Annotated in this window: 53 protein-coding genes (2 of these 53 running past the window's edge); 28 read left to right on the top strand and 25 right to left on the bottom strand. The window is 41.3% G+C overall.

What is annotated here, in order from left to right; translation table 11 throughout:
• The 10 genes from A923_RS0101015 to A923_RS0100970 all read left to right on the top strand — a co-directional run.
• A protein-coding gene (locus A923_RS0101015) for an isovaleryl-CoA dehydrogenase (RefSeq protein WP_017219774.1) crosses the window boundary here: on the top strand, window positions 1–75 show its end. It extends 1,098 nt beyond the left edge of the window; 75 of the gene's 1,173 nt are visible here — the last part of the coding sequence; its start codon lies beyond the left edge, outside the window; the stop codon is at window positions 73–75.
• 5 nt (window positions 76–80) lie between these two features.
• Window positions 81–1,688, top strand: coding sequence for a carboxyl transferase domain-containing protein (locus A923_RS0101010; RefSeq protein ID WP_017219773.1), 1,608 nt, complete (start codon window positions 81–83; stop codon window positions 1,686–1,688).
• 99 nt (window positions 1,689–1,787) lie between these two features.
• Complete coding sequence (locus A923_RS0101005; RefSeq protein WP_017219772.1) at window positions 1,788–2,603, top strand: enoyl-CoA hydratase-related protein; 816 nt, start codon at window positions 1,788–1,790, stop codon at window positions 2,601–2,603.
• A 5-nt stretch (window positions 2,604–2,608) separates the two neighbouring features.
• Window positions 2,609–4,798 (top strand): acetyl/propionyl/methylcrotonyl-CoA carboxylase subunit alpha, encoded by a 2,190-nt coding sequence (locus tag A923_RS0101000; RefSeq protein WP_017219771.1) that lies wholly within the window; start codon window positions 2,609–2,611, stop codon window positions 4,796–4,798.
• Window positions 4,798–5,787 carry a hydroxymethylglutaryl-CoA lyase gene (locus A923_RS0100995; protein WP_017219770.1) on the top strand — a complete coding sequence of 330 codons (990 nt, stop codon included), beginning with the start codon at window positions 4,798–4,800 and terminating at the stop codon, window positions 5,785–5,787. The genes A923_RS0101000 and A923_RS0100995 overlap by 1 nt, the downstream gene beginning before the upstream one ends.
• 7 nt (window positions 5,788–5,794) lie before the next feature.
• Complete coding sequence (locus A923_RS0100990) at window positions 5,795–7,957, top strand: acetoacetate--CoA ligase (RefSeq protein ID WP_017219769.1); 2,163 nt, start codon at window positions 5,795–5,797, stop codon at window positions 7,955–7,957.
• A 120-nt stretch (window positions 7,958–8,077) separates the two neighbouring features.
• Window positions 8,078–8,959 carry an MBL fold metallo-hydrolase gene (locus A923_RS0100985; RefSeq protein ID WP_017219768.1) on the top strand — a complete coding sequence of 294 codons (882 nt, stop codon included), beginning with the start codon at window positions 8,078–8,080 and terminating at the stop codon, window positions 8,957–8,959.
• Entirely contained in the window at window positions 8,960–9,388 is a 429-nt protein-coding gene (locus tag A923_RS0100980) for a YeeE/YedE family protein (protein ID WP_017219767.1), read from the top strand.
• A gap of 13 nt (window positions 9,389–9,401) precedes the next feature.
• Window positions 9,402–9,833, top strand: coding sequence for a YeeE/YedE family protein (locus tag A923_RS0100975; protein WP_017219766.1), 432 nt, complete (start codon window positions 9,402–9,404; stop codon window positions 9,831–9,833).
• Between the two features lie 6 nt (window positions 9,834–9,839).
• Window positions 9,840–10,145 (top strand): ArsR/SmtB family transcription factor, encoded by a 306-nt coding sequence (locus A923_RS0100970; protein ID WP_017219765.1) that lies wholly within the window; start codon window positions 9,840–9,842, stop codon window positions 10,143–10,145.
• A 99-nt stretch (window positions 10,146–10,244) separates the two neighbouring features.
• Here A923_RS0100970 and A923_RS0100965 read toward each other — a convergent pair whose 3' ends face one another.
• On the bottom strand, window positions 10,245–11,696 hold the full coding sequence (locus A923_RS0100965) for a catalase (RefSeq protein WP_017219764.1): 1,452 nt from the start codon (window positions 11,694–11,696) through the stop codon (window positions 10,245–10,247).
• Window positions 11,697–11,791: 95 nt separating this feature from the next.
• Window positions 11,792–12,625 carry a patatin-like phospholipase family protein gene (locus A923_RS0100960; RefSeq protein ID WP_017219763.1) on the bottom strand — a complete coding sequence of 278 codons (834 nt, stop codon included), beginning with the start codon at window positions 12,623–12,625 and terminating at the stop codon, window positions 11,792–11,794.
• Window positions 12,626–12,983: 358 nt separating this feature from the next.
• Between A923_RS0100960 and glgC the strand changes: the two genes are divergently transcribed.
• Window positions 12,984–14,201 (top strand): glucose-1-phosphate adenylyltransferase, encoded by a 1,218-nt coding sequence (gene glgC / locus A923_RS0100955; protein WP_017219762.1) that lies wholly within the window; start codon window positions 12,984–12,986, stop codon window positions 14,199–14,201.
• A gap of 88 nt (window positions 14,202–14,289) precedes the next feature.
• Here glgC and A923_RS0100950 read toward each other — a convergent pair whose 3' ends face one another.
• Both A923_RS0100950 and A923_RS0100945 read right to left on the bottom strand, forming a co-directional pair.
• Complete coding sequence (locus A923_RS0100950) at window positions 14,290–15,300, bottom strand: electron transfer flavoprotein subunit alpha/FixB family protein (RefSeq protein WP_017219761.1); 1,011 nt, start codon at window positions 15,298–15,300, stop codon at window positions 14,290–14,292.
• Complete coding sequence (locus A923_RS0100945) at window positions 15,301–16,050, bottom strand: electron transfer flavoprotein subunit beta/FixA family protein (protein WP_017219760.1); 750 nt, start codon at window positions 16,048–16,050, stop codon at window positions 15,301–15,303. It abuts the gene before it with no gap.
• Window positions 16,051–16,267: 217 nt separating this feature from the next.
• On the opposite strand from A923_RS0100945, the gene A923_RS0100940 reads away from it, so the two are divergent.
• Both A923_RS0100940 and A923_RS0100935 read left to right on the top strand, forming a co-directional pair.
• On the top strand, window positions 16,268–16,516 hold the full coding sequence (locus tag A923_RS0100940) for a hypothetical protein (RefSeq protein WP_017219759.1): 249 nt from the start codon (window positions 16,268–16,270) through the stop codon (window positions 16,514–16,516).
• 111 nt (window positions 16,517–16,627) lie between these two features.
• Window positions 16,628–17,515 (top strand): LysR family transcriptional regulator, encoded by an 888-nt coding sequence (locus tag A923_RS0100935; RefSeq protein WP_017219758.1) that lies wholly within the window; start codon window positions 16,628–16,630, stop codon window positions 17,513–17,515.
• A gap of 34 nt (window positions 17,516–17,549) precedes the next feature.
• Here A923_RS0100935 and A923_RS0100930 read toward each other — a convergent pair whose 3' ends face one another.
• From A923_RS0100930 to A923_RS0100920, 3 genes are all read right to left on the bottom strand, one after another.
• On the bottom strand, window positions 17,550–18,611 hold the full coding sequence (locus A923_RS0100930; RefSeq protein ID WP_017219757.1) for an agmatine deiminase family protein: 1,062 nt from the start codon (window positions 18,609–18,611) through the stop codon (window positions 17,550–17,552).
• Window positions 18,612–18,723: 112 nt separating this feature from the next.
• Entirely contained in the window at window positions 18,724–20,409 is a 1,686-nt protein-coding gene (locus tag A923_RS0100925; RefSeq protein WP_017219756.1) for an amidohydrolase, read from the bottom strand.
• Between the two features lie 366 nt (window positions 20,410–20,775).
• Entirely contained in the window at window positions 20,776–21,378 is a 603-nt protein-coding gene (locus tag A923_RS0100920; RefSeq protein WP_017219755.1) for a uracil-DNA glycosylase family protein, read from the bottom strand.
• A gap of 176 nt (window positions 21,379–21,554) precedes the next feature.
• Here A923_RS0100920 and A923_RS0100915 point away from each other — a divergent pair, with 176 nt between their 5' ends.
• Both A923_RS0100915 and A923_RS0100910 read left to right on the top strand, forming a co-directional pair.
• Window positions 21,555–22,130 (top strand): YdeI/OmpD-associated family protein, encoded by a 576-nt coding sequence (locus A923_RS0100915; protein ID WP_017219754.1) that lies wholly within the window; start codon window positions 21,555–21,557, stop codon window positions 22,128–22,130.
• A 156-nt stretch (window positions 22,131–22,286) separates the two neighbouring features.
• Window positions 22,287–22,619, top strand: a complete 333-nt coding sequence (locus A923_RS0100910; RefSeq protein ID WP_017219753.1) for a YnfA family protein — start codon at window positions 22,287–22,289, stop codon at window positions 22,617–22,619.
• On the opposite strand, the gene A923_RS0100905 is transcribed toward A923_RS0100910, so the two are convergent.
• Genes A923_RS0100905 through A923_RS0100890 form a run of 4 tightly spaced genes read right to left on the bottom strand, consistent with a single transcriptional unit; the run spans window position 22,594 to window position 27,362 of the window.
• Entirely contained in the window at window positions 22,594–23,325 is a 732-nt protein-coding gene (locus A923_RS0100905) for a GMP synthase (RefSeq protein WP_017219752.1), read from the bottom strand. The two genes, A923_RS0100910 and A923_RS0100905, sit on opposite strands and share 26 nt — an antisense overlap.
• A 34-nt stretch (window positions 23,326–23,359) precedes the next feature.
• Entirely contained in the window at window positions 23,360–24,529 is a 1,170-nt protein-coding gene (locus A923_RS0100900) for an iron-containing alcohol dehydrogenase (RefSeq protein WP_017219751.1), read from the bottom strand.
• A 41-nt stretch (window positions 24,530–24,570) separates the two neighbouring features.
• Window positions 24,571–25,977 (bottom strand): aldehyde dehydrogenase family protein, encoded by a 1,407-nt coding sequence (locus tag A923_RS0100895; RefSeq protein WP_017219750.1) that lies wholly within the window; start codon window positions 25,975–25,977, stop codon window positions 24,571–24,573.
• Between the two features lie 14 nt (window positions 25,978–25,991).
• Entirely contained in the window at window positions 25,992–27,362 is a 1,371-nt protein-coding gene (locus tag A923_RS0100890; RefSeq protein WP_017219749.1) for a glutamine synthetase family protein, read from the bottom strand.
• Between the two features lie 217 nt (window positions 27,363–27,579).
• Between A923_RS0100890 and A923_RS0100885 the strand changes: the two genes are divergently transcribed.
• On the top strand, window positions 27,580–28,092 hold the full coding sequence (locus A923_RS0100885; protein WP_017219748.1) for a methylated-DNA--[protein]-cysteine S-methyltransferase: 513 nt from the start codon (window positions 27,580–27,582) through the stop codon (window positions 28,090–28,092).
• On the opposite strand, the gene A923_RS0100880 is transcribed toward A923_RS0100885, so the two are convergent.
• Window positions 28,085–28,504: a hypothetical protein gene (locus A923_RS0100880; RefSeq protein ID WP_026005995.1), complete on the bottom strand. Its 420-nt coding sequence runs from the start codon at window positions 28,502–28,504 to the stop codon at window positions 28,085–28,087. The two genes, A923_RS0100885 and A923_RS0100880, sit on opposite strands and share 8 nt — an antisense overlap.
• 189 nt (window positions 28,505–28,693) lie before the next feature.
• Window positions 28,694–28,900 carry a cold-shock protein gene (locus tag A923_RS0100875; protein WP_017219746.1) on the bottom strand — a complete coding sequence of 69 codons (207 nt, stop codon included), beginning with the start codon at window positions 28,898–28,900 and terminating at the stop codon, window positions 28,694–28,696.
• A gap of 398 nt (window positions 28,901–29,298) precedes the next feature.
• Between A923_RS0100875 and A923_RS0100870 the strand changes: the two genes are divergently transcribed.
• The 3 genes from A923_RS0100870 to A923_RS0100860 all read left to right on the top strand — a co-directional run bounded on the left by A923_RS0100870 (window position 29,299) and on the right by A923_RS0100860 (window position 34,478).
• Window positions 29,299–30,207, top strand: a complete 909-nt coding sequence (locus tag A923_RS0100870; protein WP_017219745.1) for a homocysteine S-methyltransferase family protein — start codon at window positions 29,299–29,301, stop codon at window positions 30,205–30,207.
• A 216-nt stretch (window positions 30,208–30,423) separates the two neighbouring features.
• On the top strand, window positions 30,424–31,119 hold the full coding sequence (locus A923_RS0100865; RefSeq protein WP_017219744.1) for a response regulator: 696 nt from the start codon (window positions 30,424–30,426) through the stop codon (window positions 31,117–31,119).
• Between the two features lie 50 nt (window positions 31,120–31,169).
• Window positions 31,170–34,478, top strand: coding sequence for a hybrid sensor histidine kinase/response regulator (locus A923_RS0100860; protein WP_017219743.1), 3,309 nt, complete (start codon window positions 31,170–31,172; stop codon window positions 34,476–34,478).
• Between the two features lie 71 nt (window positions 34,479–34,549).
• Here the strand turns inward: A923_RS0100860 and A923_RS0100855 are convergent, their stop codons facing one another.
• The gene (locus tag A923_RS0100855; protein WP_017219742.1) at window positions 34,550–35,434 is read right to left on the bottom strand and encodes an AraC family transcriptional regulator; all 885 of its coding nucleotides are present in this window, start codon (window positions 35,432–35,434) and stop codon (window positions 34,550–34,552) included.
• Window positions 35,435–35,582: 148 nt separating this feature from the next.
• On the opposite strand from A923_RS0100855, the gene A923_RS0100850 reads away from it, so the two are divergent.
• Complete coding sequence (locus A923_RS0100850) at window positions 35,583–36,731, top strand: iron-containing alcohol dehydrogenase (RefSeq protein WP_017219741.1); 1,149 nt, start codon at window positions 35,583–35,585, stop codon at window positions 36,729–36,731.
• A 151-nt stretch (window positions 36,732–36,882) separates the two neighbouring features.
• Here the strand turns inward: A923_RS0100850 and A923_RS0100845 are convergent, their stop codons facing one another.
• Window positions 36,883–37,806 carry a LysR family transcriptional regulator gene (locus tag A923_RS0100845; protein WP_017219740.1) on the bottom strand — a complete coding sequence of 308 codons (924 nt, stop codon included), beginning with the start codon at window positions 37,804–37,806 and terminating at the stop codon, window positions 36,883–36,885.
• A gap of 139 nt (window positions 37,807–37,945) precedes the next feature.
• Here A923_RS0100845 and A923_RS0100840 point away from each other — a divergent pair, with 139 nt between their 5' ends.
• A complete protein-coding gene (locus tag A923_RS0100840; protein ID WP_017219739.1) occupies window positions 37,946–38,563 on the top strand; it encodes a LysE family translocator in 618 nt (205 codons plus the stop codon).
• Window positions 38,564–38,603: 40 nt separating this feature from the next.
• Here the strand turns inward: A923_RS0100840 and A923_RS0100835 are convergent, their stop codons facing one another.
• The 4 genes from A923_RS0100835 to A923_RS21875 all read right to left on the bottom strand — a co-directional run bounded on the left by A923_RS0100835 (window position 38,604) and on the right by A923_RS21875 (window position 45,062).
• Entirely contained in the window at window positions 38,604–38,999 is a 396-nt protein-coding gene (locus A923_RS0100835; protein WP_017219738.1) for a hypothetical protein, read from the bottom strand.
• 144 nt (window positions 39,000–39,143) lie between these two features.
• Window positions 39,144–39,968 carry a response regulator transcription factor gene (locus A923_RS21880; protein WP_017219737.1) on the bottom strand — a complete coding sequence of 275 codons (825 nt, stop codon included), beginning with the start codon at window positions 39,966–39,968 and terminating at the stop codon, window positions 39,144–39,146.
• Window positions 39,969–42,743: a sensor histidine kinase gene (locus tag A923_RS0100825; protein WP_192810663.1), complete on the bottom strand. Its 2,775-nt coding sequence runs from the start codon at window positions 42,741–42,743 to the stop codon at window positions 39,969–39,971.
• 219 nt (window positions 42,744–42,962) lie between these two features.
• The gene (locus tag A923_RS21875; RefSeq protein ID WP_017219735.1) at window positions 42,963–45,062 is read right to left on the bottom strand and encodes a putative bifunctional diguanylate cyclase/phosphodiesterase; all 2,100 of its coding nucleotides are present in this window, start codon (window positions 45,060–45,062) and stop codon (window positions 42,963–42,965) included.
• 538 nt (window positions 45,063–45,600) lie between these two features.
• On the opposite strand from A923_RS21875, the gene A923_RS0100815 reads away from it, so the two are divergent.
• The 3 genes from A923_RS0100815 to A923_RS0100805 all read left to right on the top strand — a co-directional run bounded on the left by A923_RS0100815 (window position 45,601) and on the right by A923_RS0100805 (window position 49,679).
• Window positions 45,601–47,370, top strand: coding sequence for a methyl-accepting chemotaxis protein (locus A923_RS0100815; RefSeq protein WP_202800822.1), 1,770 nt, complete (start codon window positions 45,601–45,603; stop codon window positions 47,368–47,370).
• 297 nt (window positions 47,371–47,667) lie between these two features.
• Window positions 47,668–48,945: a lipopolysaccharide biosynthesis protein gene (locus tag A923_RS0100810; protein WP_017219733.1), complete on the top strand. Its 1,278-nt coding sequence runs from the start codon at window positions 47,668–47,670 to the stop codon at window positions 48,943–48,945.
• Between the two features lie 71 nt (window positions 48,946–49,016).
• Window positions 49,017–49,679 carry a hypothetical protein gene (locus tag A923_RS0100805; protein ID WP_017219732.1) on the top strand — a complete coding sequence of 221 codons (663 nt, stop codon included), beginning with the start codon at window positions 49,017–49,019 and terminating at the stop codon, window positions 49,677–49,679.
• A gap of 84 nt (window positions 49,680–49,763) precedes the next feature.
• Here A923_RS0100805 and yidZ read toward each other — a convergent pair whose 3' ends face one another.
• The 4 genes from yidZ to A923_RS23150 all read right to left on the bottom strand — a co-directional run bounded on the left by yidZ (window position 49,764) and on the right by A923_RS23150 (window position 53,288).
• Window positions 49,764–50,723: an HTH-type transcriptional regulator YidZ gene (gene yidZ, locus A923_RS0100800; protein WP_017219731.1), complete on the bottom strand. Its 960-nt coding sequence runs from the start codon at window positions 50,721–50,723 to the stop codon at window positions 49,764–49,766.
• Complete coding sequence (locus tag A923_RS0100795; protein ID WP_017219730.1) at window positions 50,698–51,897, bottom strand: MFS transporter; 1,200 nt, start codon at window positions 51,895–51,897, stop codon at window positions 50,698–50,700. Before A923_RS0100795 ends, yidZ begins: the two co-directional genes overlap by 26 nt.
• A gap of 354 nt (window positions 51,898–52,251) precedes the next feature.
• The gene (locus A923_RS22455) at window positions 52,252–52,983 is read right to left on the bottom strand and encodes a helix-turn-helix domain-containing protein (protein WP_017219729.1); all 732 of its coding nucleotides are present in this window, start codon (window positions 52,981–52,983) and stop codon (window positions 52,252–52,254) included.
• A 2-nt stretch (window positions 52,984–52,985) separates the two neighbouring features.
• Complete coding sequence (locus tag A923_RS23150; protein WP_202800821.1) at window positions 52,986–53,288, bottom strand: hypothetical protein; 303 nt, start codon at window positions 53,286–53,288, stop codon at window positions 52,986–52,988.
• 181 nt (window positions 53,289–53,469) lie between these two features.
• On the opposite strand from A923_RS23150, the gene A923_RS0100785 reads away from it, so the two are divergent.
• On the top strand, window positions 53,470–54,480 hold the full coding sequence (locus tag A923_RS0100785) for an alpha/beta hydrolase family protein (protein WP_017219727.1): 1,011 nt from the start codon (window positions 53,470–53,472) through the stop codon (window positions 54,478–54,480).
• Window positions 54,481–54,666: 186 nt separating this feature from the next.
• Window positions 54,667–55,089 carry an SRPBCC family protein gene (locus tag A923_RS0100780; protein ID WP_017219726.1) on the top strand — a complete coding sequence of 141 codons (423 nt, stop codon included), beginning with the start codon at window positions 54,667–54,669 and terminating at the stop codon, window positions 55,087–55,089.
• A gap of 84 nt (window positions 55,090–55,173) precedes the next feature.
• Here A923_RS0100780 and A923_RS0100775 read toward each other — a convergent pair whose 3' ends face one another.
• Window positions 55,174–56,406, bottom strand: coding sequence for a patatin-like phospholipase family protein (locus A923_RS0100775; protein ID WP_017219725.1), 1,233 nt, complete (start codon window positions 56,404–56,406; stop codon window positions 55,174–55,176).
• Between the two features lie 194 nt (window positions 56,407–56,600).
• On the opposite strand from A923_RS0100775, the gene A923_RS0100770 reads away from it, so the two are divergent.
• Both A923_RS0100770 and A923_RS0100765 read left to right on the top strand, forming a co-directional pair.
• Window positions 56,601–56,963, top strand: a complete 363-nt coding sequence (locus tag A923_RS0100770) for a hypothetical protein (RefSeq protein ID WP_017219724.1) — start codon at window positions 56,601–56,603, stop codon at window positions 56,961–56,963.
• 197 nt (window positions 56,964–57,160) lie between these two features.
• On the top strand, window positions 57,161–57,340 hold the full coding sequence (locus A923_RS0100765) for a hypothetical protein (RefSeq protein WP_017219723.1): 180 nt from the start codon (window positions 57,161–57,163) through the stop codon (window positions 57,338–57,340).
• A 100-nt stretch (window positions 57,341–57,440) separates the two neighbouring features.
• Here A923_RS0100765 and A923_RS0100760 read toward each other — a convergent pair whose 3' ends face one another.
• Window positions 57,441–57,671, bottom strand: the final stretch of a protein-coding gene (locus A923_RS0100760; protein ID WP_017219722.1) for an ABC transporter substrate-binding protein. It continues 786 nt past the right edge of the window; only the last 231 of its 1,017 coding nucleotides appear in the window; its start codon lies beyond the right edge, outside the window — the gene reads right to left on this strand; it ends in the stop codon at window positions 57,441–57,443.

Genomic DNA, 57,671 nt, shown 5'->3' with positions numbered 1-57,671 from the left:
GAAATTGGTGCAGGTACATCAGAAATGCGCAGAATGCTTATTGGTCGTGAACTGTTTAACGAATCAAGAGGATAGCGAACATGGCTAAAATTGGCACGGCGCTTAACATCAAACACCCGACTTTTGTGGCAAAACAACAGGCTATGCAGGCTCTTGTTCAGCAACTCGAAAGCAATATTGAGCAAGTAAAACAAGGCGGTGGCGAAATAGCGCAACAACGGCATTTAGCCCGAGGCAAAATGCTGGCTCGCGAGCGTATTGATGCGTTATTAGATCCCGGTTCGCCATTACTCGAACTCGGTCAATTTGCGGCTTGGCAGTATTATGACGATGCCGTACCAGCTGCGGGTGTGGTGGCTGGTATCGGTCGTGTAAATGGCATTGAATGCATGATCATCGCTAACGATGCCACGGTTAAAGGTGGTACTTATTACCCCCTCACGGTAAAAAAACATTTACGCGCCCAAGAAATTGCCGAACGCTGTTGCCTACCCTGCATCTATTTAGTCGACTCTGGCGGTGCGTTTTTACCCCGACAAGATGAAGTGTTTCCCGACCGTGACCACTTTGGCCGTATCTTCTTTAATCAAGCCAACATGTCCGCCAAAGGCATTCCACAAATCGCTTCGGTTATGGGCTTATGTACTGCTGGAGGTGCCTATGTGCCAGCAATGGCTGATGAGTCGATTATTGTAAAACAACAAGGTACTATCTTTTTAGCAGGTCCACCGCTGGTCAAAGCGGCTACCGGTGAAGAAGTCAGTGCCGAAGAACTCGGCGGCGCTGATGTGCACTGTAAAATATCGGGGGTTGCCGATCATTATGCCCAAGATGATGCCCACGCATTACAACTTGTACGCCAAGCTATCGCTAATATTAATCACCTCAAACGGCCCGATTTAACGGTGTATCCCAGTGCCCCACCACTATTCGACAGCCTAGAATTATACGGTATTGTCGGCACGGATTTAAAAAAGCAGTTCGATGTTAAAGAAGTCATTGCTCGAATTGTAGATAACTCTGAATTGGATGAATTTAAGCAGTATTACGGGGCTACATTGGTGTGTGGATTTGCGCGGATTCATGGTTATCCTGTTGGCATCATCGCCAATAACGGGGTGTTATTCTCGGAATCGGCCCAAAAAGGCGCGCATTTTATTCAACTGTGTTGCAAACGAAAGATCCCATTAGTATTCCTGCAAAATATCACTGGCTTTATGGTGGGTAAAAAATACGAAGCGGAAGGTATCGCCAAACATGGGGCGAAAATGGTGGCCGCAGTATCTTGTGCTCAAGTACCCAAATTTACGGTCATTATTGGCGGCAGTTATGGTGCCGGTAATTACGGTATGTGCGGTCGCGCGTACGATCCCACCTTGTTATGGATATGGCCGAATGCCAGAATTTCGGTCATGGGTGGAGAACAAGCCGCGAGTGTGCTCAGCCAAGTTAAAAAAGACGGCTTAGCCCGTAATAATAAAACCATGACAGCAGAAGAAGAAGCCGAGTTCAAAGCGCCTATTGTTAAGCAGTATGAAACCCAAGGCGACCCTTATTATGCCAGTGCACGCTTGTGGGACGACGGCATTATCGACCCCTTACAAACAAGACAAGTACTGGGTTTAGCAATATCAGCCGCACTCAACGCGCCTATTGCCGATACCCAATTTGGTATTTTTAGAATGTAGTGTCAATAAACCTAATCACCTATCAATAATCAATAATCAATAATCAATAATCAATAATCAATAATCACGCTAGGTTACCAACCACGTTAGGAACCATGAATGACAACAAAATCAGAGCAGTTAAACATTATCAATGCAGAACACTTCCACACGGCTGTTGATGATCGCGGTATCGCCACAATCACCCTGACACGACCCCAGGTACGCAATGCGTTTAACGTCGACACCATTAATCATCTGTTAACAACGCTCACGGTATTAGAACATGATCTCGCTGTGCGCATCTTGCTATTGCGCGCCCAAGGCGAACACTTCTGTGCCGGTGCGGATATACACTGGATGAAAGATGTCGTCACATTAGGTTATCAAGAAAACCTCGCTGACGCAGGGAAATTAGCCAAACTGATGGACAAGCTAAACCAATTCCCCAAACCCACAATTGCCCTTGTACAAGGCGCTTGCTTTGGTGGTGCAATAGGTCTGGTGGCCTGTTGCGATATTGCACTGGCAACATCAACAGCAAAATTCTGCTTGAGTGAAGTGAAAATAGGCCTTATTCCAGCGGTGATAAGCCCTTACCTTGTGGCGGCGATGGGAGTGAGACAAGCTCGTCGCTATTGCTTAACCGGTGAACATTTTAGCGCAGCACAAGCCCTTCAATATGGGTTGGTTCACCACCTTGGTGATAATTTAGATACAATCGCAGCGCCTTTCATTGATAACCTACTCAACAATAGTCCCGCTGCGATGCAAGCCATAAAATCACTGCTTCACGACATTAATAACCAAGCCATTAACGACGGATTAATTGCCGATACCAGTCAACGTATCGCTGCAATTCGGGTATCGAACGAAGCACAGGAAGGCTTAGATGCATTTCTGAGTAAGCGTAAACCCGACTGGACCAAGGAATAACGCTTATGTCGCATCAGGTCTCACTGCCAGTACACTTTAACAAACACTCGAATAAACAGTTTAACAAACTGCTTATCGCTAATCGCGGTGAAATAGCCTGCCGCATAATAACAACAGCGCAGCGATTGGGTATCAAATGTGTGGCCATTTATTCTGCGGCAGACAGTAACGCACTGCATGTAAAAATGGCCGATGAAGCATTTTATTTAGGACCTGCACCCGCGACAGAATCTTACCTTAATAGCCAACGCATACTCACTATTGCCCAGCAAGCCAACGTACAAGCTATTCATCCCGGTTATGGTTTTTTATCCGAAAACGCAGCATTCGCCCAGGCCTGCGCCCAACAAGGATTAATCTTCATTGGCCCAAGTGTTGAGGCCATCACCACAATGGGCAGTAAAAGTGCGGCCAAAGCGATTATGGCGACCGCCGATGTGCCACTTATACCCGGTTATCATGGTAAAGCCCAAGATGAAAAAACATTAAAGCAGCACTCGCTTAAAGTGGGTTACCCACAACTACTCAAAGCGGTATATGGCGGCGGTGGTAAAGGCATGCGTATTGTCCATCACCCCGAAGAATTTAGCCAAGCACTCGCCGCAACCAAACGAGAGGCAATGGCCAGTTTTGGTAATGACGACATGCTTATTGAGCGCTACTTAACCAAGACTCGGCACGTCGAAATTCAAATATTCAGCGACAACCACGGTAACTGTATTTACCTGTCTCAGCGCGATTGCTCGATTCAACGCCGCCATCAAAAGATACTCGAAGAAGCCCCCGCCCCCGCATTACCGCTGGTAACACAAATCGCCATGGGAGAAGCCGCGGTAGCAGCCGCTCAAGCTATCGATTATCAAGGCGCTGGCACAGTCGAATTCTTATACGACGAACAAGGTCTATTCTATTTCATGGAGATGAATACCCGCTTACAAGTCGAACATCCCGTCACCGAGATGATCACGGGATTAGACTTAGTCGAATGGCAACTGCATATTGCCAATGACGCGCCATTACCACTGACTCAAACACAAGTTAAAATCAGTGGTCATGCTATCGAAGTACGTATTTATGCCGAGGACACCGAGCATGATTTCATGCCTGCTAGCGGCAAAATCACATACTTAAGTCAACCAAACATATCTGAACATGTACGTATTGATACTGGTGTTATTGAAGGCGATGAGATCAGCCCGTATTACGACCCCATGATTGCCAAGTTAATCGTCTGGGATCATACTCGCGATTTAGCTATTACTCGTCTGCAAGCCGCGTTATCTGATTATAAGATTGCCGGTATTAAAACTAACATTGGATTCCTAACCCAACTATCACAAGTGCCCGCATTACAACGCGCAGCGCTGAACACTGATTTTTTACTCACCCATGCAGCAGATTTAGTACCAACACCGGTCAATATTAACTACGTTTTACTCCTGGCAGGGCTCGCTTTACAACTGCAACAGCAGTCAACACCACAACTTGATGTGATAAATACACCACACCCAGCAATGCATAACACCAATCAGGATATGAATTCCCCTTGGGCGCAAACAACAGGCTGGCGTTTAAATCAACCTGCTATCAACACCGTTAAATTAACGATATCGAATAACAGCCATCACCTTGATATCAAAGAGGATCAAGAGCAGCAATACAGCCTTAGCTTTACAACCTTGGCTCAAGGCTATCAAGTGCAAATTAATGACCACTTTCATCACAATAATCAAAAGCAAAAGCATAAAAAGCAGCAGCAAGATCACCAGATCCACGGCGAACTCGATGGTCCTCAACTCACAGCATTTATTGATGGTCATCGAATTAAGGCAACGGTCGATATCTCGCAGTCTCAAATCACGGTGTTTTATGCTGCTCGCAGTACCGTATTGTTTCGCCAAACGACTATGCAAAAAAACGTCTTACCAACTAGTATTGATACTGAACTGGAAACAAAAATAACCGCTCCAATGAATGGCGTTATCGTTAGTGTGCTGTGCCAAGTCGATCAAGTTGTCGACGCAGGCGAACCTTTAGTCGTGATGGAAGCGATGAAGATGGAGTGCAATATAAACGCGCCGGTAGCAGGCACAATTACCACCGTGTTTTATCAAGAAGGTGACATGGTTGAAGATGGTGCTGAATTAATACAGTTAACCCCTTCTCTCATTCTTGATAACAAGGAACAGGCCTAATGGCGTCTCTCATTCCAACAAACGTGAAGCACTTATCAGCCAAAGGCAATCAACCCTCTGAAAAAATAAGTCAGCTGCCTGATAAAGTTAAAATTGTCGAAGTCGGCCCGCGTGACGGCCTACAAAATGAAATTGAAGTAAGCCTAAATGATAAAGTATCTCTGGTGAATATGCTTAGCCACACAGGTTTAACCATGATCGAATCCGGTAGTTTTGTGTCACCGAAATGGGTACCACAAATGGCCAATAGCAGTGAGCTTTTCCAACGAATAAAGCGTAGTCACGGCGTTACTTATTCTGCGTTAACACCTAACTTAATTGGTTTGAATGCTGCAATATCTGCAAACGTCGACGAAATAGCCATATTCGGTTCAGCATCAGAAAGCTTTAGTCGTAAAAATATTAACTGCTCTATTAGCGAGTCGTTACGCCAATTTGAACCCGTCGTAACACAAGCACTCGCAGCTGGCTTACCCGTACGCGGTTATATATCTTGTACCCTTGGTTGCCCCTACGAAGGTTATATCAGTATCAATAAAGTCGCGAAAGTCGCCCAACAATTACACGATATGGGGTGTTATCAAATAAGCCTTGGCGATACCGTCGGCGTTGGCACGCCTGAAGCGGTCAAAGCCATGATTAACGCCGTCAGTCAGCACGTGCCTATCAATAATTTAGCCGTGCATTTTCATGATACCTATGGCCAAGCACTCGCTAATATTTATGCAGCATTACAATTAGGCATTCACGTTATCGACAGTGCTGTCGCTGGTTTAGGCGGTTGTCCTTATGCCCAAGGCGCATCGGGTAATGTCGCTACCGAAGATGTGGTGTATATGCTCAATGGTTTAGGCATCGAATCTGGCGTTGATTTGAATGAATTAATTGCCGCCGGTAATTTTATTTGCCAACGTTTAAACCGCGCTAATGGCTCTAAAGTAGCGTTAGCCTACCCAACTGCCCAAGCTCGATTTCAATCATTAATATGAGGTGATGATGGCAGCGCAATCAACAGATCCAATCTGGACACCAAGCCAAGCCCGTATTGATAACAGTAACATCACCCGTTACCTGCAATTTCTACGTTTGGAATACAGCCTGACGTTTGTCCATTACCAACAATTGCATCAATGGAGTATCGACAATACAGCGGTATTCTGGTGCTCGCTAGTACACTTTTTTAACTTCAAAGGTAACTTTAACCTTAAGCGTGTTTTTGTCAAAAATGACTGTTTTTATCATTGCCAATGGTTTCCTGATTCGACATTAAACTTCGCTGAAAACCTGTTGTTTCCAACTGTTTTTTCTATTAATAAAAAGTCTATATCTATTAATAAAAATCATGTTTCAACGAATTGTAGCCATTACTCAGCTAATGACCAAGATAGCGTCAATCCAGACAAGTTGGCCATCATCTGCTGTCGTGAAGATGGCCAGCGAACGCAACTCAGCTATCAACAATTACGGGATGAAGTCACGCGCGTTGCAGCTGCTATGCGCGAATTAGGCATTGTAAAAGGCGATCGCGTAGCGGGTTTATTACCAAACTGCAGCGAAGCGATTATTGCCATGCTCGCGACCACTAGCATTGGCGCTATCTGGTCATCTTGCTCGCCTGACTTTGGTCATCAGGGTGTGCTTGACCGATTTATTCAAATTAGACCTCAGTTATTATTCGCCTGTAACGGTTATCACTACGCCGGTAAGCAGATCGATATTCGCGAAAAAGTGAATGCGATCGCCAACGTCCTACCAGACTTAACACAGCTCGTTATAATTCCTTATTTAGCGCTAGACGTAGACATACAGACGCAAGCAAACGTAACGCCATCCATACTAGATAAAACTACGGTCTGTCACTGGCGACATTTTTGTGCGGCGATCCCACGCTCCTTAAGCTTCGAAGCGACGGCTTTTGCAGACCCCTTGTATATCCTCTATTCCTCAGGCACAACGGGCATGCCAAAATGTATCGTCCACAGTGTTGGTGGTACCCTATTACAACATGCTAAAGAACTGGCGTTACATACCGATGTACAAATTGATGACCGCATTTTTTATTACACCACGTGTGGTTGGATGATGTGGAATTGGCTAGTGAGCAGTTTATCGCAGGGCGCAACCTTAGTTTTGTTTGACGGCTCGCCTTTTTACCCCCACAAACAAGTACTTTTTGAATTGGCAGACACCGAAAAAGTGTCTATTTTTGGTGCCAGTGCCAAATATTATTCAGCCTGTGATAAAGCGAAATTACGTCCTGCTGAAACTTACAAACTCAGCAATTTGAAAACTATGTTATCCACGGGATCGACTTTATCCCATGAAAGTTTTGATTACATTTATCAACATATTAAACAGGATGTTTGCCTGTCCAGTATCTGTGGCGGTACCGATATTATCTCCTGCTTTATGTTAGGCATGCCGACCTTACCTGTATACCGTGGTGAGCTGCAATGCATAGGGTTAGGTATGGACGTGGCGTTTATGCAAGGTGACTTGGTCTGCCGACAACCTTTCCCATCAATGCCAACGGGGTTTTGGCAAGATCCCGATGATCGTAAATATCATGACGCTTATTTTTCACGTTTCCATAATATTTGGGCGCACGGTGATTACGGTGAGCTGATTTACCATTATATTAATCCCAACCCTGAGCTAGTCAAACCTATCGAAAATAAAAGCGAATCAGTAGCAGATAGTGGTATTAAAAAAAGTACCGACATCTCTATCAAACAGATAGGTGTGATCATCCACGGCCGCTCTGATGCGGTATTAAACCCGGGAGGTGTGCGTATTGGTACTGCTGAAATATACCGACAAGTTGAAAAGCTGCCTGCGATCCAAGAGTCCATTGCGATTGGTCAACAGTGGCGTGATGATGTACGGGTGATCTTGTTTGTCCGTTTATCTGCAGGTGTTGAATTAGATAGCCAATTAATCAGTCAAATCAAACAAGTCATTCGCACCAATACTACACCAAGACACGTGCCTGCTAAAATCATCGCTGTAGCAGATATCCCCAAAACCATCAGTGGTAAGATCGTCGAACTCGCGGTGCGTAACGTCGTACACGGTATATCAGTAACAAACAAAGATGCCCTCGCCAATCCTGAAGCATTGACCTTGTTTGCTCATTTAGCTGAACTACAATGTAAATAGTGTCCCTATTTCTACGCCGTTATTCACAAATCATTTATATCACCACTTGTATATCGTATATTTACAATGTACGATGTTTAATCATGAGTAGTTGTAATAAACGGTCTTGAGGAGCTTAAGATGTCTGCCATTATTATTAAACCATTTTTTCATCATGATACTTTTACTATCAGTTACCTGCTCTATGATCCGCAGAGCCTCAAAGCTGCAATCATTGACAGTGCTATCGATTATGAAAATAACTCAGGCAATATTGCTTTTCATTTTGCTAATGCTCAAATTGAATTTGTCAAAGACCACAAGTTAACGCTGCAATGGATTTTTGAAACGCATGCCCATGCCGATCATCTATCAGCAGCACATTATTTAAGAGCACAGCTTGGTGGTAAAATTGCGATAGGAAAAAACATCACTCAAGCACAGCGGGTGTTTAAGGATATCTTTGGCTTCAATGATGACGAAGTTTCAGTCTCAGGTGAAGAATTTGACGTACTGCTTCACCACAATGAAACACTTCATCTTGGTGATGTCGCCATCAAGGTTATTGAAACACCAGGACATACTAAAGACAGCGTCACGTATCTCATCGAAGATAATGCATTTACTGGCGATACCTTATTCATGCCAGATAGCGGTTCTGCTCGTTGTGACTTCCCTGGCGGCTCGGCTACAGAATTATACCAGAGCATCATGCAGATCTACTCACTGCCAGACAATACCAAGCTTTGGGTGTGCCATGATTACCAACCAAACGGCAGAGAATTGCAATTTCAAACCACAGTGGCAGAAAGTAAAAAATCGAATATCCATATACGTGATGATGTCAGCCAGGATGACTTTGTCGCGATTAGACAGACTCGTGATAAAAGCTTGGCCGTACCCAAACTGTTATACCCGGCACTGCAAGTTAATATTAAAGCAGGACGACTACCTCAAGAAAATAAACGCAAGCAAGTATTTTTCAAAATACCTGTTTATACACCACCAGCTGAGAGTAAATAAATGACGCAGTTAACTATTTTAGATTCAATTTTAGGCGGTCTGGTTTTATCCATTTCCGCTTTATTCATGCTCTTTGGTATCGGTAAGCTCAGTGGTATTTCCGGTATTTTTTACAATTTAAAAAACATCAAATCACCCAGTGAATACTGGCGGGGATTATTTATTCTCGGCCTAGTGATAAGTCCTTTCTTTGCGCATTTTTTAGGATTTTCACTACCTAGCAGCATCGATGTGAGTTGGTCTGCGATTATCATCGGCGGCTTGCTTGTGGGTATCGGTACGCGTGTTGGTTCCGGTTGTACCAGTGGCCATGGGATCTGTGGTATCGGTCGCCTTTCAGTACGTTCACTCGTCGCCACTATCATCTTTATGAGCACAGCGGTGATTACTGTGTTTATCGTCAACAACCTTTTGTCATCGACAGTATAAGTTAGGATAAAGAATGAAATTATTTATAGCCTTGTTCAGCGGTATCTTATTTGGTATTGGCTTAATTGTCTCGCAGATGGTAAACCCCAATAAAATATTCAACTTCCTTGATATTACTGGTGATTGGGATCCAAGTTTGGCCTTGGTCATGGGATCAGCGTTATTACTTTTTATCCCTGTTTATCAGATCTTGAAGAAAATGTTAAAGCAGCCGTTATTTGCCAACGAATTTAGCCTACCGCTGAAAACATTAATAGATCGCCCACTCATCATTGGCGCAGGATTATTTGGTATCGGTTGGGGTATTTCAGGTATTTGTCCAGGACCCGCGATTGTTAATGTCTCCGCTGGTGATCCTAAGATTATTGCCTTTATATTTGCGATGGTGCTGGGGATGTATATTTCTAACTATGTTAATATAGCGCTATCAAAGCCAAAAGATTGATTAACTATGACTGAACAAATGAGCATTGAGCGATTAGAGCAAAACGCCTCTAAAGCTGAATCACTGATGAAAGCATTAAGTAACAAGCATCGCTTAATGATATTGTGCTTATTACAGCAAGGTGAACTGTCCGTATCAGCGCTTAATGAATTAATACCTATCCCGCAATCGACGTTATCGCAACATCTGGCTTGGCTAAGGCGTGAGAAATACGTGAAAACACGCCGTGAAGCGCAGACTATCTTCTATCAACTAGATGATGGTAACGTAACAAAAGTGATTAACGTATTGCACGACATCTTTTGTGATTAAGCCTTTGTAGCTTCGCTTTAAAAGATAACGATAAAAAAGGGTGCAAATATTTGCACCCTTTTTGCTTTTAAGCTTTTAAGATCTAAACCAACCTAATGCCTAATTTTGATATTTACTTGCATCAATACCAAGTAGTTTAGCAATACCATGCGCATAAGCAGGATCGGCTTTGAAACAATGGCGCAAATGTCGTAACTGAATTTCTTCAGGTACACCGCCGATATTACGCGCGGTATTATCAAACAATACAGCTTGCTTCTCTGAGGTCATTAATCGGAACAGATCACCTGGTTGGCTAAAGTAATCATCATCTTCACGGTGATCCCAATGTGCTGCCGCGCCATCTAAACTCAACGGTGGCTCAGAGAAATCAGGTTGTTCAGCCCATTCACCTTGATCATTTGGTTCATACCCCACCGTGCTACCATAGTTGCCATCAACACGCATCGCACCATCGCGGTGATAACTGTGTACCGGACAACGCGGTGCATTTACCGGGATACTACTGTGATTAACCCCTAAACGATAACGTTGTGCATCACCATACGAGAATAAGCGGCCTTGTAGCATTTTATCCGGAGAGAAACTGATACCAGGTACAACATTTGCTGGATTAAACGCAGCTTGCTCGACTTCAGAAAAATAGTTCTCAGGATTACGGTTTAGCTCGAATTCACCGACTTCAATCAGTGGATAATCGCCATGCGGCCAAACCTTAGTCAAATCAAAAGGGTTATAAGCGACTTTCGATGCATCGTCTTCTGGCATAATTTGTACTTTCATCGTCCACTTAGGGAAGTCACGATTATCAATACTTTCGAGTAGATCACGTTGATGGCTTTCTCTGTCTGTACCAACCAGTATTTCTGATTCAGCATCGGTTAAGTTCTTAATACCTTGCTGTGATTCAAAGTGAAATTTAACCCAGAAACGTTCATTATCACTGTTAATAAAACTGAACGTATGGCTACCAAATCCGTGCATATGACGATACGAGGCTGGAATACCACGATCACTCATTACAATCGTGACTTGATGTAAAGCTTCAGGTAATGATGTCCAAAAGTCCCAGTTGTTTTTCCCACTACGCATGTTGGTTCTAGGATCGCGTTTAACTGCATGATTTAGATCGGGAAATTTAAGTGGATCGCGTAAGAAGAATACTGGCGTATTGTTACCGACTAAATCCCAGTTACCTTCTTCGGTATAAAACTTCATGGAAAAACCACGGATATCACGCTCGGCATCTGCAGCGCCACGTTCACCAGCTACGGTACTAAAACGGGTGAATAGCTCAGTTTTTTTACCTATTTCAGAGAATATCTTGGCTTTGGTAAATTGCGTAATATCATGCGTCACGGTAAAGGTGCCATAAGCGCCAGAACCCTTGGCGTGCATACGACGTTCGGGAATCACTTCTCTATCAAAATGCGCGAGCTTTTCTAAAAACCACACGTCTTGAAGTAATTGTGGACCTCTTTTGCCTGCGGTTTGAACATTTTGATTGTGAGCAACAGGACAACCTGCTGCTGTGGTTAATTTTTTACTCATCATTAATTCCTTCTCTATGTTATTTATGAACTTAGAAACCAACTTGATTGCTTTCGCTTACTTTATTCTTTGCTGCTTGTATTACTTGTACGACTTTAATTCGACGTCTTTTGTATATGGTTCTGGCCTGCATCCTTCCCCATCAAATAACCTTTGTTTAGGGTGGCTTGATTCATTGTTAATCGTTTAACTGCAAACTGTTCTGGAGGCGCAATGACTCGAATTGTTAAATCACTTGGTGGGTTGTTAATAAATTCGAGAGAGTCGTTATAATTACTGGCTCTCACCAACATTGATTTGGCGATATTAGGGTGTTGTGAGAATAGTGTTTTAACCAACCATGGATATTTAATTGTTTGTTTTTTATAACTCAGTGGATGGGACAGGACGACGGTAATATCACGCGCACCAAGTCGATATGCTTTGCGAACGGGTATCGAGTCGGCAACACCTCCATCAGTATAGCAGCCACCTGAAAAGCAAGGCGTATCACGATAAGCAATCGGTAATGCTGTCGTCGCTTCAAGTACATTGGCTAATGTATCAGGCTGAATGCGATGGTAATCAGCATGCCCTGTATCGACGTTAGTTACTGCGGCGTACATCGGGATACTGTTAAATAACGTTTCATGATTAATCGGATAACGTTCGACAGATGTCTCCCATAACCATTTTACATCGACAAGGTTGCCACCTTTAGCAAAACGAACAGGATTAAAAAAGGCCTTATCTGTGGCCATCGTCGTGATCACATTGAAGCTACGTTGTGGGGCGTTAGCCAAGTAACCAATCAAGTTAGATGCCCCAGCCGAAACACCAATAGCAAAGTCATAAGGCAAATAATGTTGTTCCATAAAAGCATCCAATACACCGCTGGCAAAAATACCGCGCATACCACCACCTTCAACTATTATCGCTCTTTTTTGCATTGGTCATTCCTTATCAAATCAATGTATAAAGAATATAGTAGTTTTATAATAAAGGAAAAGTGATTAAACCGAATATTTTGATAGTTTAAAACTATCGTTCCTAATTTGTTACATTCGCACCACTTTGGTGTGGTGGATACGTGACTCCGCACTATTATGGTGAAACAAAACCTACCCACTTATAAATACATCCATATTTCAGATGGTTAACTTTTGGCGTGAAAATTGATAGATCTTTTAAACGTTGTAAAGAGTTGTAAATAGCGGATAAAATTTTATTTAACCGCTATTATTGATACAGGTACCAAATACAGACCCGTAACTAATTGAATAAAAACAATTATGGAGTGATTGAAATATGCAAGATACATTAACGGTAGTCCTCGCAGGAGGCATGGGTTCACGCCTTGCCCCGCTCACCGATAACAGAGCAAAACCCGCGGTGCCTTTCGGTGGAAAATATCGAATCATCGACTTTACCTTAACTAATTGCCTGCATTCTGGTCTAAGACGTATTCTGGTACTGACCCAATATAAATCTCATTCATTACAGAAACATCTGCGTGATGGCTGGTCTATCTTCAACCCTGAATTGGGTGAATACATTACAGTGGTGCCACCGCAAATGCGTAAAGGGGATAAATGGTATAGCGGCACTGCCGATGCTATTTATCAAAACTTATGGTTATTATCACGTAGCGAAGCCAAGTATGTAGTGGTGCTTTCTGGCGATCATATTTACCGCATGGATTACGCCCCGATGCTGCAGCGCCATAAAGAAACCGGTGCGGATTTAAGTATCGCGTGTATGGAAGTTCCGATTGCAGAAGCCTCAAGCTTTGGGGTGATGGCAGTAGATGATAACCAGCGGATCGTCGCATTTGCAGAGAAACCAGCACAACCAGCGCCACTACCTAATGATTCAGAAAAGAGTTTAGCGTCAATGGGGATCTATATTTTCACTACCGATGCATTAGTCGATGCGCTAGAACTCGATGCTGAAAATCCAAATTCTAATCATGATTTTGGTCAAGATATTATTCCAAGACTGATTGATAAAGAGAAAGTCTACGCCCATCAATTTGGCGGTTCAACAGGACGTGTAACGGAAGATGCTTACTGGCGTGATGTGGGTACTATCGACTCGTTATACCAAGCCAATATGGATCTATTGCAACCAGTTTCACCCATCGATTTATATCAACGTGATTGGGCAATAAGAACTTATGAGCCACAGTTACCACCTGCAAGAACTACATCATCAGATAGCGGTAATGAAGGTATATTTATTAACTCACTTATTTCCAGTGGTGTGCTGATTGCAGGCGGATCTGTACAAAATTCAGTACTGTCATCAAATGTGAAGATCTATGACGGGGCGACAGTGTCAGCCAGTATCCTGTTTGATGACGTTGAAGTCGGCGAATTCTGCCAATTGCAGAACTGCATTATCGACAAGCATGTTAAGATCCCACCAAGAACACAAATTGGTATTAATGCCGTTGAAGACGCCGCTCGTTTCACTATTTCAGAACGTGGCGTGGTTGTCGTATCTGGCGATTATCAGTTTGAATAATCGTATTTACTAGTATTTGGGCGATTATTCCTATTTCGCCACAACAATTGTTGATGTAAACCTCTGCTATCGTTTATAAAAATGATAGCTAGTCTTTCGCTTTTAACACTTCTGTTAAGACAGGCAATACGTCAAATAAGTCTGCGACTAAACCGTAGTCTGCGACATCAAAAATGGGTGCATCTGCATCACTATTAACAGCAACAATCACCTTACTGCCAGTGATACCAGCAATGTGTTGGATTGCACCTGATATGCCCACAGCAATATACAAATCGGGGGCAACGATCTTACCTGTTTGCCCGATTTGTAAATCATTAGCCACAAACCCTGCATCTACCGCAGCACGGCTCGCACCAACAGCCGCGTTAAGCTGATCGGCCAATGCATCGAGCAAGGCAAAGTTTTCGGCGTTTTGCATCCCCCGACCACCAGCAATAACAACCTTAGCCGTGGTTAATTCTGGTCGTGATGATTGAGTTAGCTCCGCGTTAACAAATTCAGACTTACCGCTGTCTGCTTGCGCTGCTAACTCAACAACAGCTACTTGGTTGCCATTACTTAACGACGAGTCGCTTAATGGTGCAGCGACAAACGCACTACTACGTACAGTGATAACTTGAAGGTAGTCGCTCGATTGTACCGTCGCGATAGCATTTCCTGCGTAGATGGGTCGCTTAAAAGTATCGGCGGACTCAACACTGATTATATCGGAGATCTGCGCGACATCGAGTAAGGCGGCAACACGTGGTTGATAGTCTTTACCTGTGGTGCCTGCTGACGTAATAATATGACTATACTTGCCCTGACCATCGCCTTCATGCGCCTGGCTTTGCGTTTGGACTAACGACGCGATTAACGGGGCGATGTTCTCCGCTAAGGGATATTGGTATATTTGATGATCGGCAACCAGTATTTGACTCAATCCTGTTATGCCCTGCGCCATATCCACAACCGGTTGGCAGTCGTGCCCCATGATAAGCAAGTGTAATTCACTGTTATTGGTATATGTCGCAATCTCTGCGGCTGCGGTTAATACACTTAACGTCGCAGGATGAATAGTATGGTTGTCATGGTCTGCCACTATCAATATCGCCATTTAAAGTACCCCAGCCTGTTGTAGTTTATCCACCAGCTCAGCGACATCTGCCACTTTAATCCCAGCTTGACGTGTTGGTGGCGGCTCTACTTTAAGCGTCGTTAACCGTGGTGATAAGCTCACCCCAATATTCTCAGGATATATAACGGTGATGATTTTACGTTTCGCTTTCATAATGTTAGGCAGCGAGGCATAACGCGGTGTATTTAGGCGTAAATCGACAGTAACAACCGCGGGTAAGCTTAAAGCTAATGTGACTAAGCCCCCATCGACTTCGCGGGTGACTTTGATTTTATTCGGCACTGTGAAAACGATATCAGAGGCAAAAGTACCTTGCGGCATGTCGGTGAGCGCCGCTAACATTTGCCCCGTTTGATTGTTGTCGGTATCAATAGCTTGTTTACCCAATAGTACTAAATCTGGCAATTGTTCTTGTACGACTTTGTGCAGTAATTTTGCCACATCAAGGGATTGAACCTCTTCGTCTACTCTGATCAGAATAGCCCGATCGGCGCCTAAGGCTAACCCTGCCCGCAATTGTACTTCCGCGTCTTTGGGGCCGATACAAACCAAGACAACTTCATCAGCCGAGCCTTGCTCTTTAAAGCGCACAGCTTGTTCAATCGCGATCTCGCAGAATGGATTAATCGCCATTTTTACATTGCTGGTTTCAATGCCGGTTTCATTAGCATTTACCCTAACGTTGACCTTATGATCGACAACCCGTTTCACCGCAACTAATATCTTCATAGCATCCTCAAGACATACTTGTGTTTATTCAATAATGTCGTTATGCATTAAGAATAGTGGTGTTATGGGGTATGGCAAATTGGAAGGATGATAATTAAACATCGTAGATTAAAGCGCAGCAAGGCTTTAAATCATCGGTTATAATCTGTAAAGTACCAACCATATTATAACAAGTGCTTGCTTGGTATGAGCGAGTAGCAATAAAGAGTATTAAAAAATGAATAACGAACATGATGTCATTGACAATTTAGCAGAACTTGAGCGTTTCCTATTAAGTGTTGAAAACGGTGGTTTCGGTCTACAAAATGTTGAAGGTATTGGCATGGCGACAAACACTAAAGACGGTCGCCACTTTGTCGCTGTATTTGATGATAAGCAAAGTCTACTTTTAGCACGTTATGTGACTGACGAAGTTTATGAAAACGGTAAAGAAATGGTACGTAACGGTGTGCAAACTAAGCATTAATACCATGCGATTTAACGCATAATCCATCACCGCATAAATAGTAACGGGATCTGAACTGTTAGTTTAGATCCTGTGATGCCCTTCTTTCAAACATGCCGGTTAGCCAATCCTATGAATTCACTACACCTTAAAGCACTATTACTGGCCATTGAAACCGGTTCTATTTCTGCTGCCGCACGTAAACTAGGTAAGAAACAGCCTCAAGTAAGTCAATGGATCTCAGACCTTGAAATAGATCTCGGGGTTAACTTTTTTGATCGTAGTGGCAATAAATCGACATTAAGTCTCGAGGGGGAACGTTTACTGCCCTATCTCACACATACGCTTAGTCAACTAGATAGGTTTGTGCAAAGTGCCGAGATGATTGCACAAGATGAGCCGACGGTGCTTACGATAGGTATCGAAAATTACGTGCCTGATTTAGCTTTTATCGAGCCACTCTCACTAATATTAGACTTGCCCAGTTTAAGTATTGAAGTGTATCGAGATGAAAAACAGCAATTAACGCAAGCGCTAATCAAAGGCGATGTCGATATTATCATTACCCATGAGTCTGATACCCTGCACCACCAGCAGTTTGAATATTGTCGCTTAGGCCATTACCAAGATGTACTTGTTTGTGCACCGGCACATCCGCTCGCCTCATTATCAATGGTGAACACGAGCGATCTGAGCCAATACCGAGAACTCATTTTAGGCGAATCGAATAACCAACTACAGAGCGATGAAAAGAATGATGGTTTTAGCCCCAGTTATGCGATTTTTTCAGATATCCAGCTACTTACTACGTTGTTGAAAAATAGCAAAGGCTTTGCATTTTTACCCGCAGATTATATCAGTAACGACATTACCAGCAAGTACCTGACCACTTTAGCTTGTGACTTTGAACCAGCAGCTATTATCCGTCGTATCGAATTATGCTGGCACAATGGATTAACCTTATCAACGCAAGGTAATCAAGTTATCTCAGCCTTTAAAGACAATCACCAGCTTGCATAAAGCTTTGAATATTTACCCTTTTAAGAATCACCCTTTAGACCTTTATTTCTTGCTGTGTTGCACAGTGGATAGTACCACCACCTGCAGCTATCCCATCAATAGCGATTTGTTCTATTATTCTATCAGGAAAAGCCTCTTCTAAAATTTCTCTCGTACGTGCATCTGCTTTTTTATCGCCAAATTTTTGTGCCACGATAGCATTGTTACAGGCGTAATAACCAATATAGCCTGCTGCAAAGTCGCGGGTACCAAATTTCTTGTTAATTTTTTCAGGTGTATCGAGGACAATTATCTTTAACTTATTGCCAGCGGAATCCTCGCTGTTTTTTAATACCTCAATATTTTTTCGAGTTACCTCATAATCAAATGAATAACGATCATTATCCCTACTTACGATTACTTCCCCAGGCTTTGTAAATCGAGCATAAAAGTCAGTATGGCCATCGGTAATATCCTTACCTTTAACCCCCTCCAGCCAGATGATCTTTTTTAGTCCAAGTAATTCTTTTAACTCTGATTCAATCTCCTCTTGGCTCATCCCAGGATTACGATTACCGTTAATAATACAACTCTTAGTCATAATGGCAGTGCCTGCGCCATCTACTTCAAAACACCCTCCCTCTAAAGTTAATTTTGATGTTTTAATAATAGAGTTTGTATAGCTACTTATGAAATCTGCAACGTGAGCATCTAAGCTATGCTTTTGATCTCCCCCCCAGCCGTTAAAATTAAAGTTAATTCCATATTTTTTGCCACCAGAGTCTTTGACAAAGATCGGTCCTGTATCTCTGAGCCATAAATCGTCGGTCTCACACTCAATGAGATCAATTGGGTAGTTATTAGCCTCAGATTGATCCAATAGTGAAATCGCTTCATTATAATCATTCGATGATACGAGCATCGATACGGGTTCATATTTCGCGATAGTGTTAGCGATCAAAACTAAATTCTTTTTCACTTCAACAATTTGTCTTTTTGACCATATATGGTCATTTGCGACAAAGGACATCCAAGTTCGTTCATGAACGTCATTTTCTTCTGGCATTGTCATTAACATCGATAAAGAGCTATCTTTTGAAAATATATTTTTACTCACACAAAAACTCCTGAATAAATTCGTACCAACAAATATTATTACCATTTTATTAGATTGTGCACAGTTAAAGTAATGGTGATTATTGGCCGCTAACCACCTTACGTTTATACGATTATTCTTCCGAATAAAATACGATATCACCTTGCAATACTGTCATCAAAATATCAGTTTTAGCGATGGCGTTTTTAGAAATACGGGTAATGTCTTTGTCTAAAATAGCGAAGTCAGCCGATTTCCCTAGCGTAATAGAACCGGTAATATCGCTGATACCCAAGCTGTCAGCTGCATTAATGGTATATGCATCTATCGCCGCATACACATCAGGTAAACCTGTTTCACCCATCTTCAAACTATTGGCAATGCCCACTAATGGATTAATGTCATTTACATTCCAATCACTACTTAGCGTTACATTGGCACCAGTATCGAAAATCGACTTCAAGTTCATTAATGAATGAGTACGTTCTTTACCTAAGAAAGGTTCAGCCCACTGATGGTCATGCTGCGCCACATAATCAGAACCAACTTGAAAATCGGCAGTCACATCTAACTTAGCAAAACGCGCCACGTCTTGGGGATTGACCATTTCAACATGCGTTAGCGTATAAGGTTTTTCAGAACCTTGGTTTCGCGCATACTCAACCGCATTTAATGATTCGTGCACAGCGCCATCACCAATAGCATGGATATGAGCGCTGTAACCTATTTTATCCAACGAACTTAACCATGTTTTCATCTGTTTTGGGGCAATATAATTAATGCCATTGGGTTCGTCGGGTATGTATGTCTCTAAATAAGGTGCGAGTGTTTTTGCAGTACCATTAATAATGATGCCGTCACTGTACATCTTGACTTGATCAACGAGTAACAAAGATGATTTATCACTTGATTGTATGGTCTTTAAAAATGCCAATTGCGGTGGCATTGAATCAGTCGGGTAAATCCACGGACGTAGAGAAATGCGCGCGGTTAAATCCCCTTTTTTCTCAGCTTCTTTCCATACTTCATACCAACCGCGTTTCCAATAAAGTCGCCCATCGCCAATAGTGGTAATACCGTGTGCAGCCGCTTCTTCAAGACCAACCATCAACCCGTCATAGCTTTGGTCAAATTGATTCTCTAAACTGTTCCACGCCATCTCCATCATAATGTCACCAGCGTTATCAAACACAATACCGTTAAGTTCACCCGTTATTTTGTCTTTCAGGATCTTACCGCCTTGTGGTTCAGCTGAATCCTTCGTTATGTTAGCTAACTTTAACGCGACAGAGTTAACCCACATAGAGTGTGACGTTTGCTCCATCAGCACAACGGGTTGGTCGGGGAAAATACGGTCAATAACTTCAAGCGGTGTATAACGATTATCATCCGTTAAAATCGCATCTAACGAAAAACCATAACCCATGACCCAAGCTCCTGGCTTCGCATTTTCACGACAGGTTTTTAAGTAAGATATTTGCTCTTCAAGGGATGCGTCCATATCCAGTTCGCAATTACCGCCCGCTTCCGATGCGGCTTCAAACACATGATTATGATTATCGATAAACCCAGGCATCACATATGCTTGTTCGAGATCGATTATTTCAGTGCCTTTCGCGCGATATGCTGCAGATGCGTTTCCCTTACCGATAAAGACAATATTGCCATCACGTATTGCAATGGTATTGGCATTATCGTGACCGTATATGTTGGCGTTGGTTAAAATCATATCGGCTTTTTTTTCAAGGGCTGGTTTAGCCGAAACAATAGGACTCATTATTAAACTCACAGCGATTGCTAGAGGGGTAATTTTATTCATCGTTCATTCCTTTGTGTCCTACAATCATCATAATTATAGGAAGTGTGTGTCGATGAGGTAAGTCTACTGCAGCGAAAAAATAAAAGAAAAGTAGTGAGTATAAGGATTTTGGGATAGCATCAATACCGAACACGCGTTTGATAGCAAAGGAGCAGTACTGAACATTTCAGTACACTTTGTTTGGGTCAAACTCGGAGTACTACTCGCTAATATATCTAGCAATGAAACCTATGAGCAAGCACTCAACATTTTCTATACGAGTTCTTTACTCGTCGTATCGGGTTGGTTAATTATAGATAATCCGATTTGGGCGTCATTGTCATAACCAATGTCCTCGTATGCATAGAGAGGTGGTTAGACATGTCGTCATTGATTTAGCAATTGCGCCACTCGCTGTTGTAAATGCGGGATCACCTCTAGTTCAAACCAAGGATTTTTCTTCAACCAAATATTGTTACGTGAGCTTGGATGTGTCAAAGGTAATCGCTCTGGCCAATCGACTTGACAAAAGTCTTGCCAATGCCTCACTGTTTCGGTCAGGTTTTTCTGTTTTATCTCACCCATGTGCCACTTCTGCGCATAAATTCCAATCACCAGTATCAATTCAATATTCGGCATTGCCGCGAGTATTTCAGCCCGCCATGTTTTAGCGCACTCTGGCCTTGGTGGCAGGTCGCCCGACTTACCCGTGCCTGGATAACAGAATCCCATTGGTAAAATGGCGATTTTACTGGCATCATAAAAAGTGTCGTTATCAATACCCATCCATTGGCGTAAACGATCGCCACTAGGGTCGGTAAATGGTATACCTGATTCATGCACGCGAATACCTGGAGCCTGCCCTGCAATCAATATTTTGGCTTGCGAATCGACTTGCAACACAGGCCTTGCCCCCAGTGGCAGATCTGGTTCGCACAAGGTGCACTTTCGTACATCGGAAACGATTGTATCGAGAATATTATTTTTCATACTGTCATCCCAGAACGGTTTCTACTTTATACCGAAAAATAGGCTTTATATTTCACTACTCAAATTCATCTGAAGTATAACGAGTATATTGATTGTTCGTCTGTTTATATAGGCTCTTTTTAACCAACTATTATTTGCTTCTAATGTGAGGCGCTATGCCAAAAGGATCTAATTTGATGCCTGAACCTGACTCATTAAGAATAATGACATTTGTAACACCGAAAGATCTCGGCCAGTGGCTCAAAGTGCATAACGCCTCTGAAAGTGAACTATGGGTGAAGATATACAAGAAAAACACGGGGATTCAGAGCGTGACTTGGAATGACGTCGTGATCGAGGCGCTATGTTGGGGTTGGATCGACGGTATTAAAAAGTCAATCGATGACCAAGCCTATCTTCAGCGCATTACGCCCAGAAAAACGCGAAGCAACTGGTCTAAAAGGAACACTGAGCATGCGGAACGTTTGATAAGTGAGAGCCGGATGATGGAATCAGGGCTCGTACATATTCGAGCAGCAAAAGCGGACGGTCGTTGGGAAAATGCCTATGTGGTCAGTGAAATGGAAGTGCCCGCGGATTTCCTCGCTGCACTAGAGAGCAAGCCGAATGTTAAAGCCTTTTTTGGAACACTCAATAAATCGAGTCGTTATGTTATCGCGTACGGATTGATAAGTGCGAAGAAACCCGAAACCAGACTAAGGCGGTTTACAAAGTTCATGGACATGCTTGTTCACGAAGAAAAGCCTAAATAAGTAGAATTCGACATATAAATAAGAGTAAGAGTAAGAGTAAGAGTTGAACAAGCGGAACAAATTACAGTTGGCTTTTACCCTTTCCTCGCTTGTTTTAGCTCATCATTATTGCCTCTAACTGAGGTATCTCGCTTTAATTAGAAATAAACGGACACCATGTTTGAATTAAAAACTATCGCACTATTTTTCATCACTGCCATTGCTGAAATTATTGGCTGTTATTTACCTTATCTTTGGCTTAAGCAAGATAAGAGTATATTGCTGCTGATCCCTGCTGCAGCAAGCCTTGCGCTATTTGCATGGTTGCTGTCACTGCACCCAGAAGCAGCAGGTCGTGTGTACGCGGCGTATGGTGGTGTCTACATATTCGTTGCCATGCTATGGCTTTGGGGTGTTGATGGCATTAAACCGACGATGTGGGATATGATTGGCGCTTCAGTAGCCCTTGTTGGTATGGCCATTATTATGTTCGCACCAAGAGCCGCGTAACCATAGTCTGCCTTAAAAACACCAATATCCACTTGGCGATAAGCTTATCATCTGCTTGCTGTCCAAGTGAGTCCATCGCAGATTTGATCGTATCTGCAGGGATAATATCGCGACGTTGTTCCATCAACGCTGCTGAATATTGCGACGTAAACTCAGGATGTCCCTGCAAACCAAGAAAATGCGAATCCACCTGGAACATGCTATAACGGCAGAAATCATTGCTCAACAATACCTCAGCGCCAGCGGGTAACTGACAGACTTGGTCTTGATGGCAAACCACCAGCGCAATATCATCTTGCTTCGGCAGCATCCAACTTTGCCTTGCTAACACATCAGCATGCGCAATACCGACTCCCCAGCCAAGTGGGCTTTTTTCAACTTCTCCACCCAGTGCTTTGGCGATTAGCTGATGACCAAAACAAATACCGACTAAGCCCTTCTTTTCATAGAAAAGCGTACGCGTAAAATCTTCCAACTGGCGGATCCAAAAATCATCATCATTAACACTCCATTTGCTGCCACTGCAAATATAAGCATCACATTCATCCACATGTTGTGGAAACTGACCATCAATCACCCGATAAAAACGCAGTTCTAATGCGCTGTCTACTTGCGGGAATAACGCCTCAAACATAGCGGCGTAATTACCAAAATCAGCGTGTAAACTAGCCCGTACATCGTCACATTGCAGAATACCGAGTTTCATAACCTTGCCTCCACCGTATAGTTAGTCCTGCCGTTTACAAATCGCCATGTACCGCAGATAAGAAAATATCAGCATATTGCTGCGCATTAAGCATTATCGGATTACCGCCTGCGGATGGGTCTTGCTCGGCCATGGCTCCGATCTCAACGACACGGTCAGCATCAATGCCAATTTCCCCGAGAGAATGTGGTATATCTAGCTGTTTTCGCAATGTCAGTATCCATTCTAGAAAACCATCAAAGTCAGCATCTTCTAACGCTAGATAGCGACTTAAACGAGTAAGCTTAGCTTCAATGGCGCTACGATTAGCTTTTAAAACATACGGCATTAAGATAGCATTTAATAAACCATGATGACTGTCATACAGTGCCCCGATTGGATGCGCAAGTGCATGCATACCACCAAGACCACGCTGGAAAGCAGTTGAACCCATTGTTGATGCAGTCATCATTTGGGCTCTCGCTTCAAGGTCGCAGCCGTCTTCCACTGCGCGCGGTAAATATTCTTTAATTAGTCGAATACCCTCCAGCGCAATGCCTTCCGCCATCGGATGATAACCATTAGCACAATACGCTTCTAAAGCATGGGACAATGCATCCAACCCAGTAGCCGCCGTTAATTTTGCAGGTAAACCGACGCTGAGCTGCGGATCCAAAATTACGATAGCAGGTAACATATTAGGATGAAAAATAATGCGTTTAATGTGATTATTACTGTCCGTAATCACCGACGCGCGCCCTACTTCTGAACCTGTGCCAGACGTGGTAGGCACCGCGACGACAGGCACCATTCCCGCAGCATTTACCTTTAACCAATTATCACCGACATCGTCGAAATCCCAAATAGGCCGATCTTGCCCGACCATCAAAGCAACCGCTTTACCGGCATCCAATGCTGAACCACCACCAAATGCGATCACACCATCATGTTCGCCGCCCTTAAATGCACGAACCCCATCACTGATGTTATCTCCTGTTGGATTACCTTTAATCTGTGAGAAAATACCGCACTTTAAACCCGCTTTTTGGCAATTGATTAACGCGGTTTGCACCATCGGCAAGTCAGCGAGGCCGGGATCGGTAATGAGTAACGGTGATGTCATGCCCAGTTCTTGGCAAGCAGCGGGGAGATCTTCAATACGACCGATACCAGCACGTATAGCAGTAGGATAATGCCAATTCGCCGTGAATTGATTGAGTTCCATAGAGCCTCCATTCATGTTTACAATAACTGTTATAACGACAGCTACAATTTAATGTGGAATGATTTCGGACGTGTGAGCGACTCATAACCTAATTTAGATAAGGTGCAGCCTCGCCCCGAGTTCTTCACTCCCGTCCACGCCAATTCAGGATCGAGGTAATCACAACGATTAACAAAAAAAGTACCGGTTTCCAGTTGCTCGCCAATAGCGATAGCCGTTTCGATATCTTCAGTGAATACCGATGCTGTAAGCCCGAACTCAGAATCATTCATTAACGCGATGGCTTGTTCATCACTGTCGACTTTCATGATGCCAATGACAGGGCCAAAACTTTCTTCGGTCATCACCCGCATTTGGTGATTCACATTGGTTAACAGCTGCGGTGCCAGATAAGGCGAACCAACTTCATTCATTGCAAAATCATCGGCATTAATATGCGCAATAGCACCTTGAGATATCGCATCATGAACTTGCGAACGCACAAAGTCAGCCGCTGACGTTTTGACCATTGGCCCTAATGTTGTGTTCCTATCATCAGGTCGCCCCAGCTTATAGGCTTTAACAAGATCAACAGACTTACGCACAAATTCGTCGAATACGCAGCTATCTACATAGATACGTTCAATACCACAGCAAGATTGTCCTGAATTGAAAAATGCCCCATCGATACAGGTTGCCACTGCATGATCAAGTTCTGCATCACCGCGGACATAAGCAGGATCTTTACCGCCGAGTTCCAATCCAACACCAATGAAACGCCCGCAACTGGCATTTTCAACCATTTCGCCACCAGCAACCGACCCAGTGAAAGCCACGTAATCAATGCGACTATCCTTAATAACGGTTTCTGTATTGGCATGACTAAGATGTAAATATTGAAATACCCCGTCCGGTAAACCTGCTTTTTCAAAGGCTTTATATAATTGCTCAGCGCATAATGGTGTCTGTGCGGAGTGCTTTAATATCACACTGTTGCCCGCTATAATGGCAGGCATGACGGCATTAATCGACGTGAGGTAAGGATAATTCCACGGCGCGATAACAAAAGCAGTCCCCAATGCTTCACGTTTAATGTAGCGCTGGAAACCGGTTTTATCTGGTAATTTAATATTTGCTAAGGCGTCATCTGCGGCGTCAATCATGTAACGCGCACGCTCTGCTAACCCTGCTACTTCACCACCTGCATATTGGATCGGACGCCCCATCATCCAGCATAATTCATCAGCTATCTCAGTTTCATTGGCAATGAAAAAATCGACCATTTTATGGCAAATAGCAGCGCGTTCTTTCAGCGCAAGCTTACGCCAATGAGTCTGCGCTGCGACTGCTTTTTGCAAGGTAACATGAATGTCGTCAAGACTCGCAAGTTCACGCTCAACGTAAACAGTATTATCAATGGGTGAACGTGTTTGTTGTATAGGCCTTTGCTTTTTACTTATCATTGTCATTATCACTGTGCTCCCTAGATAATTTCAAAATAACGTTCGAGTTCCCAATCCGTCACGTGTTTTCTAAATTCACGTTCTTCCCATTCGCGAGTCGCAGCATAATGCTGCACAAACTCTTGGCCAAACAACTCTTTCGCCGCTTCAGAACGTTTGAGTTTACGCGCCGCATCAAACAATGTGCGTGGAAGAGATAATGCTTCAGGGTGATCTTGATCGTAGGCATTACCTTTCACTTGTGCATGAGGCTCTAACTTCTGCTCTATCCCCATTAAACCAGATGCTAATGCCGCTGCGAGCGCAAGATAAGGATTAGCATCGGCAGAGCCCAAACGATATTCAATACGCTGAGATTTTGCCGAACCCGGGATCACCCGCAGTGCAGTGGTGCGATTTTCGACGCCCCAAGTTGCATCAAGCGGCGCCCATAATCCCGGCACCATACGGCTATAACTGTTTACCGTCGGCGCGATCATTGCCAAGAATTCTGGCATGTATTTTTGCTGACCGGCAAGGAAGTTGCGTTGAGTATCACTCATGTTGTATTCATTATTAGGATCGTGAAACAACGCTTTACCACTTTTGTCTTTTAACGAAATATGGATGTGACCACTTTGGCCCGGCCAATCGCTTGACCATTTAGCCATAAAAGTCGCCATCAGATTATTACGCTGCGCCCAGACTTTAATGAAGGTTTTGAATAGTGCGGCTTTATCTGCTGCGTCTTGCGCGCCATCATAAGCAATGGCCGCTTCTAATACACCTGGACCGGTTTCGGTGTGTAGACTCTCTAATGGAAAGTCCATAACTTCACCTAGACCCATGATTTGATGATGTAAATCGGCATGGACTGAATTGCGAATAATAGAGTAACCAAAGCTATCAGGGGTGAGCGGCGTTAAATTCTTGTAACCTTTTTCTCTTATCGATTCAGGTGTTTCTTTAAACATAAAAAATTCATATTCGAATGCAGCAGTCACGTCCAAGCCCATACGCTCGGCGCGAGCTAATACACGGCGTAACGTACCTCGGGGACAAACCGCTTCGGCTTGGTCACGAAACTCGGCAATGAATAACAACATATCCCCTTCGCCGGGCAAGTTACGGCACGTCTCAGGTAAGATACGCACCGGGGCATCGGGATAGCCAGTATGCCAACCCGTGTATTCAACATTATCGTAAAGCTGATCTTTTGAATCCCAGCCTAAAACCACATCACAAAACGAAAAACCACTGTCGAGAGAGCAGAAGAACTTCTCTTTACTCATATACTTACCGCGCATAATACCGTCGGCATCAAACAAACCAACTTTGATATGGCTTAAACCGCGTTGTTCGATAATATGCTTGGCATCGGCAACGGTTTTCACTTCTCTGGGATTGAGCATAATACATCCTTATATTACAGAGCCTATCGCGGCGATGCTTGATAATGAGTGATAGCATAATTATTAGTATAGGGAGTGTAAGTGCGTTGTGATGAAGAAAGTCGACTGCAACGATAAAATAAAACCAAAAAAGTGAGTATAATCAGCTCCGAATAAGCTGAAATAGGGCTTTCACCTTGCAGCGAATATCGACCACCCGACTCAACAAGGACATGAGATGACGAATATCAACATTCAATACTTTAAGCACCCTTACGCTGAATTTGTACTTGGCTCATACCAAGGCAAACTGTGTTTGTGTGATTTTCGCTACAGAAAAATGCGCGAGTCTGTTGACATCCGTATTCAACGCGGCCTTAATGCTACGTTTGTCGAACAAAATGATGCGGTATTAGAACAGACCAAAGCGCAGTTAAACGCCTATTTCATGGGGGAACGCAGTGTATTTGACTTGCCTTTATTACTGGTCGGCACCGATTTTCAACAAACGGTATGGCGAGCACTACAGGAAGTAAAGTATGGTGAAACAGCGACATATTTAGATTTAGCAACAACCATAGGTAACGAAAATGCAGTGAGAGCGGTAGGCAATGCCAACGGGGCGAATGGATTAGCCATTATCATTCCTTGTCACCGTATTATTGGTAGCCAAGGCGAGCTGGTCGGTTACGGCGGTGGTTTGTCATTAAAGAAGCGTTTGTTAGAACTTGAGCAGAATTTATTTATTTAATAAATATAACGCGCTTCGATAAATTACTCTGGAGGTGCGTTTTTAATGCCTCTTTTTTAATGGCAGGGAAGATAAATCCGGTAATAACACCAGGCGAAGAATGATGGAGAGGTAATGAAAAGTAGCCTTCATTATTAATAGTATCTAACGCAACCTGTTTAATCGCAGATATAGGCAATGTTGTTGAACCCATAATCATATTCGAGCCATCGAAGGTGATATACGACACTGGATCGTCGATAAATGGTTGATTAGAATGACGAGCAGCTATAATGGGCCCAACCGCAGTCGACACATAAATAAGATAGAGCAGATTAAAGTCAAAACCAAATATAGCAATGACCATAAAATAACTAAGTACTGCACCGAACAATAGTTTGATCGGATGAATAGCATAAATAAAATTCAACAAAACTACCTCTTTAAAATAATCAGTTCATATTTACAGAGGGAAATTCGACGTAGTGTGGCAGTTGAATGCTGCAAAATAACTAACAATATTGAGTATTGCTTAATTGCAGGCAAAAAAAATGGCAAACCCATAAGGCTTACCATTCTTTATATTTATTCAGCTCTGATTCAGAGCCGAATACATAGCAAACTAGATTGCTACGATGTTTTCAGCGTTAGGACCTTTTTGACCTTCGCCTACTGTGAATTCTACTTTTTGGCCTTCAGTCAAAGTTTTGAAACCTTCACTTGAGATAGCGCTGAAATGTGCGAATACATCTGGGCCATTTTCTTGCTCGATGAAACCAAAACCTTTAGCTTCGTTGAACCATTTAACTGTACCTTGAACTTTAGACATAATAATACCTGTAATTTTAATTTAATTTGCCTTAATAGGCTTGGATAGCGTACAAAAAACTGGAACTTAAAAACTACAATGCGAGGTATTAATATAACAACGAAATGGAGAATGTAAACAAAAGGCTTTCTTGCTGAGGGACACTCTATAGAATCTAAAAAAAAAGTCAAAGCTATTCAAAAAATAAAATACCTAAAATTGTGACAAAAACATGATCAAAAACCAAGTTAGACATAAGTTTCAAAGGCTTAAGATTATTTCAGGCCCGTATATTATTTTATATTTATTTATCACTACTGACGAGAAAACATCCAGTCATGTCTAAATGTCAAGCTTGCTTTACCACAACGGCGCGGTTATTCTGATCTTATAGATAGATAACAGATTAAAATATCAATATGAAAGCACAATATACATTACCAATAATCCTTGATGGTGGCATGGGCCGTGAACTTCAGAGCATTGGCGCGCCTTTTCAACAACCAGAATGGTCAGCTCAAGCATTAATTGAAGCCCCTCACTTTGTTTCTCAAGTACATACTAGCTTTATAAAGGCCGGCGCCGAGATTATTACCACCAATACCTACGCGCTAGTGCCCTTTCATATTGGCCAGAAACGCTTTGACGAACAAGGCGCAGACCTGATCAAACTTGCAGCTGAGTTAGCGCGAGGATCCATTAGTGATCATTCAGGTCTGTTAATCGCTGGTTGCATCCCCCCAGTATTAGGTTCTTACCGACCCGATCTGTTTAAAGTAGAAGCAGCTAAACCCATACTTGAGGTATTGATAAACAATCAACAAGCAGGTGTCGATATTTGGTTAGCCGAAACCATCTCTTCTATCGCTGAAGCGGCCATGATCAAATCCCGCACTGCGACCACAGACAAACCGACCTGGATTGCATTTACCATTAAAGATGAAATAACTACAGAGCCTGCTCTGCGTTCTGGTGAGTTGGTTTATGATGCGGTGAGTCAAATAGCAGGACAACATGTATCGGCTATCTTATTCAATTGCAGCTGCGCCGAAGTCATGGAAACCGCGTTGACGACGGCCAAACAAGCGTTATCCGATCTCGGTATTGCTGACCAAGTACAGTTAGGCGTATACGCCAATAACTTCCCGCCCATTGGCGACCTGCACGAAGCAAATAATGCCGTTAAAGGCATAAGAAAGGATGTAGCACCGCAAAGATACCGTGAATTTGCGACAACTTGGGTCAACGCCGGCGCATCTATCGTTGGTGGGTGTTGTGGCGTTTCGCCAGCACACATTAAAGCATTAGCCGAGCTTAAACACGCATAATTATCTGTTCACTAAGTGGATCTTTCTTCTTTGTTAGCCCTATTCATTACTTACACTAGGTTCAAACGATCTGACGAGCATGATAAAAATTATTATGCTCGTCAGATCACCCCTTCAAATCATATAATAATTTATTGAATTTTTCGTCCTCACGTGGTCCAACTAAGAATACTGTGCTTTAGTAATAATCAATCAATATGATAAATAAGGCTTCTTATGCATATAACCCCATCGTTACGTACTATTTTGGTCGTTGATGATATAGCCGATAACATCCAAACTTTAAACGGCGTTCTTAATACTGAATATAAAGTACAAGCGGCAACCAATGGCCTGAAAGCATTAGCGATTGCACAACAACAGCCTCAACCAGATATGATTTTACTTGATGTAATGATGCCTGAAATGGATGGCTTTGAAGTGTGTCGATTATTAAAAATTAATCCTGCCACTAAGCATATCCCTGTCATTTTTGTCACGGCAAAAAGTGATCCAGTGGACGAATCATTCGGGTTTGAATTGGGTGCTGTCGACTACATTACTAAGCCTTATCACCCTGACATTGTAAAAACACGCGTTAAAGCCCAGTTCTCTCTGTCTGTTCAAAATCATCACCTTGAAGACTTAGCAAAGATGAACAGCGACAACATCATTAGCAGTGAGGAGATGATAGCCTTAAATAACATATTTTTGGGCGGCGCTAGCTGTAGGCATACACTCGATATACTCCAGAGTTACGCAGACAACAATAACACCAAGATAAACGATGATGTAGCATCTATAATGCAGAGTTTTTCATCATTGAATAGTGTGGATAAAGAGCAAGTCACTCATCTTATAGAAACGCTAAACATTGGCAATGAAGATGAAAAATACAAAATATCCGACTTTTTCGGTTTAGGCGATAGCTAAAGCACACGCGATTGTACAAACAATCGAAATTTATAACACTCATATGAGAGATGATACAAGTGCCTAAATTATTAATTGAATCAAATAATAAGCGCATCATGTTCGGTTTTTTCATTGCTATTTTTCTGCTTATTGCTATTGGTTTAGCGAGCATGTTCCATTTTTCTAAATTAACTAACGCAATTGATCGGTACTCACAAGCTGGGCAATTATTGATAGCCCTTGATAGTGCTCGTATTGCAGAGCTGACTTATACGCGAGATGGCTTAGATCAGGATGCAAAAAAAGCAACGACTCATATTGAAACAGTACAGTCATTAATTACAGTTTTCATCGATAACGCAGACCGAAAATATGTTGAAAAATTATTCACTATAGCTAATCAATATCAAACTGCCTTTGAACGTTACGTGTTACTCACTGAGGAATTACGTCAAAAACATAAAGATATGAACAACTCAATCATATTCGTCAATGACAGTGCTGAAGCATTGAGAAAATTAAAAATAAAGGATATCGATTACGTAAAACTGAACATGAAGAAGTTTAGGTTAGAAACAAATAAGATCAGGGAAAATATAAAACAAACCTACCAACTAGAAAATGCCATCGAAGCCGTTATCAGTATTAAGAAGGATGTCTTACTTTCCGATAATAAACATGAACTTAAATTATTTAAAGAGTACTTCGATGAAATATCTTATCTCACTAAAGCCTTACAGACATCGATTAAAAATCCGAATGACAACGATATACTGACGCAATTAGTACCTCAGACAAATAAATTAAGAACCCTGTTTACACAATTTGAAAATGTAAATGATTATGCTGTGCTCACGATCAATACACCATTAGTCGTTGAAATAGAGGCACAAGCGTTGTTATTAGCAGGTCTGGTTGTTGATTTACGCACTAACGAACTAAATTTTCTAGATTCAACAATGGCACTTCGTGATACAGTACAAAAAGTGATGTTACGAAGGTTAGAGTTTTATGAGCAACTCGATATATTATTGGATAACATCAATGCCGCTAGACAATTAAATAATGAATTTTCGTCAGTACAAAACCAACCGACTCGACACTTATCGTTCACTCAAATCCAAACATTGTTAACCTTAACAAAAACCCAAGTTAAACTTATTTCATCTTCATTTATAGAAAAAGATGATCAGCATACTTTCAGTGAATTGTTACCGAACATTGAAGTTTACTTTAATGATTTCTTGGCTTTAGCTGATTTAAAAAAACAAAGATTAGTGTTTAGAAAAATAATGAATGATTCAGCCTTAGCTACTGATGGTATCTTGTCTAATTTTCGTGAATACAGACTTAAAGAGATGGATGAGTCTCGTAATTCAGTTCAAAAGATGTCTATTTTTTCTATTTTCTTTTTAATCAGTATCGTATTACTTGGCTATGTTATTCGCCGTTCGCAAATATCACTGACAAACTTAACTCAACGATTAGGTATTGTAGCAGAACAAGCAAAACAGGCAGATCAAGCAAAGTCCGATTTTTTAGCTAATATGAGCCATGAAATCAGAACACCAATGAATGCAATTATCGGCATGAGTTATTTAGCGCTAGAAACAGAATTAAACCCTAAACAGAAGAATTATATTGGGAAAGTAAACCGTTCTGCCAATGCCTTACTTGGGATCATTAATGACATCCTAGACTTCTCTAAAATAGGGGCAGGTAAGTTAACCATTGAAAAGATTGAATTCAATATTTCTGACGTTTTAGATGAAGTGGCAGACATTATTGGCTTAAAAGCACAAGAACGGGGTTTAGCATTGCGCTTTGATATTGATAGTAACCTACCCCTCAGTTTTATTGGCGACCCCTTACGACTACAACAAATACTCATTAATTTAGGTGATAATGCGGTTAAATTCACCAAAAAAGGGGAAATAATATTAAGTCTTACCTGCAAAATAATCAACGACAATAAAGTCGTGCTCGTTGGTGATGTACGAGATACAGGTATTGGTATGACTCCAGAGCAAGTAAAAAACCTATTTTCTGCATTCTCTCAAGCTGACACCTCAACCACCCGTAAATATGGTGGTACAGGTTTAGGCTTGGCGATTTGTAAACAGTTAACGCGATTAATGCAAGGTGATATATCAGTAACCAGTGAATTTGGTATCGGCAGTTGCTTTTCATTTCACGTCGCTCTCGAGCGTTCAGAATTAGGTTCAAATTTATCGCCACATGTCCTAGATACAATGCCAACAGCCTATTCCCCAGGCTCTCTGACGCAAGCACAGCAGCAACAACAAGATAATAAGGTAAATACGCTTGCCGTTGAACAGCTGTTGATCGGGGTTCATTTTTTATTGGTCGAAGATAACAAAATTAATCAAGAACTTGTCTACGAAATATTAACAAGCAAAGGCATTAACGTAACCATTGCAAACCATGGTCAAGAGGCGATTGAATATTTGGCTCATCACACTTTTGATTGCGTGCTGATGGATTGCCACATGCCTATAATGGATGGTTATGAAGCGACAGAAATAATAAGAAAAGATCAACGCATGCAGCTGTTACCGATTATCGCAATGACTGCAAATATCATGGAAAAAGATTTAGAAAAAGCAAAAGAATCTGGCATGAATGACGTAATTGGAAAGCCAATCAATATTGCTGACATGATGAAAACGCTTGTTAAGTGGGTCAATGTAAAACCATCCCACACGCTCAATAATACTAAATTGACACCTAATACACTGCTTGAGATTGAAAACATAGGAAAAATAGAAAGCACCATTCACATTGTAGGGCTTGACCATGCGATGGGGTTATCTTGTGCAAATAATGATATTACCCTTTACTACAAATTACTGGCTAGATTTTCCAAACAATATGCTAAAAAACCCAGCGCTTTGACAGTGCCGGAGTTAGAGTTAGATTCAGAAGCGCAACAGCACTTTATTCATACTTTAAAAGGTCTTGCTGGAAATTTAGGATTTTCAGCTATTTATCAGCTTTGTAATGCCATTGAAAAAGACACTGAAGAAGCGCCTAAACAGGATCAGTTACAGGCACTTACGCAAATGTTAGCTGATACATGTACAGCTTTAGAAAATTATTTTCAACAACATAAAGTTAGCTCGACGGGTGAACCAAGCAATCAAGTTAAGCGCTCAGCTCAAAATACATCGACTCACAATAAGCTGATGATAGAAAAAATCAAAAAGGCACTGAAACATTCAGATACCATTGCTATCGAGTTAGTAGAACAGCATTTCGCAGATGAACTCGGGTTATCTGCATCTGACTATCAAAAACTAATAGTGCATGTGAATAATTTTGATTTCGATGCTGCATTAACACTCTTTGATGACTGATCAATCCTGTCATCCGGTAATCCGGTAATCGGTAATCGGTAATCGGTAATCGGTAATCGGTAATCGCAATATTAATGCGCGCAGCCTTTAGGCGTCATATTAAAATGGCGCTTAAATTCACGACTAAACTGCGATGAACTGGTATACCCCACGAGTCTTGCGGCATCACTCACCCTTAAGCCTTCGAGTTGGATCAGCTCTTTGGCTTTATTTAAACGCACTTTCTTTAAATACTGCAGCGGTGATTCTAATGTCACTTTGCGAAATGCCAAATGGAAAGCAGACACGCTCATATTAGCTTCATCAGCCAAATGCTGAACCGTGAGTCCTTCTGAATAACCTTGGTGCATTTTAGTCAGGACTTTCGCCACCCTGGCGTATTGCCCGTCGTGATGGGCTAAATCAAACAATACATGCCCTTCTGAGCCAACCAGTGCCCGATAAACGATTTCCATGACTAATGACTCACCCAACATTTTAGTCTCTAAGTCAGAATGCAGTGCCATCATCAAGCGCTTGCAACTCTCTAGCATTGGCGTCGCCATTTTGACCGAGCTTAATCCACATGTTTCTTGGTTACTTCTCGATGCATATTCAAAAGAGGCCGCTTCCAATTCATTCACTAAGCGGTGTAACAAGGTTGCATCAACATTAATGGTTAAGCCTAACAAGGGCACACCATGCTCGGGGAAAGCTTCGCACTCCAATGGCATTGGCACACCAACGACCAAATAGTCTTCAGGCCCATAATGCACTGGCTGATTGCCTATGTGTATATGCTTGCGCCCCTGCCCCATGACGATAATTCCCGATTGGTATACAAAAGGCTGGCGCTTATTGCCTTTACTACTGCGATAAAACCACACCCCTGGAATAGCGGTTTCTTTAATGCCTTCCAGATCGTTAAGATCGTACGCATCCGCATATGTTTGCATTAAATCGCCAAGAGAATTCATTGTTGCCCTTAAATATCAGTCATCGCCTGTTTATTAAAATACGTAACTTTAGAGGAATAGGCAACTTAAATGGAGGATTCCGCCTTTTTAAAGCGCATTATAAAGAGTAATATGCACTTATTGAATAAATCAAAATAAAGGACATACAATGAAATTCTCTTATGTTAACCCGACTCAAATCCATTTTGGCCAAGGTCAAATTTCAACTATCACAACGTCTATTCCAAAAGATAAAAAAGTGTTGGTGATTTACGGTGGTGGTTCTATTAAGAAAAATGGCGTTTATGACCAAGTTTGTGACGCACTGAAAGAACATACATGGTCAGAATTTTCAGGTGTTGAAGCAAACCCAACAGTAGAAACATTAGATAACGCAGTTGTGATGGCAAAAGAACAAGATATTGATTACATTCTTGCTGTTGGTGGTGGCTCTGTAATTGATGGTGCAAAATACGTGGCTGCAGCAGCAATGTACGACGGCAATGGTTGGGATATTTTGATTGGTAAGCACATAGTAACGGAAGCGATTCCACTGGGTGCAATTCTGACATTACCTGCAACAGGTTCTGAATCAAATTCAGGTTCTGTTATTACTCAAAAATCAACGCAAACTAAACTGCCGTTTATGGCTGCAGCAGTACAACCTAAGTTTGCTGTACTTGATCCAGATTCAATGAAAACATTACCAGAACGTCAATTAGTGAATGGTCTTGTTGATGCTTGGGTACACGTTTGTGAGCAATACTTAACACTGCCAACAGGTGCAATGGTTCAAGACGGTTATGCTGAAGTATTACTTAAAAACTTAAGAGTATTAGCAGAACAATACGACGACCGTGATAACAACGAATGGCGTTCAAACCTAATGTGGACAGCAAACCAAGCGCTTAATGGCTTAATTGGTTCTGGTGTAACACATGACTGGGCAACACACATGATTGGTCATGAATTAACAGCTTTATACAATGTTGATCATGCACGTTCGCTATCTATCATCCAACCGTCTTTACTACGTAATCAAATTGAAGCGAAACGCGCTAAATTGGAACAACTTGGTAAAAATGTATTTGGCTTAGACGCTTCTACAGACCTAGCTGAACGTACCATTGTAGAAATAGAAACTTTCTACCACAGCGTACAAGTACCAACGCAATTAACTGAACACGGCGACGATAAAGCATCTGCTGTTGATACGATTATCAAGCAACTTGAAGCGCACGGTATGGTTGCACTCGGTGAAAGCCAAGCGATTACGCTGGAAGTTTCTCGTCAAATTTTAGAAGACGCAGTAGCGTAATATCGAAATAAAAACGCACTAAACACTAGTCGTTTTACTTGCGAGCATTAAATACTAAAAGCCAATACTGTTAATCCGGTATTGGCTTTTTTGTTTTGATAACACAGGACTCTATTTCCCCTACAGCTACTCTTGCTACTTCTACTTCTACTTAATCCGACTTAATGACAAGTAAATGTTGTTTCATGAAATCAATAAACACGCGGTTTTTATTCGGCATGTATTTACTTTGCACATACTGCAAACAAATATCACCGTGATAATTACCCTGTAACTGCCAATCTTGTAATAGTGGCACGAGCGTCCCCGCTGCAATACCCTTCTGCGCAATATAATCTGGCAAACCGCCAACACCAAAGCCCTGTTCAATCGCATCACAACGCATCTCACTGTGGTTAATCAAGTATGATCCCGTCACCTGTACGGTCGCTTGTTGATTTTGATTACTAAACCGCCAGCGATTATCAGCCATATTTTCACCTAAGCACAGGCATGGTAGATATTTTAAGTCATCGGGGTGTGTAGGCAGTGCATGGTTTGCAAGGAAATCAGGACTGGCACATAACACCTGTTCAACGCGACCGATTTTAACGTTGACCAATGCTTCAATGGGATTGTCATTAATATGGATCAAAAAATCGACACCATCATGAATCGGGTCTAAAACACGGTCCGTCACTTTTAAATGTAACTGAATATCTGGATAACATTTTAAAAAATCGGTGAAAAGTGGTCTTAATACCCGACTCGCCAACGATTTTGGCGCTGCCACTCTCAATAATCCGCTCACAGTCGATGTGGCAGAGGTACTGGCATTAACCGCTTGCTCTGCAGACTCAACCATTTGTTTACAATAATCGAACGTGATCTTACCTGACTCCGTTAACGCCAGTTGTCGCGTAGTCCGCTGTAATAGCTTGATGCCTAATGCATCTTCTAACCGACTAATTTGGCGGCTCACCGCTGAGGGGGTTACCCCAAGTTTTCTTGCAGCTTTACTAAAATTCCCCTGCTCAACCACAGTGACCAAAATCGCCATGTCAGGCAACAAAGGGATTATTTTATTTGTGTCCACTAGGCACAAGTCCTTTTACAAATGGGTGTATTGTTTTAAATCTCTCATAAATTAACATGACTGCAATAAAATAAATACGTTGCTGTAAGCATATTAAAAATAATGAGAGGTAAATATGGAGTTGTTAATAAATACGTATATGGCAGAAATTATAGCGGTGAGTACCATTGCTATTTTTATGGCGATCTTACCTGGGGCTGATTTTGTGATGGTGACCCGTACGAGTATTTACAATGGTCGTTTAGCTGGTTTATATGCTAGCTTAGGTATGTGTTTATCTGTTTGTATTCATGCCAGTTATTCAATTGCAGGATTAGCTGTCGTGATTGCAAATTCGGCATGGTTATTCAATTCGATAAAATACCTCGGCGCGGCTTATCTTATTTATATTGCTTGGCAGTTATTAACAACACGCGCGCTGTTAAATACCGGTCAAAACAATCAAATGGTTGAGATGTCACCCTTTGCCGCGATACGTTTAGGTTTTACCTGCAATATATTAAACCCTAAAACATCTATTTTTTTCTTAAGTATTTTTACCCAAGTAGTATCGATCGATACGCCGCTAATCATGCAGATAGGATATGGCTTGATCATTATGCTAGCACATTTTATCTGGTACATCGGGGTTGTGTTACTGCTATCACACCCAAACATACTGCCTCGCTTCAATCGGCATAAACAAAAAATTGATAAAGGGGCTGGATTTGTATTAATGCTGATTGCGATAAAACTCACCCTGGTGAATTCTATTTAATGTAAGACCGACAGCGTTATATCCAAGATAATATGGCAGGTTAATATGGCGGAATAATGCGTATATCACAGTCTTCTTGTATAAACTCAAAGACAGACGTTATCTCTTCTTGATTACTGTCGGTCCGCAAATCAATTTCAAAACTAAGATAATCAATACCCTCTAGACTGGGTATTTTCTCGGGTAACACAGTGAACGTAATAATACGGCCAATTTGCTGTAAATATTTAACAAAGAAGATATGCTCCATGCCTTGTTTAAACACATCAACATCAAAGCGTAAGGATATATGCCAGTCCTTATTCGTCGCGACTTGCTCATCACTACTATCTAATGTCTGAATTCTATTCTCAGATGAAACATCAACCATGCCAGCCAATAGCGCTTCTATTTCAACTAAACAATCCTGCTTAGCGGCGTCCAGATCACGACTCATGTTAAATTCCTTTTTGATCATTACATGTTCAACTATCTTCTATGCTATAACCCCCCTCTTTTTAGCAATACCCCATAAAAGAGGGAGATAAAGGTGAGGAAGGATAAGTAAAGTCAAAGAATGGGGGGTAAAAGAGAGCCTGCATTAATCATCTACATTTGATTGTGAAAACAGCTCGTTAGCTTTAACTGCAGCTTCTCGACGATTATTGACATTCAGTTTATGATAAATATTTTTCAGGTGACTTTTAACGGTTTCAGTAGATACAAACAGCTCTCTTGCAATTTCCTTACTTTGTAAGCGCTTCGTCAATAACTTTAGGATCGTAAATTCCCGATTCGTCAGTAAATTGAGTAAATCAGCACTGTTTAGTTTTATAGCTGAATTCCCGGTAAGCTCATTATTTTCATCTAGGTTTACGGACATTGCTTCTGGCGATAAAGCGGTTTCTCTATCCTGAGCTAATTCAACTTTAGACGGTCCTTTACGGCGATTACGAAAACCTGATACCACGATATCGGTAACCGCACTGCTCAGATACATTTTCTCATCCATCACAGCATAAATTGCCTGAATTAGTTCTTCGGGTAAACTTTCTTTAAGTAAATACCCAGCAGCACCTGCATCAAGCATACCTTCTACATAATGCTGAGATGAATGTATAGAGAGTGCGATCACTTTGCTTTCTGGCGATGTAGCGACAATCTGCTTCGTTGCCTCAATACCATTAAGTTTGGGCATGCTAATATCCATTACCACGATGTCGGGTTTTAATACCTTTACCTGCTCCAGCGCTTCTTCACCATTATTTGCTTCCCCTACCACCACTATTTCATTCTCTTCCTGTAACAGTAGCGACATCCCTTTGCGTAATAAAGCGTGGTCATCCACTAGCAGTATTTTAATCACTTTACGATCATCACGATTAACATCACTATTTTCATTATTATCTTCTTCATGATTCTGCATTTATTGCGTTCCAATCTCAATAACGGGTAGTGTCATTATTACAGTACAGCCTTGCAGGGGGTTAGCATTAATTATCAACTGTCCCCCAATATCAATCATTCGCTCTTGAATACTAAATATACCAAATCCACCAGCGACACTGACGTTTCCAGCGTGCTCATCAGCTATAAATCCAATGCCATTATCCTTAACGGTGATCAGATAGCATCCTGACTTTTCTTCGAGAGTGACAACGGCGACTGTCGCCTTTGCGTGTTTAATTACATTAATGAGTAATTCTCGAACATTTCGAAAAATAATGGCTCTGAGATCAAGACTTGCGAAGTCTATTGCTAATCGATCAATAACCTCAATGTCAAGACCATGACTTGGCTTGCACGTTTGTTCTTTCCACTCGGTGATGGCAACGGCTAAGCCAAACTCATTCAATGATGGCGAACTGATTTCAAAAATAAGATGGCGAGTCTCTTGAATGACCGTTAAGATCAATTGAGAACAATTATGCACTAGTTCTGCTGTTTTTGCGTCATCCGGCAAACGTTTAAGCACCGCAGCTAACTGCAGTCGCGTTAATGCGAGCGATTGACCAACATTATCGTGTAAATCAGCGGCAATATGGCGTCGTTCTTGTTCCTCGACAAGCGCTAATTGTAGCGCTAATGCCTTTAAACGCTGCTGATAATTAATTAGTTTCTGTTCAGATTCTTTCAGCTCTGTAACATCCTGCAAGATACCAAACATCCAAGTAGGGCTCTTTGCGTCATCGCATTCTAGTGTAACGGTATTATCTGTAGAAACATGGCGTACGCTTCCCCCAGATTGAATAATTCGAAAATTAACTCTTGCGTTATGCCGAGACTTTAGCAAGTTAGACGCGGCATAATTAAAGTACTCATAGTCATCAGGGTGAATATACTCAATGAGAACCTCGTAGTTTAACAGCGTGCTAATAGGCAGACCTAAAATCCGATATATTTCATCCGAACAATGAAATTGGTCATTAATCAAATCCCATTTCCAATAACCTAAACGAGCGATCCGTTGTGCTTTTAGCGACTCGTTTTGACTTTCAAGCAGTGCATTGTGAGCTTGTTCTCGTTCAACGACTTCTCGCTGTAGCGCGACGGTACGGCTATTGACTAACTTACGTAAGCTGCGATTCCATCCGACAAAAAACGAGACGATAATAAGTGCGATGGAAAAAATTGCAGATATCCACAAAAACACCTCAACTAAATCAACACCTTGAACTTGGTAATTCAATGCAACATATTTGTTACGAATAGCTATTTTTTCTTTTTCGCTAATACTAAGCAGGGCAATATTTATAATATCGGTCAACTCAGGCCAATCTTTACGGTTACCCATCGCAAAATATTCACTGTTTAACGAGCTAGAAGCATCAATCTGAATATTTGAAAAACCACGTTTCTGAATAATATAAGCCGCATTAGTCAAACTGCCGACAAACGCATCAACGTTACTTTTTCTTAAGGCTTCGAGTGCCAATTCATTGGAATTGTATAAAGCTAATGTAATATTTGGATATTGAGCCGATAACAAATGCTGTACATTACCGGCTTTGAGTACTGCCACCAGTTTGCCTGATAGCCCTTGCAGATTAACGCTAAAATCATTGTTATCACGAGTAGCAATAACGGTTGGAGATTCAATATAATTATCGCTAAATAACATATATTCTAGTCGTTCACGACGGGGGACGATCAAAGCGGTCAAATCAACGCTTGAGCCACGCTTGAAGCTTTCCAGAAATTCGCTAAAAGGTTGCTCCGATACTTCATAACTGAACTTTATGCCAGAGCGGTCAGCAATTAAGTTAAGGTAATCAATAGCAATACCTTCAGGTGGTCGACCCGCTTTAATGATCATATAAGGCGGTAAGTCGCTCACTCTTACCCGCACAACATGCTGCTCCGCTAACCATGCTGTTTGCTTAATGCTTAACGCCAGTTGTGGCTTTTTGACGACTTTCGAATAAAGTGCAACCCACTTATTTTTAATGATTTGATGTTGTGGCTTTGAAATAGAAGCAAACGCTTTATTCAATATGACTGTAAATTGCGGCCAATCTTTGCGCACTGCGACATATAAATCACCGTGCATGGTGCTAGGTAGTCCAGCCACTTTAAGCCCGGTGATTAAACTTTTATCAATAATATAACTAATGGTTGGCAGGTTTTGAAGTAACGCCTTAATATCTCGATTTACCAGCGCATGTACTATTTCCTGATGGGTATCGTATAGCACCAGTTCAATATCGGGATGGTTTTCATTGATGAAATTAACAGAATAGTCTCCCGCGAGAACACCGACTCTTTTATTCGTCAAATCATCTAGGTTAGTGATTCCCTGAGTCTCTTTATTCACAAAAATAGCGTATTGAAGTGTCGAATAGGGGCCTGCAAAATCAAGGTGCTTTTCTCTCTCTTTGTTCTTCAACGAAAGACTAAGGCCATCCAGCTTATGCTCTTTTGCCAACGTTTGCATTTCACTCCAATCACCCGAAACCATATTAATCTGGATCCCTAACCCCTGCCCAATGAGCTTTAAGTAATCCGGAGTGATCCCTATCGATTTCCCCTGTGTATCAATAAAGTTGAGCGGTGGATATACCCCCCCGCCTAGAGTAATAATTGGATGTTCATCCAGCCAACTCTGCTCATCGGCAGTTAAAGCTAACCCAGGGTTAACAGTGACAGGCAATGGTGCATAAGCAGTGTGGGCGAATACTGTCGATGAAAATAAGATCAGCACGAACGATCCAAACAAAACAACTAATGCAAACACAAATACAGCAATCGAAAGCCAAATGCGATTGTTTAACCTCCGTTTTGAATAGTATTTACCCATAATTTTCCATCGTCATATATAAAACATATTGAAGGCACTGACTCTACATCAAGCGCTAAATAAAACCATTAAACCCACAGAAATATTCACTACCCCTGCCACTTAATAAAGATCTGTTTGTAGCTACATTAATGCCTTTTTATTATTCTTATCAATAAGGTTGTTTACCGCGCAGCCTGCACCGGATGACCAGTTAGCTATCCACTTAGGCAGTTCGCTAGCAGGCATAGCTAGTGCGATACCATAGCCTTGCATCATTTCACAGCCAAGCTCTAACAATGCGACGCCATGCGCTCTCGTATCAACCCCCTCAGCAATGACTTGACGTTTGAATGACTTAGCTAAGCCAACAACACTCTCTACCATTATCAGGTCATCAGGATCAGTCAACATATCCCGCACAAAACTCCGATCTATCTTAATAAGGTTAGCTGGTAAATGCCTTAGATAGGTCAGTGAAGAATAACCGGTACCAAAGTCATCTAAAGCAAAACTGACCCCCAGTTTAATACAGTCATGCATGATTTTCGAGACCTGCATTACATCTGCTAACGCACTTGTCTCAAGCACTTCTAAGAGCAAAAATCGTGGTTCAACCTGCGGCCATGCAGACAGTAGTGTTTGCAAGCGTTCAACAAAGCCATGTTGTAATTGCAATGCGCCGATGTTGACGCTGATAGGTATGTCTAATCCTAACGCTTGCCACGCCGCAATTTGACTAAGCGTTGTTGTGATGACCCATTCGCCAAGCTCGATGCTAATGGGATAATTTTCAATCAAAGGCAAAAAATCGCTCGGTAAAAGTAACCCTCGATCTGGATGTTGCCAACGAATTAAGGCTTCAGCACCAATCACGGTTCCCTTTCTAAAGTTAACTTTGGGTTGGTAATACAAGACAAATTCATCTTTTTGCAGAGCCATACGAATACGATCAAAATTGACACGTCGCGTATCCATTAACCTGGATTTTGTCACGTCAAAAACGAAATAACAGTTCTTCCCTGCTTTCTTCGCTTCATACATCGCTTGGTCAGCATGACGAATAAGCAGATCCGAGTCCGAGTCCGTATCATCTTGCGAATAAAATCGCACACCAATACTCGCTGACACTTTTAATGTAACCTTACCCACAGTGACAGGATCTGATATAGCCTTTAACAGCCGTTCTAATATAGATTTACAATTATCTTTATTTTCTGATCCCGTGAGCACTGCGACAAACTCATCCCCCCCAATCCGCGCAAGCGTATCGTTTTCACGTAACGTCTCTCTCATGCGATGTGAAAGTGTAATTAAGAGTTCATCACCGATATCATGCCCATAGGTATCATTGACCGCTTTAAACCCATCTAAATCAATAAAGAGTATTGCTAACAACAGTTTATTACACCGACATTGACGCTTGGCACTGGAAAGACGTTCTCGAAGTAATGTGCGGTTTGGTAGATGGGTTAAGGGATCAAAGTGAGCCATTTCTTCAAGTTTATTTTGATAGTCCTTAATATGCGAAATATCGCTAAAGAGCGCAACATGGTGCGTGATAATGCCTGCATTATCACGCACGAGACTAATTGACAGCGCTTCAGGATAAATATCACCATTTTTACGGCGGTTCCAGATTTCACCGCTCCAGTGTTCTTTTTCTACTAGCATGTTCCAGATCTCAGTATAGAATGCTGGCGGGTGCATACCTGATTTCAGAATGCTTGGCTTCTTACCTAACACCTCTTGGCGACTATACCCGGTGATGGCCGTGAACATACCATTGACATCAAGTATGTTACCGAGCGGATCGGTGATGATAATACCTTCTCTGGCATGGGTAAAGACACTGGCTGCAAGCTTTAGCTTTTCATCGGATAGCTTCAATGCAGTAATATCAATATTTGAACCGTCGATCCTAATTAGCTTGCCAGCATCATTACGAAATACTGTCACCATACTCTTTATGTGAAAAATATTACCACTTGGCTGATGCACACGAAAATCTATTTCAAGCTGTTTGCCATCATGGAGCATTGCTTTTACTTCACTATCTCCACGCTCGCGGTCATCAGGGTGTAAATGTTGCTCCCAAGCAATGACAGCTTCAGCGAAATTTTCATTACGCATATGATCGAATGCGAATAATGACGTACCTATTATATATTCTTGGGTTAACAGATTCCTGTGCCACATGCCCATACCATTTGCGGCGATGAATGCAAGATTTATAGATATCATGTTTACCCCTGAATTTAATTAACGTCTACAAAAACAACCTGTTAGCGAACGCTGATAATAACGAAGTTGAAGCCAGCTCCCCACCCCGGCAATGGGGTATTAGAGAGGGATAAATGGGGGGTAACGAGGCAGCTTAAGGCTCGATGATTGCAGCAAAACCGAACTAACGCACCTATATAGAGGTAGTTTAGAGTGAAAAACTGAGCCGGCGTCTAGCAAAATATAAAGGCAAATAATATAATAACGATCTTAGAATTCTAATTTACCAACTGGATAACATGTTGATTATTTAACGACTATTTCCTTAATCAACCATAAGCATTCAAGTTTAAGCGTTGGTAAATGTCCAATACGTTCCCCTTAATCTCTTCTGCATGCATGATGCTGAGAGGCTGAATTAACTTTTATTAAATAAGATAATCAAATTATGAATAAATTCAAACTCCAAATAATAGGAACGCTGAGCGTAATAATTGTTGTCATAATTACGCTGTTGGTTTCTCTAAATTACATCTCATTCAAAGATGAGAGTGTTGATTTGAACAGAGCGTTATTACGTGAAAAAAATATAACGACTCACGTTGATTTAGTACAAAAGTTCCTTGGTTATAGACAGATGCTATCGTCTGTTAATGTTTCCGCTGTGGACATGAGTGCTGATGGCTTATCTATCAATGCGATAACGCAATTAAAAGCGCTATCTAGAGCACAAAGTACAATGAGTGACGGTGTATACCTTTTCACCAGAAAGGGCGACATTTATAATGCTGACGGTGAAAAGCTGAATTTTAATGTCAAAGCTTTAGATCGAGATTATTATAATGCCATCTTTAATAAAGGCAGTGCATTTGTTGTATCCCCGCCTTTTAAATCTGCGGTAACAGGAGAAGAAGTGTTAGGCATGGCCCTTAAAATTAACGCTTCTGTTGCAGTACTTTCTAATTTACATTTAGACGACGTACTTGGAGCAAGCGTTAATAGACAAGATATGTTCATGTACACTGCTGATGGTACGATATTAATTGCTCCCTATCCTGAACTCATTAATAAAAATATTTTTACAGTACGTCCTTTATATAAACAATTAAATGCCAACAACCCAGTATTGTCATATACCACGGATGTTAATGGTGACGATGTGGCCTTTACTTCATTCTGGGGGATGCTAGATACAACAGGATGGGGTTATGTCACCTTCATTCGCGATAGTGTTATTGAAAAAGGGGCTGATAGCCAATTGACCTCAGGTATATTAACAGCTGTCATTAGTTTGATTGCCGCGGTGCTTGTTTTACTCGCTGTTGTGAATAAGTTAGTGCTAAAACCCGTCGGTGGCGCGCCGAGTGATATTGCCGCTTTAATGGAAAACATGGCAAGTGGTGATTTAACTCAGAATTTAAATCAAACAGGTAAGGAAACGGGTATTTACCTTTCTTTGATTAATTTATCTAGTCAGCTAACAGGCCTCATCCAAAACTCTCATAGCATTTCAGAGAGCGTTTCGTCTGCTTCACAAGAATTAAATACAGTGATGAATCACACCCAAAGCAATGCCCAAAATGAGCTGGCGCAAATGGAAGGGATTTCGACTGCGATTAATGAACTGTCTACCACGTCTCAAGAAGTAAGTAGCAAAGCGGTAATGGCTGATAGCGAAACCAGGAAGGCACAAGAAAGCGTCGTAAACGGCAAAAAAACACTAGAAAAAACCATTGCTTTAACCGATGAAATTAACGCTTCGGTTGCCGATACAGCAAAAATTGTTGAAGAATTAAAGCAGTTTGCGTTTGAAATTGGTTCTGTCACAGAAGTCATTAATAACATCTCAGACCAAACAAATTTATTAGCATTGAACGCCGCTATTGAAGCAGCACGCGCTGGTGAACAAGGTCGAGGTTTCGCTGTTGTTGCTGATGAAGTTCGGAATCTGGCGTCGAAAACGCAAACATCAACAGTGAGTATTCAAGAAATCATAGAGAAACTGCAATCTCAATCTGAAATGGCCGATAAAAACATGCTTAAAAATGTAGAACTGATTCAAGAGTCTGTTTTACTTGCTGACCACGTTAAAGCCTCGTTTGAGGATATTTCATCCGCAGTACAATCTATTTCAGACATTAATACCCTAGTGGCTACCGCTTCAGAGCAACAGTATTGTGTAACAGAAGATATATCCAAAAATACGACCATGACTTTTGACTTGGTACAGCAAAACGTATCCGCGGTTAACCAAACATTGCAAGCATCGTCGGAGTTATCGCACTTGGCTGAATCGCAAAAACAAGAACTTTCATTCTTTCGAGTTTGATTGAACGTTTAACGCCAACGACCCAGATATAATGTAAGTGCGCTTTATCCTGCGCACTTACATTTTGTCTAATGGCGATCATGACCGGTATTCATATTCGTTATAACAGGAGCCTAGGAATAACCAATCAAATCACCGCCGCTTTACAATCACGATAACTCTGCCCTCGCTCGATATTACCCCACACTTATTTGGGTTATTCTTTGCTCATAGCGTTAAAACTTTAAATGAGAATCATTTTCAAGTAGAATCTATTTCCATACACAATATTATCTTATACAGGCATGAGTTAGATCTATGCAAAGCGAATCATTAGAACGTCTTAAGAAAGCATTCATCTCTGGTATTTGGGCTACGCTGGCAAGTATTAGTGTGGGCTTTGCCTTTAAGATTTGGCTGGCACAATGGGTGGCGAAAGGCGATCTGGCTTTGTATCACACCGTCGTAGATATCATCTCACTGTCATTGATTTTAATGACTGGTTTTCGCTCTTCGATGGTGGTTACTTACTCTCAAACACACAACGACCGTGATATTATCAATATCTTCCGTTTCAGTTTAATTACGATTGTACTGATTACTTGGGGGGCCATCATTCCCTATATTAAACATTCGCTTAATATTAATGTTGGCTACTTACAGATGGTTGGCATCATTTTCGGCATGGGGTTAAAGATCTACTTTAGCAACCTTGTCGCCATGTATCGTTTATACGAGGTGTCCAATAAAGTCACCTGGTTTGAGCCTATCAGTAATGTGGTTATGTTTGTGTTCTGTTATTATTTCTTAGGGCTGGATACACTCTCGTCTCTGTTTTATGGCCTAACTCTATCTTCGCTATCGATTGCTATTTATATGTATGTGCGCCGTAAGAAGTCGATCACTACACTTCCTTTAGCTCTGGTACACCTTGACCCTCCGCTTATCAGTTACGTGAAGAAAAGTTTTACCGCGTCTCTAGAAGCCGGAGCCAGTATCTTAATGATTTATATCACCGTACTCCTGACGATCACGCATTTTAGCGTCGATGAACTCGGGGATTTCCAAGTGGTCGTTCGCCCTGTATTTACTTATATGACGATGTTATTCGTTTTCCCTATTTATCGCTTTGTTCTACCTGAATTAGCGGTGAATATACGCAATGCCGACCATGAACAAGTGAAGCAAATACGCCGATGGGTGTTTAAGTTGTCATTTGCAGTTGGATTATCATTTGTCGCTATTATGTTTTTTGGTGGTAAGTCGATGATTGCTTCGGTATTCCCGCCCGAATATAGCAATGCCCTACCAGTGTTATTTCACTTCTCCATCTTCTTTGTGTTTATGATGTTAAACGCTTACCAACTAGCATATATTAAGGCGCATGGTCGATTTACCCTTAGCCTGTTAATCCGTCTTATGGGTATCGTTACTTTAGTCGCCGCGTATTACCTGTTGTCACAAATGACTGCAAATGTTGTCGCGATCATTACCGCACTTTGTTCTGGCTATGTTGCGATGTTCATTTTATCAAGTATTGCAGAGCGTCAAATTTTGAATACAACAACGAATAAAATCACGCCAGCTACAGCGTAAAGCGTGCTGAAAAACTAAGTCGTAACGTATTATAACGGTCAGAAATCAGGCTTTAAAAAGGATTTTAATACATGCTAAAACACTTAATTTGGGGATTAATTAGACTAGGAATCGTTTTAGTTTTCGTATATCCGGTCGTCCGCGCCATCATAATCATGGCTGCGACAGCAATCCCCTATTTTAATCTAGATATGAGGCTTGAAGCCGTCATTTGGATATCTTCATTGATAAGTGTGTTGGGTTATATTTTACTTCGAACTGCAAACACCAAAGAGATCGGAAAATTTGTTCTTTTAAGTGTACTCGGCTCGATGGTGTTGACTATGTATGAAGGTGATATATCCGGAGACTTTCCATTAAGGTATGTCACTTCGTCATTATTTTTAATTCCGCTCTGCTTAATTATGATGGTGTATTTCGTTTTCCCGATACGACAATTAAAACCATTTATGTTTCTTGTCCCCGTATCCTCATGTTCATGGTTAATGTATAAGTCTATCTATCAGCCGTCCTATTTCGCATATGAATTTTTTACTTCAAAGCCAACTATTTCCGCTGAAGCCTATGCCCGCATCATGTCTGAAATACCGCAGATATACTTAGATGGTTTCATTTCAGGACTCTTTTCACTTGGTTTGTTATGCCTCTATTTGTTCTGCCTTTATGGACATAATCCCAGGGGTATATATAAAAGCGCAAGAGGGAAATTAGCGACGTTTGGTGTGGCTAAGTAAAACGCTGAAATCGACCTATTTTTGCGGTCTTAAAAATGACATTAGTATCGATGTTATCAACACCAAAAATAGCTTTCACTACGATTATGGGTTAATGCAATACAGTGATTTAATGGCTTCTTTCAGCCACAGCAACTTGGGATTGTGAGCGTTACGTTTGTGCCAAATTAACGTGAATGGAATTAACAGTTTATCTTGATAAGCCTTGTCTACCGGAATGGGTAAACACAACAAATCTGGATGTTGCTTCTTTGTATAATGCTGGCAATAAGCAGGTGCAGTCGTGATCATATTTTGGTTTGGTTGAGCCGACATGAATAATGATTGCTCAAAGCTAGCCATAGTCAGGGTAATATCTCGCTTCAACCCCTGTTCACTCAGTATTTCATCCAATGCCCAAGTTTCACATTTCTCCCAAACGATATTAATATGTGGGTATTTGAGGAAAGTATCAAGGCTCCACTCTTCTTCTAAGGCTGGGTGGTCTTTACGCAAATATACAACGGGAAGATCAGAGAAAATAACTTCAAAATCAATAAAGTAAGGAAGCAGATGTACAGATTCTTTTGATCGTGGATGGCTCTCTCTTCCTGTGAGCCCAATATCAGTTTCACCACGGATAATTGATTCTAAAGAATCGTAATCCCAGTTATACGTTTTTATTTTTGCATCGGTATAATGTTGTTGAATTTTCTGGACTAGTTCATTTAACACTGTGAGCAAAAGCGGAGATTCAATCGCTAAATCAAATTGAATACCTTTTGGCGAATCACCGCTATGTTTTTCCAAAAGTTGACTGCTTATCTGTAACCAATCTGCAAGATCTTGTTCCATGCTCTGTGTAAACGGCGTTGGTGCTAACCCTTTAGGTGTTTTAACAAACAAAGGGTCACCAAACCAATCTCGCAATTTTCTCAACGACTTACTCACCGTAGATGGCGTGACATTCAACTTTTTTGCTGTTCTTGATACGCTATGTTCTTTAGATAATAGTTGTAGTGTATACAGCAAGTTAAAATCAAGCTGGGCAAGTGATTTTTTCATATTGATGGCCGTGAGAAGGTTTAGGTATCCATAATATTAGAGCAAGGCTAATTACGCTACCTATAATCAAGGTTGTAAGCAGCATATTCAGTGCATTTATGCCAACAGCACCCATTAACCAAATGTACAAAGCCGAGCAAGATACTTGAGTAATACCCAGCAATGAACTCGCCATCCCTGCGCGCACAGAATACGGGCTAAGAGCTTGACTCATGGATACACCAAAACCAATGGCAAAACCCGCACATAACAGTCCAAAACCGAACAAATATAAATGATTATTTAAATTCAAAAAGAGTGTGAGTGTTATCATCGCAGCAGCTAGCGCAAACAATATTTGTGATGCCAGTAGTAAGCTACGTTCTTTAAATATAGATAATGCAAAAGGTGCAGAAAACGAGGTCAGCATACTGACTAAAGCGGTGCCTGCCACAATAGTAGAATACTCACTTCTATCAAACCCCATTTCTCCCATTATCAATAAAGGTGATACGTTGACATAAGTTAAAATGGTCATCACTCCGAGCGACGTTATAACCACGCGGCTGATAAAAAAGCGCTCTAAAAATGATTCTTGCACAAGGCTACAGTCTGAATGAATGTCATTAATGGCAGCTAACTTGTTTGGCTTCGTTTCTTTTAATACCAGTGAAGATAATAAGCTGACCACGCCCCCCATTACCGCCATCGTAATAAATAGACTTGACCATGGAAATTTGAGCATTATAAGGTAACCAATCACGGGGGCAACAACAGGAATAACACAAGTGATCCCGTTGAGCATAGAAAGTACTTTAGCACGTTGAATATCGCCCAAAGTATCACGAATAATGGCAAAGGAAACCACATAACAGCTACCCGCACCAATCCCCTGGATGAATCGAGCAATAAGAAATTGCGTACTATGTTCGGCCATTCCAGCAAGTATTGATGATACTGTAAAGATGATGGCACCCGTAATAGCAACAGGTTTACGACCTATTGAGTCAGCCACTTTCCCAGCAATAAGCATCGTTGTCGCCATACCGATCAAATAGATAGAAAAAGCAAAATGCAGCTGGGATTCAGTTGCCTGAAGATCTGCTGCAATTTGTGGCAGACCAACAAGATAAAGATCGATGGCAGTGGGATAAAGTAGTACAAGTGTAAAACTACAAAGAAGATATCGGAACATAAAAACCTCACAAATGATTAGTTATGAGTATGATAGTGCTATCCGTATTGACTGGCGAGTGAGCTTTATGACATCAGGTATTTCCATTGGCGACAGACACTAAAATAAGCCTTGGTTATTCTCGATATTCAATCTGTAATGCGAACGACATCCTTCGAAGTTAGAGCTCTAAGCTATTACTGCCCCGAAGTGTGTTAGAGCTGTTACTCACTTATAATCTTAAAGTAACTTCGCCATACGAAACGTTATGTGAATTACATACGGTTATCTTGTGCTGATTGATCGCGCATACTATCCAACTACTTGGCTGAGAAGGCTTGATTTATATCTTTTAAAAATATAAACAAGTTCATTTTATTGCTCAGAGTTGTTTCTTCGATATTCAGTCGGAGTCATTCCTGTCAATCTTGAAAATTCACGATTGAAGTTTGACTTAGTTTGAAAACCTGAATTCATGAAAACCTGTGTAATACTGCTCTGAGAGCAAATCAAAGAATGTTTTGCATGCTCAATTCGATGCGAGTTAATAAGTTTAGAAATGTTCTGTTTGTGGACTACATTGACTGCGATGGAAATCTGCTTCGCAGGTAGGCCTAACTTACGCGTCAACTTGGAAAGCGTAAGTTCAGGGTCGAGGTAGAGGTATTCTTGACGAACCTTTTTATCTAGCATGGCTGTAATTTGTTGCGCACGTTCCAATGTCATGACTGTATTAATCGCAATTTCTTCATTAGGTTTGGCTGCTGTGTGTACTTGAGTATCTTCTTGTGTGGGTGCGTCGATACTTGCAACTACCACTGCAAAAGAAAGCGGTAGTAAAATAACTAAGTGCGTTGCGGCGAGAATATCAAGTGCCATATCACCTTTGTTAAAATTGATGTCCAAGGAAATCAAGGCATCAACTAGTGCAGAAAGTAACAGCATAAATCCTGCGAAAATTTCAGCTTTCTGAACTGTTTCCCAATTACCTAGCGAGATATTTATCAGTGTTGACTCTTCAGAATAAGATCGAATGAGTGCCAAACCATATCCGACGTAAACTAAAAAAATCACACCATCAATGGGTACTTCTAACCATGGCCTCATAATTATGCCGATTGTGATATAAAGTGGCGCATGAAGTGCTTACAGAGATCCCCTTTGTTATTTTGGTTTGTATGAGTAAACGTATACCATGCTGCGAAGGGGATGGCTGAGGCTAAAATAGGTTGGATCGCGCTTAAAATGTTTAATCCGAAAGTCCAACGTAAACCAACTATTGTAGTTGTTGCAGCACAAAGTCCTAAAAACAGACAAGAGGCTCTAGCTTGCTTTGAAGAGCGGGCATAGAGCGCTAATGCTAGTAACCCTAGCATAATAGATATAACGAAAGGCAAAGGAATAGAAAGCATAGCATGCCCTTTTTTTAAGAAAGTGGTACTCGATGACCTTTAATGATAAGTCGTTGAAATATAATTGAAAGGAAAATATATGCAATACCAGTTTTAGCTCGACCTAAAACTGGTTTAAGGTCGTTAAATATAACAATCCACTCCACAATCTCATCAATGATTAATATTGATGGTGACACTTATGATTTTTAAATTATTTACTAGAAAACGATTAGCACTGATGAGTTTATGTTTCGTGAGTTCAGCGAGTTTGGCTAGCATTGGTATAACGGCAGAGGTATATCAAGATATTGATAGGCACAGGGTCATAAATACCAAAATTTTCTACCCAACAACGAAAACAAAATCTGAGGAACTCTATGCAGATAACCCCGCATTTTATGGCTTTAATGCGGTTAAGAACGCGCCCCCTACAGGAAGTGAACTACCAGTTTATATTTTGGTTCATGGAACATCGGGCAACTGGAAGAACTTATCATGGTTAGGGAGCCGCTTAGCAGAAGAAGGTGCTTTAGTTATTTCTGCAAATCATCCTGACTACACAACAGGTCAAGCGACACCTGATAGCGTTATGCGAATGTGGGAGCAGCCAAGAGATGTATCATTTTTGATTGATAAACTTTTAGCTAGTACTTATGTCCAATATATCGATAAGAAAAATATTACAGTTGTAGGTTATTCATTGGGAGGGTATACAGCATTATCACTAGCTGGAGCAAAATTTGATATATCTGGCTACCAAAATTATTGTTTACAAAATAAAGATGACTCTTGTGATTACTATAAAGGTGTCTTCAAAAATCTCACTCAAGAAGACCGTGTAATGATTTCAGGTGATTACAGGGATAAGAGAGTATCTAAATCTATAGCCATTTCACCGGGTTACGTTCCTGCCATTCTAAGTGATAGTTTGGATGATCTATCTGCAAACACGATCGTTGTTGGGGCTGAATTTGATGAAGTGATACCGCCTGAAAAACAGCTAAATCCGTATTTGGCTGAGAAACACAAGAATTTATTCTATGTTGAAATATCAGGCGCATCACATTTTAGTTTTATGCAAAAATGTAAACCTCAAGCAACCGCTATCCTAGCTGAAGAGGGGGCTGAATTTGTGTGTCAAGAAGCAAGTAATATCAATAGGAAGTCTATTCATAACGAGTTAATCTCAACTTCGTTATACTTTCAGTAATGCGAAACGTCCTCTTTGTCGCATAAGCACTAAGCCATTTCTGTCCACAAACGAGTTAGGTAATGAAATTAAACAATGTGAACACCAAGGGACTTTGTCGTACCAGTCACGTGAGTCGCCCCAACTTGAGAACCCCAAAAAACTAACTAGACTCAAATATGTACGCCCACATATAAGGAAAAGTAAATGGGACATTGCCACAATACGATAAACATCGATGCACCTATCGACAAGATCTGGGAAACCATCAGTAACTTCCATGACTTATCATGGGCTGCAGGTGTGATCACCTCTTTGCGCATCGTCGGTACGCAACAAGGTCACGAAATTGGCGCAAGGCGGGTATTAAACGATGCTTTTCATGAAACCTTAACCACAGTGAATGCCGAGCAGCACACTTTTTCATACAGCATTGATGACGGTCCTGGACCAGTGGCCAAAGATGCGGTCGATAACTATATTGGCGTAGTGAAACTGGTCGAAACAAGTGAGGGGACATTAGTTAAATGGGATTCAAGCTTCGAGTCAGCCAATAACCAAGAAGTTGCTGATTTTTGTGATCCTATTTATCAAGGCTTGTTATCTGCCCTGAAAGAAACATTTTCTTAACGGTATAAATCATATCTTAGTTATGTATAAAACAGTCGTTAAAAAGGAAGCATCTCAGCTTCCTTTATTCATATCGATTCAACATTACCTTAAGGTTGTTTTATCATTCAGAATATCAGCAAAGTTTTTTACAAAATGACGAGCGACCTCTTTGCCTTCTCGATAATCCATTTCTAAGTCATCCTTATCACTCAACAAAGCTCTGCTGCGTAAAGCTTTCTTTGGTGCTATTTGAATAACCGTCAATCCTTTAGGTGGGTTAACCAAAAAATCATTTAACTCACGATAAGATTGATAATAGCGAGCTAGCATTTCGATCACTTCACTGCTTTTACCTTTGTTGGACATCGAAAGAAAACGTTCTAAATTATCGGCGTTAAACAATTTCCAACTACCATTATCATTTTTCACCAGTTCGCTAATCCCCGGTAAAATAAGGGTGTTTTTTTCATCCTGATTTTGATTCTTATTAAGGCTGAGTACAGCTTTATCACTCCAATTTATTTTCCATAAATCAAAACGCTGAGTAAGATCTTCGTGGAGCGTTTTAAATTTATCTAGCGATTGCTCTAGGCTTAGTTTCTCAATATATTGTGGTAATTTCGATTCAATCTTTTGTCGCCAATCATACAATACACGCCCGCCATTATCGACACTCTCTACGGGTTCAGTTCGCACTACAACAATAACTTCAGCGCCGCGTTTCCATGCTTCTTGTACGGGTATCGCGGCACTCACTCCGCCATCAACCCATTCAAAATCGTTAAAGCTTATTTTTTTGGTGTATAAAATAGGCACCGCACAGCTTGCTCGAAGAACTTCTTTCCAGTTGTCCTGATACAGCGGCAGATATATGTCTTGCATGGTATCTTTTCGGGTTGCGCACGCAAAGGCCTGACGATACTGTAAATTTTTCCGTGCAGTAATGATATCCAGTGGTGTCAGTCCCTTTGCCGATACAGCATCCAGTGCCCAATCTAAATTCAGTGGCTGTTGTTTTCTCAGGTATTTATAGAGATTGAAGAATTCATCATCTGTGGTGTAATTGACAATAAAGTTGTAGCCAAATTTAGACTGACGACTGATAAAAGACGAGAGATTAAGTGCACCAGCAGAAGTGCCTATATACAGTTCAAACGGGTCAAAACCGGCATCCAAAAAATAATCAAATACGCCTGCGGTAAATATACCTCTCTGCCCACCTCCTTGCACCACCAAAGCTAGTTTTTTTTTCTTAGTCTGATCTATTTGCGTTAAAATTTCGTTGCTAACTTGGCGCTTAATGATACGTGAATTCAACAGCTGATGACTTGTCATAGTTTACTCACATTAATAGATTAGGTGGTGTTGAAAATAGATATGCAGTTATGTTATATGGGCAAGGCAGTACAACTACACCTTTCTGACATTGACTATAATCTAAGTGTAGAACACTGCTTGATTACTTATCTTGCATCTGCGGACTTTGGGCTGAAAGGTTTGATATCATCGCAATATTGGAGAACATATTTATGATAAACGTTAGCGGTAAAGACGGGACTTTAAATAATATTTTAGTTATTGGTGAAAAAGGAATAAGTAATGAAGGTTTTGTACGCTTATTTGACAGCTGTGAATTTTCAGTAAGTGTTAATCATGGTGATTTACAAGACATTGATCTTTTAAACTATGGCGCGATCGTACATTTGACACGTTCATCAGATTCATCGGCTTTATTATTAGACGACAGATTAACATCTGTTAAAGATGAAGAGTGGATTTTAATCGAAGGTGATGATGAAGATCTGCATTGTACAGTTAAGATTACGGTTTTAGCATCAGTAAAACTAAAGTTGTTTATTAGGACACTGTGGGCAAGGTTTAATATCACTTAATCTCGCTGATAATATAAGATTCTGTAAGATCTTAGCGTTAAAATACCCACCTCTTATTAACAATGCAAAGACTGGTTCTGCATTAAATGGGATGGGGTATTATGAATAAAGTAAAAATTAAGCAGTGGTACTTAGCATTATGTGGCTATAATTAGTGATATAGCGAATGATTTTAATTAGTGAATCAAGGGGGCGTTATGAAAATTTCAATCATTAAAAATGACACCGATATGGTAATAGCCTCTTACCAAATCAATTTAAACACGCTTGATCATACCCCCTCCGACGAAGAATATTACTCTCAGGCATGGCTACATGCAATTGAGGACGATATTGTCGAGGAGAATGACTATGCCAAATATAGTTTCAAGATATAGCTACGAACTATAAATAAAAGCTAAATGAGGAAGCATTCCAACTTCCTTTAACTAATACATCTGTGATGGCTCATATGCCTTACATCGTAGGGCCTTTTGATTATAAATCAGCTAGCGCTGCGGCTACTTTTATAGCCACGTCTTTCGGTACCCACTGACTCCACTTATCTTTATTATTTAATAAGAAGTGTTCAGCGGCATAATCACCGTCGGCTTGCTCTTCATCTATCCACGCTAACTGCTGGTTCATTTCATCATTGCTGAATGAACGTTTCCCAAGATACTGCATCACCGCAGGCGCTCGTTTAGAAAAATCAGTAGTCACAATACT

This window comes from Moritella dasanensis ArB 0140 (assembly GCF_000276805.1).
Taxonomy (GTDB): Bacteria; Pseudomonadota; Gammaproteobacteria; order Enterobacterales; family Moritellaceae; genus Moritella; species Moritella dasanensis.
Note: the sequence above shows the minus strand (reverse complement) of the source record. Positions and strands in the feature narration are given on the sequence as shown.

Bases quoted from the DNA above. Each gene is read 5' to 3' on its own strand.
- A923_RS0100925 (WP_017219756.1), bottom strand. From the start codon at position 20,409: ATGAATAAAATTACCCCTCTAGCAATCGCTGTGAGTTTAATAATGAGT.
- A923_RS0100865 (WP_017219744.1), top strand. From the start codon at position 30,424: ATGCATATAACCCCATCGTTACGTACTATTTTGGTCGTTGATGATATA.
- A923_RS0100765 (WP_017219723.1), top strand. From the start codon at position 57,161: ATGAAAATTTCAATCATTAAAAATGACACCGATATGGTAATAGCCTCT.
- A923_RS0101010 (WP_017219773.1), top strand. From the start codon at position 81: ATGGCTAAAATTGGCACGGCGCTTAACATCAAACACCCGACTTTTGTG.
- A923_RS0100900 (WP_017219751.1), bottom strand. From the start codon at position 24,529: ATGGAACTCAATCAATTCACGGCGAATTGGCATTATCCTACTGCTATA.
- A923_RS0101005 (WP_017219772.1), top strand. From the start codon at position 1,788: ATGACAACAAAATCAGAGCAGTTAAACATTATCAATGCAGAACACTTC.
- A923_RS0100950 (WP_017219761.1), bottom strand. From the start codon at position 15,300: ATGGCGATATTGATAGTGGCAGACCATGACAACCATACTATTCATCCT.
- A923_RS0100860 (WP_017219743.1), top strand. From the start codon at position 31,170: ATGATACAAGTGCCTAAATTATTAATTGAATCAAATAATAAGCGCATC.
- A923_RS0100890 (WP_017219749.1), bottom strand. From the start codon at position 27,362: ATGCTCAATCCCAGAGAAGTGAAAACCGTTGCCGATGCCAAGCATATT.
- A923_RS0100960 (WP_017219763.1), bottom strand. From the start codon at position 12,625: ATGCAAAAAAGAGCGATAATAGTTGAAGGTGGTGGTATGCGCGGTATT.
- A923_RS0101000 (WP_017219771.1), top strand. From the start codon at position 2,609: ATGTCGCATCAGGTCTCACTGCCAGTACACTTTAACAAACACTCGAAT.
- A923_RS0100805 (WP_017219732.1), top strand. From the start codon at position 49,017: ATGCTAAAACACTTAATTTGGGGATTAATTAGACTAGGAATCGTTTTA.
- A923_RS0100995 (WP_017219770.1), top strand. From the start codon at position 4,798: ATGGCGTCTCTCATTCCAACAAACGTGAAGCACTTATCAGCCAAAGGC.
- A923_RS0100855 (WP_017219742.1), bottom strand. From the start codon at position 35,434: ATGAATTCTCTTGGCGATTTAATGCAAACATATGCGGATGCGTACGAT.
- glgC (WP_017219762.1), top strand. From the start codon at position 12,984: ATGCAAGATACATTAACGGTAGTCCTCGCAGGAGGCATGGGTTCACGC.
- A923_RS23150 (WP_202800821.1), bottom strand. From the start codon at position 53,288: ATGCTTTCTATTCCTTTGCCTTTCGTTATATCTATTATGCTAGGGTTA.
- A923_RS0100835 (WP_017219738.1), bottom strand. From the start codon at position 38,999: ATGAGTCGTGATCTGGACGCCGCTAAGCAGGATTGTTTAGTTGAAATA.
- A923_RS0100975 (WP_017219766.1), top strand. From the start codon at position 9,402: ATGAAATTATTTATAGCCTTGTTCAGCGGTATCTTATTTGGTATTGGC.
- A923_RS0100965 (WP_017219764.1), bottom strand. From the start codon at position 11,696: ATGAGTAAAAAATTAACCACAGCAGCAGGTTGTCCTGTTGCTCACAAT.
- A923_RS0100770 (WP_017219724.1), top strand. From the start codon at position 56,601: ATGATAAACGTTAGCGGTAAAGACGGGACTTTAAATAATATTTTAGTT.
- A923_RS21880 (WP_017219737.1), bottom strand. From the start codon at position 39,968: ATGCAGAATCATGAAGAAGATAATAATGAAAATAGTGATGTTAATCGT.
- A923_RS0100895 (WP_017219750.1), bottom strand. From the start codon at position 25,977: ATGACAATGATAAGTAAAAAGCAAAGGCCTATACAACAAACACGTTCA.
- A923_RS0100780 (WP_017219726.1), top strand. From the start codon at position 54,667: ATGGGACATTGCCACAATACGATAAACATCGATGCACCTATCGACAAG.
- A923_RS0100885 (WP_017219748.1), top strand. From the start codon at position 27,580: ATGACGAATATCAACATTCAATACTTTAAGCACCCTTACGCTGAATTT.
- A923_RS0100985 (WP_017219768.1), top strand. From the start codon at position 8,078: ATGTCTGCCATTATTATTAAACCATTTTTTCATCATGATACTTTTACT.
- A923_RS0100785 (WP_017219727.1), top strand. From the start codon at position 53,470: ATGATTTTTAAATTATTTACTAGAAAACGATTAGCACTGATGAGTTTA.
- A923_RS22455 (WP_017219729.1), bottom strand. From the start codon at position 52,983: ATGAGGCCATGGTTAGAAGTACCCATTGATGGTGTGATTTTTTTAGTT.
- A923_RS0100850 (WP_017219741.1), top strand. From the start codon at position 35,583: ATGAAATTCTCTTATGTTAACCCGACTCAAATCCATTTTGGCCAAGGT.
- A923_RS0100990 (WP_017219769.1), top strand. From the start codon at position 5,795: ATGGCAGCGCAATCAACAGATCCAATCTGGACACCAAGCCAAGCCCGT.
- A923_RS0100775 (WP_017219725.1), bottom strand. From the start codon at position 56,406: ATGACAAGTCATCAGCTGTTGAATTCACGTATCATTAAGCGCCAAGTT.
- A923_RS0100910 (WP_017219753.1), top strand. From the start codon at position 22,287: ATGTTTGAATTAAAAACTATCGCACTATTTTTCATCACTGCCATTGCT.
- A923_RS0100935 (WP_017219758.1), top strand. From the start codon at position 16,628: ATGAATTCACTACACCTTAAAGCACTATTACTGGCCATTGAAACCGGT.
- A923_RS0100840 (WP_017219739.1), top strand. From the start codon at position 37,946: ATGGCAGAAATTATAGCGGTGAGTACCATTGCTATTTTTATGGCGATC.
- A923_RS0100870 (WP_017219745.1), top strand. From the start codon at position 29,299: ATGAAAGCACAATATACATTACCAATAATCCTTGATGGTGGCATGGGC.
- yidZ (WP_017219731.1), bottom strand. From the start codon at position 50,723: ATGAAAAAATCACTTGCCCAGCTTGATTTTAACTTGCTGTATACACTA.
- A923_RS0100875 (WP_017219746.1), bottom strand. From the start codon at position 28,900: ATGTCTAAAGTTCAAGGTACAGTTAAATGGTTCAACGAAGCTAAAGGT.
- A923_RS0100920 (WP_017219755.1), bottom strand. From the start codon at position 21,378: ATGAAAAATAATATTCTCGATACAATCGTTTCCGATGTACGAAAGTGC.
- A923_RS0100915 (WP_017219754.1), top strand. From the start codon at position 21,555: ATGCCTGAACCTGACTCATTAAGAATAATGACATTTGTAACACCGAAA.
- A923_RS21875 (WP_017219735.1), bottom strand. From the start codon at position 45,062: ATGATATCTATAAATCTTGCATTCATCGCCGCAAATGGTATGGGCATG.
- A923_RS0100980 (WP_017219767.1), top strand. From the start codon at position 8,960: ATGACGCAGTTAACTATTTTAGATTCAATTTTAGGCGGTCTGGTTTTA.
- A923_RS0100970 (WP_017219765.1), top strand. From the start codon at position 9,840: ATGACTGAACAAATGAGCATTGAGCGATTAGAGCAAAACGCCTCTAAA.
- A923_RS0100945 (WP_017219760.1), bottom strand. From the start codon at position 16,050: ATGAAGATATTAGTTGCGGTGAAACGGGTTGTCGATCATAAGGTCAAC.
- A923_RS0100905 (WP_017219752.1), bottom strand. From the start codon at position 23,325: ATGAAACTCGGTATTCTGCAATGTGACGATGTACGGGCTAGTTTACAC.
- A923_RS0100940 (WP_017219759.1), top strand. From the start codon at position 16,268: ATGAATAACGAACATGATGTCATTGACAATTTAGCAGAACTTGAGCGT.
- A923_RS0100810 (WP_017219733.1), top strand. From the start codon at position 47,668: ATGCAAAGCGAATCATTAGAACGTCTTAAGAAAGCATTCATCTCTGGT.
- A923_RS0100795 (WP_017219730.1), bottom strand. From the start codon at position 51,897: ATGTTCCGATATCTTCTTTGTAGTTTTACACTTGTACTACTTTATCCC.